Genomic DNA, 57,311 nt, shown 5'->3' on the forward strand with positions numbered 1-57,311 from the left:
GAGGGAGAAAGGAGAGGAGGAATGAGGGAACGAGAAAGAAGGGGAGAAGAGGAATCGTGGAGAGAAGACGGAGGGAAAGGGAGGGTGGAAACAAAACAAGTGGACGGGGGTAGAAGTGGGAAAAACGAAGAAAGAGGAGGGGGAGAGGTAGAAGAAGAGGGAAGAGAGGAAGACAGGGAGAAACGGATCGACTCGTCATCGACCGCCGGCGGCCCCACCCGCCCCAGGCTGGTCCCCGTCCCACACGACGGGCCGCTGCTCATGTCGGCCTCGCAGCTGCGGATGTGGTTCCAGTACCGCATCGACGGACCGAGCCCGGTCAACAACATCCCGTTCGCGGCCCGCATCAACGGGCCCTGTGACGCCGACGCGTTCGTGCGCGCGGTGCGCGACGTGGTGGCCCGGCACGAGGTGCTGCGCACGACGTACCGCGAAATCGACGGTGCGCCATATCAGATCGTCAACGACGAACTGGAGGTCGCGGTGCGCCGCGCCCACGGCGCCGACGACGCCTGGCTGGAGACCGAGCTCGGCAAGGAGCGCAGGCACATCTTCGACCTGGAAGCCGACCCACCCGTTCGCGCGGCCGTGCTCGCAACGCCGGACGCGCACGTGGTCTCGCTGGTGGTGCATCACATCGCCGCCGACCACTGGTCGGCGATGGTGTTGTTCACCGACCTGCTGACGGCCTACCGGGCCAGGCGCGCCGGTGAGGCACCGGGTTTCGCGCCGCTGCCGGTCCAGTACGCGGACTACGCGGCGTGGCAGGCGGCCCTGCTCGGCGAAACCGACGGGCCCGTCGCCGCGCAGCGCGACTACTGGCGCGAGCAGTTGGCCGGTCTGCACGAGGATCCGGGCCTGACCCCGGATTTCCCGCGCCCGCCGGTGCTCAGCGGGGAGGGGGACGCCGTCGAGTTCGGTATCGACGCCGCCACCCGCGGCAAGCTCGCCGAACTGAGCCAGGAGCTCGGGGTCACCGAGTTCATGCTCTTGCAGGCGGCCGTGGCGGTCGCGCTGCACAAAGCCGGTGAGCGCCCGGACATTCCGTTGGGCACCCCGGTCGCGGGCCGCACCGAGGCCGAACTCGACCAGCTCGTCGGCTTCTTCATCAACATCGTGGTGCTGCGCAACGATCTGACCGACAACCCGACGCTGCGCGAGGTGCTGCGCCGGGCCCGCGACACCGCGCTTCAGGCCTACGCCCACCAGGACCTGCCGTTCGACCAGGTGGTCGATGCGGTCAGCCCGGCGCGGTCGCTGTCGCGCAACCCCTTGTTCGGTGTCGTCGTGCACGTGCGGGAGGCGCTGCCCGCCGACCAGGTGATCGAATCGCGGCCCGACGGCGACACCACGTTCACCGCGCTCGAGCCCCCGTTCGACGTCGCGCACGCCGACCTGTCGGTGAACTTCTTCGGCGCCGACGACGGCTACCGCGGCCACGTCATCTACCGCACCGACCTGTATCGGCGCAGCACCGCCGAACGGTTCGTCGGGTGGCTGAATCGTGTGCTGGCCGCCTTCGCCGACGATCCCGGTCAACGGGTGCGCGACGTGCAGATCGCCGACGGCGAAGAGCGCCGGCTGGTGCAGCGGTTCAGCGCGGCGGCATCGGCCAGCGTGCTCGACGGCTGGCGCGACCCGGTCGCGATCGGCGTGGTCGGCGACGTCTACGAGCACGTCGTCGACGAGACGGGCGCCGACCTGCGTGCGACGGGCAGACGTGGGCGCTGGACCGTCGACGGTGAACTGGAGTACATCGAGGCCGTCGAGGCGCGTCGCCCGGCGACGCCTGCCGGGCCGGCCGAACCCGTGCGCACCGAAACCGAACGCGTGCTGGCATCGCTGCTCGCCGAGGTCGTCAACGTGCCCGAGGTGAACCGCACCGACGACTTCTTCGAGCTCGGTGGCGATTCCATCCTCGCGGTACAGCTCGCCGCCCGGGCGCGCGATGTCGGGCTGGCGGTCACTGCGCGAATGGTGTTCGAGCACCCCACGATCCACGAACTGGCTGCCAAGGTGGACGGTGGCGCGGAGACGGAGACACCCGACGTCCATCACGAGCCGATGGCGGCCTCGGGCCTGTCGGCCGACGAACTGGCGGCGGTCACGTCGATGTGGTCGGCGTCCCAAGAGGGCGCACCGTGACCTCGACGCAGGCCGAACCAAAGGTCGCCATCGAGGACGTGATGGCGCTCAGCCCGCTTCAGCAGGGGCTGTTCTCGCTGGCGCAGCTGAGCAGCGCCGAAGATGGCGGCGAGGACCCGTATGTCATCACCATGGCGGCCGATGTCACCGGATCGCTCGACGCGGGCCTACTGCGCGAGTGCGCGGCCACGATGCTCGCCCGTCACCCCAACCTGCGGGCGAGTTTCGTTCGGGCGCAGAGCAAACCGGTCCAGATTGTGCCGAACCGCGTCGACGTGCCGTGGCGTCACATCACCGCGGCGGCCGACGAGGTCGAGGCGCTCGAGACCGATGAATATCGCAGGCCGTTCAACCTCGCGCGCGGACCGGCGATCGGGTTCCTGTTGATCGAGGTGCCCGAATCGCACTGGCGATTTGTCGTCGTGGCCCACCACATCATCATCGACGGGTGGTCGCTGCCGCTGTTCGTCGGCGAGCTGATCTCGCTGTACCGCTCGGGCGGCGACCCGTCCGTACTCCCACCGCCGCCGCGCCCGTACCGCGACTACATCGGCTGGCTGGCCGGCCGCGATCAGGAGACCAGCCGCGCGCTGTGGCGTGAGCACCTCGCCGGCCTCGACGCCCCGACGCTCGTCACACCCGCTCTCACCTCCGGGGAGCCGCCCACCGGTGAACCGCACCGTACCGAGCTGCGGCTGGGTCGGGACGATACGCAGCAGTTGGCCGAGGCCGCCCGGTCCCGCGGTGTCACGGTCAACACCCTGGTCCAGATGGCTTGGGCCGCAGTGCTCTCGGCGTTCACCGACCGCTCCGATGTGGTGTTCGGTGTGACGGTGTCCGGACGCCCCGGCGAGTTGGCGGGCGTGGAGACCATGGTCGGGCTTTTCATCAACACGGTGCCGCTGCGGGTCCGGTTGGACCCGACGGCCCGAGTGGGCGCCCAATGCGTTGCGCTGCAACGCGAAGCGGCCAAGCTGCGCGACCACGGATACCTGCCCCACAACGAACTGCGGGCCCTGGGTGGCATCGGCGAGATGTACGACACCCTTCTCGTGTACGAGAACTTCCCGCCCGGCGGCCTGGTCGGTGGCGGCGACTTCGAGGCCAACGGCGCGACATTCCGGCCTGCTGCGCTGGAGAGCGTGTCGCACTTCCCGGTCACCATTGCCGCGCACATGAACGACGATCAGCTCACTGTCCTGGTCGAAGTCGTCGAAGGGGCGCTGGGCCAGATGACTCCCGAGTCGCTCGGGCATCGGTTGCTCACCACCACACAGCGACTGATCACCGGCTGGGATCGGCCGCTGCGCGACGTCAATACCCTGCTCGACGGCGAGGGCGCTATCGCAACCGCTGAGCCCGCGCCGGCGAGCGAACATCTCGGCGTGCACACCGCGTTCGCCGAAGCCGCAAGCGCGCGGTTGGGTTCACCGGCGCTGAGTTGGTCCGGCGGTGAGCTGACCTACCGACAACTCGACGAGGCGGCCGATCGGCTCGCCGCCGCGCTGGTGGCCAAGGGTGTACACGCCGAAACCCCTGTCGCGATCCGCCTTTCACGAGGACCGCAGTACGTCGTCGCGATGCTGGCGGTGCTCAAGGCAGGTGGTGTGATCGTGCCGCTGGACCCCGGGATGCCTGCCGAGCGGATCGCCGACATCCTCGACCAGTGCGCTGCGACCGTCGTCGTCGACGACGAGATGCTCGCCGAGGTCCCGTCCGAAACCGCCGAAGACTTCCGACCGGTGACCGTGCTGCCGGGTCAGGCCGCCTACATGGTGTTCACCTCCGGCACCACCGGCAGGCCGAAGGGGGTCATCGGGACCCACCAGGCGCTACTGGCCTACGCCGAGGACCACGCCCGAAATGTGCTGCGCCCCGCGGCGGCTCGGCTTCGTCACCCGCTGCGGGTGGCCCACGCCTGGTCGTTCACGTTCGACGCCGCATGGCAGCCGCTGGCCGCCCTGCTCGACGGCCATGCGGTGCACATCGTCGACGACCACATCCAGCGTGACGCCGAGGCGCTGGTCGAAACGATCGGCCGGTACGGGATCGACCTGATCGACACCACCCCGTCGATGTTCGCCCAGCTGCACGCGGTCGGACTGCTGACGACGGTGCCACTCGGGGTGCTCGCACTCGGCGGGGAGGCCGTCGGCATCCCGGCGTGGAACCTGATCCGCGACGAATGCGCGCGCACCGGCATGGCGGCCTACAACTGTTACGGCCCAACCGAAACCACCGTCGAAGCCGTCGTCGCCACGATCGCCGAACACGACCAGCCGACCATCGGGCATCCCACGTCGCCCAGCAGGGCCTACGTGCTGGATTCGTGGCTGCGACCGGTACCCGACGGTGTGCCGGGCGAGTTGTACCTGTCGGGCGGCCAACTGACGCGCGGCTACCTGGGCCGGTTCGGCGAGACCGCCCGCCGGTTTGTCGCCGACCCGTTCAGGCACGGCGAGCGCATGTACCGGACCGGTGACGTGGTGCGGCGCCAACCCGACGGCGCGCTGGAGTTCCTCGGGCGCTCCGACGCGCAGGTGAAGATTCGTGGCTTCCGGGTGGAGCCGAGCGAGATCTCGGCGGTCCTGCACAGCCATCCCGCGGTGCGCCACGCCCACGTCATGGTGCGCCAGCAACGGTGGGGCGCACAACTGGTGGCGTTCGTCGCCGCCGCACCTGCGCCGGCGGCCTCCGAGTTGCGCGCCATGGTGTCAAAACGCCTGCCGCGCTACATGGTTCCGCACTCGATCGTGGTCATCGACCAGATGCCGCTGACCACGCATGGCAAGGTCGACGAGGCCGCACTGACTGCGATCGCCGTCGCCGAGGGGCCCTCGACCGCGCCGGAGACCGAGACCGAGAAGGCGCTGGCCGCAGTGCTCTGCGAGTTGCTTGAAAGCCCCGACGTCACCACCATCGATGTCAACGCGGATCTACTGGCCCTCGGCCTGGACAGCATCGTCGCGCTGTCGGTGGTGCAGGCCGCCCGCAGGCGTGGAATCCCGTTGCGCGCCAGGCTGATGCTGGAGTGCGCGACATTGCGTGAGCTCGCGGAGGCCATCGAGAACGAGTCGGCGCTCGCCGAGCACGACGACGACCCCGATGGTCCGACGCCCGTGCTGCCCAGCGCGCACTGGCTCTACGAACACGGCGAACCGCGACGGTTGGCGCAGACCGAGGCCATCCGGTTGCCTGACGGCGTCACCCGAGATCGACTCGAGCAGATTCTGCGCGCCGTGGTCGGCGGACATCCGATACTGCGAAGCCGGATCGACAGGCAGACGATGACGCTCGTCGAGCACGAGCCACAAGATCTGCTGGCCGAGGTGCCCGTGGACGACGACACGGACGAAGCCCTCGTCGCAGCCGTGGCCGAACACGCCCATCGATCGGTGGAACGCCTTGACCCCGAACAGGGTTCGATGCTCGCCGCGGTGTGGCTGCACCCACCCAGCGGGCCCGGCATCCTGCTGCTGACCGCCCATGTGCTGGCCGCGGACCCGTCCTCCTGGCGGATCCTGTTGGCCGAACTCGACGCGGCCTGGCACACCATCGCATCGGGCCGCGAACCGGCGCCCATCCGCGAGCACACCACCTACCGGCGCTGGTCGAGGCTGCTGCGCGAGCGGGCGTACACGCTTGACACGGCCGACTTCTGGGCGGCTCAACTCGACGGCGAGGACCCACCGCTCGGCGCCCGCAGGCTGCGCCCGCAGACCGATCGGGTCGGCGACGTCGTCGTCTCGATGGCGGTGACCGACACAGACCTCACCCTGCGGTTGCTCAACGCCTCCGAACCCGCGCCGCACCTGCTGGCTGCCGCGGCGGCGCGCACCGTCACCCGCTGGCGGCTGCACCGCGGCCAGGGCACCCCGCCGCCGCTGTTGGCCCTGGAGACACACGGCCGCGCCGACAACCTGATCGACACCGTCGACACCTCCGACACCGTCGGCCTGCTCACCGCGATCTACCCGCTGCGTGTGCAGACCGCCCGCGATGTGGGCGAGATTCCCGGTGACGGCATCGATTACGGGCTGCTGCGCTATCTGCGGCCCGACACCGCCGAACGCCTGGCGGCGCTGCCCGAACCGCAAGTGTTGCTCAACTTCCTGGGCCGGGTGCACGCGGGGTTCGACGGCGGTGCGCTGCGTCCGGACCGGGCACTGCTGGCGGGGGTGTCGCCGCTGCCCGAACCGCGGCTGGCGGTCCGGCACGAACTGACCGTGCTCGCCGCCGTACTCGGCGACAGCGACGCGCCGGTGCTGGGCACGCAATGGCGCACGCTTCCCGAGATTCTGTCCGCCGACGATGTCGCCGCACTGCAGGCGATGTGGCTGGAATCGCTACGAGAGGTCGTTTCATGAGCCGGACACTTGCGGTGGTGGGTGCGGGCGCCAAGGCCGTCGCCGTCGCCGCCAAGGCCGCCGAACTTCGCGACATGGGCATCGATGTGCCCGAGGTCGTCGCCGTCGAGAAGACCGGCGTGGCCGCCAACTGGCAGGCCGACGGTGGTTGGACCGACGGGCAGCATCGGTTGGGCACGAGCCCGGAGAAGGACGTCGGCTTCCCGTACCGCTCGGCCCTGGTGCCGCGGCGCAACGCCGAACTCGACGAGCGCATGACGCGGCACAGCTGGCAGCAGTACCTGATCTCGACGGGCCAGTTCGCCGAGTGGGTCGACCGCGGACGGCCCGCCCCCACCCATCGCAGGTGGAGCCAGTACCTGCGCTGGGTCGCGGGCAACGTCGAGATGAACGTGGTTCGCGGCGAGGTGCGCGGCATCTCGGTCGACACCGAATCCGGTGAGCCGCGGTGGGCGCTGCAGACGCCCGACCGCACCGTGACGGCCGATGGCCTGATGATCACGGGCCCCGGTCAGCCGGAGCGCTCGATCCTGCCGGGCAATCCGCGGGTACTGTCGATCGCGCAGTTCTGGCATCGCGCGGCGCAGTACGAGCTGATCCGCGCCGAACGCGTGGCGGTCATCGGCGGGGGAGAGACCGCGGCGTCGATGCTCAACGAGCTGTTCCGGCATCGGGTTTCGACGATCACGGTGATCTCGCCGCAGGTGACCCTGTTCACCCGAGGCGAAGGATTCTTCGAGAACACGCTGTTCTCCGACCCCACCGGCTGGACCAGCCTGGCCATGACGGAGCGCCGCGACGCGCTGTTACGTACCGACCGCGGGGTGTTCTCCGCCCGCGTGCAGGAGGCGCTGCTCGCCGACGACCGGATCCGCCACTTGCGGGGCCGGGTCGCGCACGCGGTCGCCCGCGAAGGCCGTATCCGGTTGACGCTGAGCACAACTCAGGGCGGCGAATCGCTCGAGACGGTGCACGGTTTCGACCTCGTCATCGACGGCTCGGGTGCCGACGCGATGTGGTTCGTGCCACTGCTCGGCCAGGACGCATTGGATCTGCTGGAACTCGGCCTCGGCGCGCCGCTGACCCCGGATGTGCTGCAGGAGGCCATCGGCGACGACCTCGCCGTCTCCGGGTTGCGGCCCAAGCTCTTCCTGCCGGGTCTGTCGGGACTCACGCAGGGGCCGGGCTTTCCCAATCTGTCGTGTCTGGGTCTGTTGTCGGACCGCATCCTTGGCGCCGACCTGGGCGAGGCCACCGGCGCGTCACCGAAAGGGCATGAGCGTCAATCAGTTCGGTGAGGCGGTTCTAAACCTGTCGCGCCTGGGCCCACGCGTCAGCCGGGGACGGAACGTCCATGTCGAACACGCGCGCGTGCAGCACCGTGCGGTTGCGCAACGCGGCCCGCACCGCGCGGTGCAACCCGTCTTCGAGGTAGATGACGCCCTTCCACCGCACCGCGTGCGGGAACAGGTCGCCGTAGAACGTCGAATCCTCGGAGAGCAGTCGGTCGAGCGCGAGCACCGTGGTGGTGGTGACCAACTCGTCGAGGCGGATCTGGCGCGGGGGGATCTGCGCCCATTGGCGGTGGGACAACCCGTGCTCGGGGTAGGGCCTACCCTCCCTGACTCCCTTGAAGATCATCGGGCCAGCGTCCTTCGAGTCGTCCCCCGAGTCCTCCCCGGACTGTGACAACAAGTAGCAAGGCTAATGCACCGCGATCGCGCCTGTTGCACGTGTCGAAGAGCCGCGCACGCGCTATCGGCGCTGTTGGTGCCCCTAAAATGGGTGACAACGCGATTCGAGGGGTAGGTGAGCAACATGGGTAGCGCCGACGACCGCCGGTTCGAGGTGCTGCGCGCGATCGTCGCCGACTTCGTGGCCACCAAGGAGCCGATCGGGTCGAAGACGCTCGTCGAGCGGCACAACCTCGGGGTGTCCAGTGCGACCGTGCGCAACGACATGGCGGTGCTGGAGGCCGAGGGCTACATCGCCCAGCCCCACACCAGCTCCGGGCGCGTGCCCACCGAGAAGGGCTACCGCGAGTTCGTCGACAGGATCGACGACATCAAACCGCTGTCCTCGTCGGAACGTCGCGCGATCCTGTCGTTCCTCGAATCCGGCGTCGATCTCGACGATGTGTTGCGCCGCGCCGTGCGCCTGCTCGCGCAGCTGACGCGCCAGGTCGCGATCGTGCAGTACCCGACGCTGTCCACCTCCACGGTGCGCCACCTGGAAGTGGTCGCGCTCACCCCGGCCAAGCTGCTGCTGGTGGTGATCACCGACACCGGCCGGGTGGACCAGCGCATGGTCGAGCTGGGCGACACGCTCGATGAGCACGACGTGAGCAAGCTGCGCGACCTGCTCGGTCAGGCCCTGGAGGGCAAACCGCTGGCGGCCGCATCGGTGGCCGTCGCAGACCTGGCCTCCCAGCTGCACGGGCACGGCGGGCTCGCCGACGCGGTCGGCCGGTCGGCCACCGTGCTGGTCGAGACGCTCGTCGAGCACCGCGAGGAGCGGCTGCTGCTGGGAGGCACCGCCAACCTCACCCGCAACACCGCCGACTTCGGCGGCTCCCTGCGATCGGTGCTCGAGGCGCTCGAGGAGCAGGTGGTGGTGCTGCGGCTGCTGGCGGCGCAGCAGGAGGCCGGCAAGGTGACCGTGCGCATCGGCCACGAAACCGAGGCCGAGGAGATGGCCGGTACGTCGGTGGTGACGACCGCGTACGGCAGTTCGGGCAAGGTGTACGGCGGCATGGGTGTGTTAGGGCCCACCCGAATGGACTATCCGGGAACTATCGCTAATGTCGCTGCGGTTGCTCTCTATATCGGGGAAGTCTTAGGCAGCCGGTAGACCCGGCACAGGTGGAAGGTCAGGCAAGTCAGCGTGGCACGCGACTATTACGGGCTGCTCGGCGTGAGCAAGGGCGCGTCGGATGCGGAGATCAAGCGCGCCTATCGCAGGTTGGCGCGCGAACTGCATCCCGACGTCAATCCGGACGAAGCCGCTCAGGCCCGGTTCAAGGACATCAGCGCCGCCTACGAGGTGCTCAGCGATCCGGAGAAGCGCCGCATTGTCGATCTCGGCGGCGACCCGCTGGAGTCGGCGGCGAACGGCGCCGGTTTCTCCGGTGGCTTCGGGGGCCTTGGCGACGTGTTCGAGGCGTTCTTCGGCGGCGGCGCGACCACCCGCGGGCCGATCGGCCGGGTGCGGCCCGGGTCGGATTCGCTGCTGCGGATGCGGTTGGACCTGTCGGAGTGCGCGACAGGCGTGACCAAGCAGGTCACCGTCGACACCGCGGTGCTGTGCGACCTGTGCCACGGCAAGGGCACACACGGCAACTCCGCCCCGATGACCTGCGACACCTGTGGCGGCCGCGGCGAGATCCAGACGGTGCAGCGCTCGCTGCTGGGCCAGGTCATGACGTCGCGGCCCTGTCCGGTGTGCGGCGGCGTCGGTGAGGTCATCCCAGACCCCTGCCATCGCTGTGGCGGTGACGGCCGCGTGCGCGCCCGCCGGGAGATCAGCGTGAAGATCCCAGCAGGTGTCGGCGACGGCATGCGGGTGCGGCTGGCGGCACAGGGCGAGGTCGGACCCGGCGGTGGACCCGCGGGCGACTTGTACGTCGAGGTGCACGAGCAGCCGCACGCCACCTTTATGCGCGACAGCGACGATCTGCACTGCACGATCTCGGTGCCGATGGTCGACGCGGCGCTGGGCACCTCCGTCACCGTCGACGCGATCCTCGACGGGCCGACCGAGATCGCGATCCCGTCCGGCACACAGCCCGGCGCCATCGTCACGCTGCGGGGCCACGGAATGCCGCATCTGCGCTCCGGGGTCCGCGGTGACCTGCACGCCCACATCGATGTCGTGGTGCCGTCGCGGCTGGACAACGAGGACGCCGAACTGCTGCGCAAGCTCAAGGCCAAGCGCGCCCGCGACGTCGCCGAGGTGCGCTCGGCGCAGCCGACGGCCGCGAGCGGCGGCGGGCTGTTCAGCCGGCTGCGTGAGACGTTCAGCGGCCGGTGACGGTCGCGATCCCGCTCGGATGACGACCCGCCCACAGAATCCGACCCGGACGCCTCGGTAACGCGATGTCCGCGGCGCTGTTCTACGTCGACGCCCTGCCTGGGGTCGGTGAGCTCGCGGTCGTCGAGGGCGACGAGGGTTTCCACGCCGCCAATGTGCGCCGCATCCGGCCCGGTGAGCGCCTACAGCTCAGCGACGGCGCCGGCGAGCTCGCGCACTGCGAGGTCGACGAGGTGGCCAAGGGGAGGTTGACGGCGCGGGTGCTGGACCGGCGTTTCGTACCGCCCCCGTCACCGACGGTGACCGTCGTGCAGGCGCTGCCCAAGTCGGATCGCTCGGAGTTGGCGATCGAATTGGCCACCGAGGCGGGCGCGGACGCGTTCGTGGCCTGGCAGGCCGCCCGATGCGTGGCTCGGTGGGACTCCGGGCCCAAGGCCGAAAAAGGTCTGCGCCGCTGGAGTGCGGTGGCCCGCTCGGCGGCCCGGCAGTCGCGGCGGGCCCGCATCCCCGAGCTCAGCGGCCCGGTCTCGACCACCCAGCTGGTCGACGGACTCGGGGGCCGAGACGCCGTCGTGCTCGCGTTGCACGAATCGGCGACGCAGCGACTCGCCGATGCGCCGGTCGCCGCGGCCGATGCGGTGGTCGTGGTGGTGGGACCGGAAGGCGGCATCGCCGACGACGAGCTGGCCGCGCTGTGCGATGCGGGTGCGACGGCCGTGCGGCTGGGGCCCACGGTGCTGCGGACCTCCACCGCCGCGGCTGTTGCGCTGGGGGCGCTGGGCGTGCTGACCGAACGGTGGTCGTGATGGGCGGACGCCTTAAGCATTGGGTCGTGTCGCTGACCAGCGGTAAACTGTGAACAGACATCAGCAACGGCCAGGCCAGAACCAGAAAGCAGGCACTGAACCCTCTTGACGCCCCGCGAGACGACCGCTGACTCTGATCAGTCTTCTGAGTCGGTACGCAGCAGCATCAACATTCCGCCCGACCTCGTCGTGGGCCTACTGGGTTCCGCCGACGAGAATCTGCGCGCGCTCGAGCGCGTCCTGGCGGCCGACATCCATGTGCGCGGCAACGCGCTGACCCTGTCCGGTGAACCCGCCGACGTCGCGCTCGCCGAACGGGTGATCTCCGAACTGATCGCGATCGTGGGCAACGGCCAGGCCCTGAACCCCGACGTCGTGCGGCACAGCGTCGGGATGCTCACCGGAACCGGGAACGAGTCGCCCGCCGAGGTGCTCACCCTCGACATCCTGTCGCGGCGCGGTAAGACAATCCGGCCCAAGACGCTGAACCAGAAGCGCTACGTCGACGCCATCGACGCGCACACCATCGTGTTCGGCATCGGTCCCGCGGGCACCGGTAAGACGTATCTGGCGATGGCCAAGGCCGTCAACGCTTTACAGTCCAAGCAGGTGTCGCGGATCATCCTCACCCGGCCGGCAGTGGAGGCCGGTGAGCGGCTCGGCTTCCTGCCCGGCACGTTGAGCGAGAAGATCGACCCGTATCTGCGCCCGCTCTACGATGCGCTGCACGACATGATGGACCCCGAGCTGATCCCGAAGCTGATGAGCGCCGGGGTGATCGAGGTTGCGCCGCTGGCGTACATGAGGGGCAGAACGATTTCGGATGCCTTCATCATCCTCGACGAGGCGCAGAACACCACCGCCGAGCAGATGAAGATGTTTCTGACCCGGCTCGGCTTCAACTCGAAAATCGTTGTGACGGGCGATATCACGCAGGTCGACCTGCCCGGAGGGGCCGCTTCGGGCCTGCACGCGGCGATGCGGATCCTCGACGGCATCGACGACATCCACTTCGCCGAGCTCACCAGCGCCGACGTCGTGCGGCACCGGCTGGTGTCGGAGATCGTCGACGCGTACGCGCGACACGACGAGCCCACGCAGCTCAACCGTGCCCAGCGCCGCGCCTCCGGCGGCCGTGCCCGACGGTAGCGGCCGATATGAGCATCGAGGTGTCCAACGAGTCGGGCATCGACGTCTCCGAAGAGGAACTGATCAGCGTCGCCCGCTTCGTCATCCGCAAGATGAAGGTCAACCCCGCGGCCGAACTGTCGATGGTGCTGCTCGACACCGCCGCGATGGCCGATCTGCACATGCGGTGGATGGACCTGCCGGGCCCCACCGACGTCATGAGCTTCCCGATGGACGAGCTGGAGCCGGGCGGTCGGCCCGACGCACCCGAGCCGGGTCCGGCCATGTTGGGTGACATCGCGCTGTGCCCGCAGTTCGCCGCAGACCAGGCCGCTGCGGCCGGGCATTCGCTGGGCCAGGAGCTGGCGTTGCTCACCGTGCACGGGGTTTTGCACCTGCTGGGCTACGACCACGCCGAGCCCGCCGAGGAAAAAGAGATGTTCACCTTGCAGCGTCAACTGCTCGAGGAGTGGGTCGCCGACCAGGTCGAGGCCTACCACCACGACCGCCAGTCCGAGAAGGAACGCCGGCTCCTCGACAACTCGCGATACTTCGACGAACTGTGACCGGCGTCGGACAGCTGATCTTCGCGATCGTCCTCGTCTTCTTCGGCGGGGTGTTCGCGGCGATCGACGCGGCCCTGAGCACGGTGTCGATGGCGCGCGTCGAGGAACTCGTCCGCGAGGAACGACCGGGAGCGGTGCGGCTGGCCAGGGTGATGGCCGAGCGTCCTCGCTACATCAACCTGATCGTGTTGCTGCGCATCGCCTGCGAGGTCGGGCCGACGGTGTTGTTGGCCGCCTATCTCGATGGGCATCTCGGCGTCACGTGGGGGTTGTTCGTCGCCGCCGCGATCATGGTGGTGGTCAGCTTCGTCGTGATAGGCGTCGGCCCGCGCACGCTCGGCAGACAACACGCCTACACGATCGCCCTGCTCGCGGCCCTTCCGCTGCAAGCCCTTTCGGTGCTGCTGACACCGATCAGCCGGTTGCTGGTGCTGCTCGGTAACGCGCTGACACCTGGCCGCGGATTCCGCAACGGCCCGTTCGCCTCCGAGATCGAACTGCGCGAGGTGGTCGACCTGGCCCAGCAGCGCGGTGTGGTGGCCGACGACGAGCGGCGGATGATCCAGTCGGTGTTCGAACTCGGTGACACCCCGGCACGCGAGGTGATGGTGCCGCGCACCGAGATGGTGTGGATCGAAAGCGACAAGACCGCAGGGCAGGCGACCTCACTGGCGGTGCGCAGCGGCCACTCCCGGATCCCGGTGATCGGCGAGAACGTCGACGACATCGTCGGCGTCGTCTACCTCAAAGACCTCGTGCAGCGGACGTACTACTCAACCGACGGCGGTCGCGGCACCAAGGTCTCCGATGTCATGCGGCGCACGGTGTTCGTACCGGATTCCAAGCCGCTCGACGAGTTGCTGCGCGAGATGCAGCGCGACCGCGTCCACATGGTTCTGCTGGTCGACGAGTACGGCGCGATCGCCGGCCTGGTCACCATCGAGGACGTCCTCGAGGAGATCGTCGGCGAGATCGTCGACGAGTACGACGCCGGCGAAGTGGTGCCCGTAGAAGACTTGGGCGACAACCGCTATCGCGTCTCGGCCCGATTGCCGATCGAGGACCTCGGCGAGCTCTACGACATCGAGTTCGACGACGACCTCGATGTGGACACCGTCGGCGGTCTCGTCGCGCTGGAACTCGGCCGCGTCCCGCTTCCGGGCGCCGAGGTGACGTGGGATGGGCTGCGACTGCAGGCCGAAGGCGGGCCGGACCCCCGCGGGCGGGTGCGCATCGGCACGGTTCTGGTCAGCCGCACCGAGACTCCGCAAAGAGAAGACGACGGCGGTGATGACGATGAGCGCGTACGCGAGGAGCGGTGAGGCACGATGACTGACCTCGACAGTGAGGACGCCAAGCTCGTGACGCTGGCGCGCGGGGCGATGGCGCGGGCCGAGGCCGGCAGCGGCGCCGCTGTCCGCGACCGTGACGGCCGCACCTACGCGGCGGCCCCGGTGGCGCTGACGGCGTTGGAGCTGACCGCATTACAGGCCGCCGTGGCCGCAGCGGTGTCGAGCGGCGCGACCGGGCTGGAGGCCGCAGTGGTGCTCGGCGGCCCGGCCGACGACGCGGGTGTAGCCGCGGTGCACGAGCTGTCCGCGGACGCGATGGTGATCGTCACAGACCGATCCGGGCGCCCGGTGCGAAACCCATGAGCGACGAATTCCGTTCGGGCTTCGTCTGTTTCGTCGGCCGGCCCAATACCGGAAAGTCGACGCTGACCAACGCGCTGGTGGGCGCCAAGGTAGCGATCACGTCGAACCGCCCGCAGACCACCCGGCACACCATTCGCGGAATCGTGCACCGCGAGAACTTTCAGATCGTGCTCGTCGATACCCCCGGGCTGCACCGCCCGCGCACGCTGCTCGGGCAGCGGCTCAACGACCTGGTCAAGGACACCTACTCCGAGGTCGACGTCATCGGATGGTGCATCCCCGCCGACGAGAGGATCGGTCCCGGCGACCGCTGGATCCACGACCAGATCCGCGCGGTCGCACCCAAGACCACGCTGGTCGCGATCGTCACCAAGATCGACAAGGTGCCCAAGGACCGCATCGCGGCGCAACTGGTGGCGGTCAGCGAGCTGGTCGGACCCGACGCGGAGATCGTGCCGGTGTCGGCGACCGCGGGGGACAACCTCGACGTCCTCGTCGACGTGCTCGCCTCCGAACTCCCGCCGGGACCGGCCTTCTACCCCGACGGCGAGCTCACCGACGAGCCAGAGGAGACCCTGATGGCCGAGCTGATCCGCGAGGCCGCGCTCGAAGGCGTGCGCGACGAACTACCGCACTCGCTGGCCGTCGTCATCGATGAGGTCACCCCGCGCGAGGGCCGCACACCCGAGCAGGGCGAGCTGATCGACGTCCACGCGATCCTGTTCGTCGAACGCGAGAGCCAGAAGGGCATCGTCATCGGCAAGGGCGGCGCCAGGCTGCGCGAGGTCGGCACCGCCGCGCGCCAGCAGATCGAAAAGCTGCTGGGCACCAAGGTCTATCTCGACCTGAGGGTCAAGATCGCCAAGAACTGGCAACGCGACCCGAAACAACTGGGCCGCCTGGGCTTCTAGCGCGTCAACTCTGGGCGCCCGAGCCCGGCTCCCCGAACGGCCGTCCCGGGCCGTGTGCCGGTGGGGCGCCGTCGCCCTTGCCGTAGACCGCCACCACCACCGTGCGATCGAGCGCGTTGGCCGACCACACGCCGATGTCGACGTTCGAACAGTCGGCCATGATGGCCTTGTAGTCCGGTCGGTGATACCACTGGTTGAGCAACTCGATGCCGCTCATCGCCAGCGCGGGGTTGATGGCCACCGTCTCCGTCACCGGGCCCGCGTAGCCGGCGTTGCGCGCACGGTCGGCGACCGTGCTGCCGTCCGAGCCGATGTCGCCGCCCAGCGCGCGGTTGTTGAGCACGTCGTTGGTGTGCCATTCGGCGGCCAGGCGCAGCTTCGGGTTGATCTTGATGTCGGTGTCGCAGCCGGCTTGCTTCTGGATGGTGTAGACGTTGGCCACCACACCGTCGTTGAACCGCTTGTTGTCAGCGGCCGCGGTCGGAACCCCGGTCACCAAGCCGCCCACCAGCCCAAGAACCGGTAACGCGCACGCATAACCCAGCGCTCTCATGCCGGAAGACTCTACGCGACCTCGTCGGAGACGTCCTCGGGTTCGCGCCGGTCGGAGGCCGCTACGGGCTTGTCGGAGGCCGCGGGCTCGGGGTCGGGGGCGGGTGCGGGAAACCACCACGGCTCGGGCTGGCGCACCGTCCAGCCGTTGATCGCCTCCAACTCCGCGGCCAGCGAGATCAGCAACGGCTCGCTGTTGGCCGGGCCCATCAGCTGAACGCCGATCGGCAGGCCTTCGGAGGTGAACCCGGCCGGCACGTTGATCGACGGCCAGCCCAGCAGATTCCACGGCCAGGTCACCGGGCACGCCTTGATCATCGTGCGGTCGGTGGCCAGCCCGCCGAGCTCGTCGAACTCGTGCACCTTGGGCGGCGGCTGCGCGGTCGTGGGGGCCAGCACCACATCGGCGATGTTGAAGATGTATCCGATGCGGCGATGCGCGCGGGCCTCGCGGGCGCGGGCCTTGCGCAGCACGTGCTCCGACAGCAACCGGCCGGTGCGCAGGTTGGCCTTGGTCCGCTTGTCGAGCGTGACGCCGTGGCCGAGCCGGTCGGCCCACTCCAGCAGCCCCGACGTCGACCGGGACAGGAAGTTCCACGACATCTCGAGGCTGTAGTCGGGATCGGCGCCGAACACGCTGTGCCCGAGGTCCTCGAGCTGAGCGGCGACGACGGCCATCGCCGCCTGGATCTCCGGGTGCAGCTTGGCGCGGAACACCGTGAACGGGAACTTCGTCGACATCGCGACCCGCAGGGGACCGGGCGCCTGTGCCACGTACTCCGAAACCTTGACCGGTGGGGGCTGATGGCGATCGCCTGCGACGTTGCCGGACGCGGCGTCGAGCACCAGCGCCGCATCGGCGACGGTGCGTGCCAGCACGCCGTTGACCGTGATCCCGTTGAACGCCTCGGGCAGCGGCCACGTCGAGATCCGGCCGCGCTGTGGTTTGATGCCGACCAGATGCGTCCACGCGGCTGGGATGCGCACGCTGCCCGCCCCGTCGGAGCCGATCGCGGCGGTCACCAGCCCGGCCGCCACCGCGGCGGCGCTGCCGCCGGATGAACCGCCGGGTGTGTGGTCGCGTGACCACGGGTTGCGGGTGTGGCCGAAGGCGGGTCCACTGGTGAACGGCCACTGACCGAGTTCGCAGGTGTTGGTCTTGCCGACGATGACCGCGCCCGCCGCCTTCAACCGCCGCACCACCTCGGCGTCCCGGGTGGCGGGGCGGACATTGCCGTCGGCGCCGAACCGGGTCGGATGGCCCGCGACGTCGACGTCGTCCTTGACCGCGATCGGGATGCCCAGCAGGGGATACCTCGAAAGATCCTGGCCCGCGGCGCGTTTGCGGTCCGCGGCTGCGGCGTCGATGAGGGCCTGCTCGGTGAACACCACGCGGAACGCGTTGAGCGTCGGTTGGCTGGCCGCGATGGCGTCGAGCGAGCGCTGAACCAGTTCCACCGACGTTATGGATCCGCTCGCGAGCTGGAAGAGCTGTTGAGTGAGGGTGGGGAATCGCGCGTTTTTGACCATCGAGTAGAAGCTTATCGGCGGTGCGGATCGGAATCTGACGGACCGCAGTGGGAGACTGAACCGATGCGGCTGTATCGGGACCGGGCGGTGGTGCTGCGCCAGCACAAGCTCGGCGAGGCCGACCGCATCGTGACTCTTCTCACCCGCGATCACGGGTTGGTGCGGGCGGTGGCCAAGGGGGTGCGGCGCACCCGCAGCAAGTTCGGTGCCAGGCTGGAGCCGTTCGCGCACATCGACGTTCAGCTGCACCCGGGCCGCAACCTCGACATCGTCACCCAGGTGCAGGCCATCGACGCGTTCGCCTCCGACATCGTCAGCGACTACGGCCGCTACACCTGCGCCTGCGCGGTGCTGGAGACCGCGGAGCGCCTGGCCGGTGAGGAACGCGCGCCGATGCCCGCGCTGCACCGGCTGACGGTGGCCGCGTTGCGGGCGGTGGCCGACGGCGGCCGGCCCCGTGAGCTCGTGTTGGACGCGTACCTGTTGCGCGCCATGGGGATCGCGGGCTGGGCACCGGCGTTGACCGAATGCGCCCGCTGCGCTGCCCCTGGTCCCCACCGGGCGTTCCACGTGGCGGCCGGGGGCAGCGTGTGCGTGCACTGCCGACCCTCCGGATCGGCGACGCCGCCCCAGGCCGTGCTGGACCTGATGGCCGCGCTACACGACGGGGACTGGGAGTACGCCGAGACGTCGACGGCGTCGCACCGCAGCCAGGCCAGCGGGCTGGTGGCCGCGCATTTGCAGTGGCATCTGGAGCGCCAATTGCGGACGTTGCCGCTGGTGGAACGGGTGTACCGGGTGGATAGGAGTGTCGGCGACCAGCACGCGTCGGTGGTCGGGCAGGATGTGCCACATGGCGAGCGAACGGGATGGGCGGAGGAAGAAGGCTCCGCCGACCTACCCACAGCTGCCTCCGGCGCCTGACGACTATCCCACGTTCCCGGACAAGTCGACGTGGCCCGTCGTCTTTCCTGATATTCCTGCAGGAACCAACGGCCGGTTCGCGCGCCCGCCCCAGCACACGTCGAAGGAGGCCGCGCCGCGCATCCCTGCCGATCAGGTGCCCAAGCACGTCGCCGTGGTCATGGACGGCAACGGGCGCTGGGCCACCCAGCGTGGCCTGCACCGCACCGAGGGACACAAGATGGGCGAGGCCGTCCTCATCGACATCACCTGCGGTGCAATCGAAATCGGCATCAAACACCTGACGGTGTACGCGTTCTCCACCGAGAATTGGAAACGCAGCACCGAAGAGGTGCGCTTCCTGATGGGCTTCAACCGGGAGGTGGTGCGTCGCCGCCGGGAGAACCTCAACGACATGGGCGTGCGGATGCGCTGGGTCGGCTCGCGGCCCCGCATGTGGCGCAGCGTGATCAAGGAGTTCGACATCGCCGAGCAGATGACCGTCGGCAACGACGTCATCACGATCAACTACTGCGTCAACTACGGCGGACGCACCGAGATCGTCGAGGCGACGCGCGAGCTCGCGCGGTTGGCCGCCGACGGCAGGATCAAGCCGGACCGCATCAGCGAGGCGACTTTCGCCAAGCACCTGCACCGCTCCGACATCCCCGACGTCGACCTGTTCATCCGGACCTCGGGGGAGCAGCGCGCCAGCAACTTCTTGCTCTGGCAGGCCGCCTACGCCGAGTTCGTGTTCCAGGACAAGTTGTGGCCGGACTACGACCGCCGCGACCTGTGGGCCGCCTGCGAGGAGTACGTCAACCGCAACCGTCGCTTCGGCCGGGCCGAATGACGTACCTGAGCGGCAGGGCCTGATCATGTACCTGAGCGGGAGAGCGTGATGGCAATGCAGGAGCGGCTCGGCGAGATTCTCGAGGGCGTGGTGCCCGTGACGCGAGAGGACGACGGGGCGGTCACCGTCCACCACGACGAGACCTTCGCCTCGCTGCGCACGGTCGCGGTCGCCGAAGGCCTGGAATTGGTGTCGCTGACCCAGATTCTGGCCTGGGATCTGCCGCTGGATGCCAAGCTGCGCGCCGCGGTCGCCGAACACGCCCACAACACGCTGCTGGGCACGGTGTCGCTGGCCTCCAAGAGCGCGCCAGCGCAGATCGCCGCCGGCGCCAAGCGCAACTCCAAGAAGGCCGCGGATGTGTTGCTGCGCTACAACTTTCCTGCCGCCGGGCTGACCGATGACGCGCTGCGCACGCTGATTCTCATGGTGCTCGCGACCGGCGCCGAGGTGCGCCGCGCGCTAGTCGGCTGAACCGTTCGTCGTCGCGCACTGCCCGCACACGCCGAAGATTTCGATCGTGTGGCTGATGTCGGAGAAGCCGTGCTGTCGGGCGATGTCGGCGGTCCAGGTCTCGACGTCGCCGCCCTGGATCTCCACGGTCGAACCGCATGCGCGACAGACCAGGTGGTGATGGTGGTCCTCCGAACAGCGGCGGTACACCGACTCGCCGGTGTCGGTGCGCAGCGTGTCGACGACGCCTGCGGCCGCCATCTGTTGCAGGGTGCGGTACACGGTGGTCAGCCCGATGCCTTCGCCGCGGCGGCGCAGCTCGTCGTGCAGTTCCTGGGCCGAACGGAACTCGTCGACGTTATCGAGCAGGTCCGCGATGGCTGCGCGTTGCCTCGTGGCGCGCACTCCCATGCTCATCGGCAGGTGATCACTCGTGCGCCTCGCCCGCGTGCGTGACCGCCGCGACGACGATGTCGGCGAGGTGATGATCGACGAGGCGGTACATCACCTCGCGTCCGGACCGTTCACCGGCGACGACGCCGGCGGCCTTCAGGATGCGCAGGTGCTGGCTGACCAACGGCTGGGGCACCGCCAGCGCGTCGACGAGCTCGTGCACGCAGCGCGCCGACTCCCGCAGCTGCAGCACGATCGCGATCCGCACCGGAGCGGCCAACGCGCGCAGCAGGTCGCCGGAGGTGTCGAGCACGTTGCGCGGTGGCAGGGCGGGATACGGTGCGCCGCCGTGGTCGTGGGCGTCCCCGGTGGCGACGTGTCCGTCCGCCAAAGTGGAAACGATTTTCATTACGGCCAACAATACATGCGCTTCTATGCATGTCAACGTTGGGATACGGCTGCCCCAATTGCCGCGGGCGACCGTGTCTGTCCGCGAAATCGCGGCGTGTCGCCGTGCAAATGCGGTCGCTCGGCGGCGGTGAGCGTGTCGCTAGGCTATGCAGTCGTGGCTCACTCTTCCTCGATCATCGACACCGTTGCGAACCTGGCCAAACGGCGCGGGCTGGTTTACCAGGCGGGGGAGATCTATGGCGGCACCAAGTCGGCGTGGGACTACGGCCCGCTCGGCGTGGAACTCAAGGAGAACATCAAGCGCCAGTGGTGGCGGTCGGTGGTCACCAGCCGCGACGACGTGGTGGGCCTGGACTCGTCGATCATTCTGCCCCGCGAGGTGTGGGTGGCGTCCGGACACGTCGACGTGTTCAACGATCCGCTGGTCGAGTGCCTCAACTGTCACAAGCGGCATCGGCAGGACCACCTGCAGGAGGCGTATGCCGAAAAGAAGGGGATCAGCGAACCCGAATCCGTCGCGATGACCGAGATCGCATGCCCGGACTGTGGGACCAAGGGTCAGTGGACCGAACCGCGCGACTTCAACATGATGCTCAAGACCTACCTCGGTCCGATCGAGAGCGAAGAGGGTCTGCACTATCTGCGGCCGGAGACCGCGCAGGGCATCTTCGTCAACTTCGCCAACGTGGTGACCACGCAACGCAAGAAGCCGCCGTTCGGCATCGCCCAGACCGGCAAGAGCTTCCGCAACGAGATCACGCCGGGCAACTTCATCTTCCGGACCCGCGAGTTCGAGCAGATGGAGATGGAGTTCTTCGTCGAGCCGTCGACCGCACGCGAGTGGCACCAGTACTGGATCGACGAGCGGCTGCAGTGGTATGTCGAACTGGGCATCGACCGCGACAATCTCCGGCTCTACGAGCATCCGAAGGAGAAGCTGTCGCACTATTCCGACCGCACCGTCGACATCGAGTACAAGTTCGGATTCCAGGGCAACCCGTGGGGCGAGCTGGAGGGTGTCGCGAACCGCACCGATTTCGACCTTTCCACGCACACAAAGCATTCCGGTGCGGACCTGTCCTACTACGACCAGGCCAGCGACACCCGCTACGTCCCCTATGTGATCGAGCCGGCGGCCGGCCTGACGCGGTCGTTCATGGCGTTCCTCGTCGACGCATACGCCGAGGACGAGGCGCCCAACGCCAAGGGCGGCGTCGATAAGCGCACGGTGTTGCGGCTGGATCCGCGGCTCGCGCCGGTCAAGGCCGCGGTGCTGCCGCTGTCGCGCAACGAGGCGCTCTCGCCGAAGGCGCGCGACCTGGCCACCGAATTGCGTAAGTGCTGGAACGTCGAGTTCGACGACGCGGGCGCGATCGGGCGGCGTTACCGTCGCCAGGACGAGATCGGTACCCCGTTCTGCGTGACGGTCGACTTCGACACACTCGAGGACCAGGCCGTCACCGTCCGTGAGCGCGACGCGATGACGCAGGACCGGGTCGCCCTCGATCAGGTCAGTGACTACCTCGGCGCCCGCCTCAAAGGCTGCTGACTCGCGGCGGGTTCACTCCAGCCCGTTTCCGCGAGCGTGCGTGTGTGCCCACGACACGCCGCGAAAATTGAGCACTAGACGCACGCTCACTCATCGCCGAGCGTGCGTGTCTGTCGGCAACACGCCGTTGCAAGGCAACACTTTTCGCACCGTCGCACCGCGCCGAGCGTGCAGAAACTGCGGCAAAACGTCGGTGTGTCGTGAGCAGACACGCACGTTCGCGGTTCAGAGGAAAGGTGCAGAGAGCTACCTAGAAGCGGCCGCCGCCGCCGAACATCCCGCCACCGCCACCGGAGCCGCCGAACGAGCCGGGGCTGAACCCGCCACCGCCGAAACCGCCGAAGCCGCCGCGCATTCCTCCGCTGAGGATGTTTCCGATGAGAATGCCGCCGATGATCGCGCCCATATTGCCCCCACCGCCGCGGCCACCGCCGAACGGACCCATGTACGAACTGTGCGCGCTCTGCACGTCGGCGTTGGCCAGGTTCTGCGCCTGTGACGCGAGCATTGCCGCACCGTTGGCGTGCTTGATGGCTTCGGCCGGGTCGGTGGCCCGCCGCTCTTCGGCGGCGCCGATCTGACGGACGGCCTCCGCCAAGCGGGTCCGGGCCTCGGGCCCGACGATGCCGCGACGGGTGTCGATGAAGTCCGACACCGACCGGACCCGCGACCGCGCCGTGAACAGCGCCTCGTCCAAGGCTCGGTTGAGGCGGTCAGCGGCCTCCCGCTCCTGCTCGACGGCGGCCAGTAGCCGATCGAGATCCGCGTCGGCCTTCGTCAGCTCGGTGAAAGTGCCCAGCGGGTCAGCGGCTTTGGAGCGCTGCGCGGCGGCGACGGCTGCCGCTGCCGCGTCACGCGCCTCGGCCAACTGCGCGGCCTGCGGCACGCTGCCCTGCTGCAGCAAGGCGCCTGCCTGCCTGATGCCGTTCTGGATGTCTTCGATCGCCGCGGGCAACGTGGCAGCGGCGCGACGGATGTCACTGGCGGCGCTGTCCACCGCGTCGAGCAGACCACGCGCCTGCACCAGCGCCGACTCCGCCGCTCGCACGCTTTCGACGAGCTCGCTCTGCTGGCCCGGCACCGGCCGGGCGGCAAGGTCGCGCCCGCGGCTGATGCTCGCATCGGCGAAATCGAGCAGTTCTTTAGCCGCGTCGACGTTGCCTGCCACTGAACTCAACGCCGTCGCGTCGAATTCGCCGTACAGTTCGGCCACCTTCTGGCGTGACGGCTCGAGCCGGGCGGTGATGTCGACCACCTGCTGCGTCATCGAGTCCAGTTTGGACGGGGCGTTGATCACCAGGTTCCGCAGCTCGGCGAACGCGTCGCGTTGCGCGTCGAGCTCACGGTCGGCCTTGGCCGCCGCGACCACCACCCGCGTCAACAGGTCGCGCCTTTGCGCCGGGGTTTCGGGGATGGCGTCGTCGAGGATCTGCCGGACGTTGAACGCTTGAGCGAGCGTGGTTTTCGCGTTGTTGACCGCCCGGGTGAACGGCTCGGTCCGCGAGGTGCCGAACTCCTCGACCGCCAACTCCAGTTCGTGGTCGCTGGTCCGCACCGCGTTGTCGACCTCGACCACCATCGCCCGCGACAGGTCGTCGAGCGCGTCCAGCGATACCGCCGCGAGCGCCTGCGGGTCGCTCGGATCGACTCTGCGCGCAGCGGCGAATTCGGCCTCCCGACGCTTGCGCTGCCGTCGTCGGCGCCAGATCATCAGCACCACCACCGCGAGGGCGATCACTCCGAGGGCGATGAGTAACCCGACCCAGCTAAGCGTCGAACCCGAGCTGCCCGACCGGGCGAGCCCGTCGGCGGCCGCGACCGCCGCTCCGGCCCAGTCGCTGTTGCGCAGGGCGGGTTCGATGTCGTTGCGCCGCACGCTTTCCACCCGGCTCGAGCTCAACTCCGTTGCGCTATCGGGCACCAGGAAGGCGTACGAACGGTCAACCGTGGCCACCGCCAACAGGGCGTCGTAGGTGCCCAGGTCGCTCGTGCGCATGGTGTTGCGCGCCCACGTCTCGGCCGGCTGACCGGAAAACGTGTCGACGTAGACGACCCACAACCGGGTCCTGCTGCTGTTGTAGAGCGAGCCGACCGCCGACGTCACCTGCGCCCGACCGGCGCCGTCGAGGACGCCGGCGTTGTCGGTGACGTAGCCCGGCAGCCGAAACGGCGGCTCGGCGGCCGCCGTCGGCGCGATGAGTGCACCGGCGGCGAGCATGGCGAGCAAAAGGGTCAACAGGCGGACGAGGCGCATGGACGCCAATCTAGTGCGCGGCACGGTCAAGCCGGTTGGTGCTGGCAGACTATCCGTCGGTGACAGGCAACGGAGATCCCTACGACGAGTTCGACCGCCAGCGATGGGTGGACGAGCCGCCGAAGAGCGCTGCACTGCCCGGCACCGACACCGAGCATCGCACCGATTTCGCGCGCGACCGGGCGCGGGTGCTGCACTGTGCGGCGCTTCGCCGACTGGCCGACAAGACGCAGGTCGTCGGCCCCCGTCAGGGCGAAACGCCGCGCACCCGGCTGACCCATTCGCTGGAGGTCGCCCAGATCGGCCGCGGCATGGCGATCGGCCTGGGCTGCGACCCCGACCTCGTCGACCTCGCAGGCCTGGCCCACGACATCGGTCACCCGCCCTACGGCCACAACGGCGAGCGCGCCCTGAACGAGATCGCCGCCGACTGCGGCGGCTTCGAGGGCAACGCCCAGAACTTCCGGATCCTGACCCGCCTCGAACCGAAAACCCTTGACGCAGAGGGTGGTAGCGCGGGGCTGAACCTCACTCGGGCCGCCCTGGACGCCGTCACCAAGTATCCGTGGCGACGCGGGTCGCGGCAGGCCAAGTTCGGTTTCTACTCCGACGACGTGCCGGTGGCCGACTGGGTGCGCACGAACGCGCCCGCGCAGAAGCCCTGCCTGGAGGCGCAGGTCATGGACTGGGCCGACGACGTCGCCTACTCGGTTCACGACGTCGAGGACGGAGTGGTTTCCGGCCGCATCGACATGCGGGTGCTGGCCGACACGGACGCGGCGGCCGTACTGGGTCGGCTGGGCGAGTCGAGCGGGATGGGCGCCGGGCTGCGATCCGGCGACCTGGTGGCCGCCGCGGCGCGGCTGTCGAGCCTGCCGGTCGTGGCCGCAGTGGGTAAGTACGACGGCACGCTGGCCGCATCCGTCGCGCTCAAGAAGTTGACCAGCGAACTCGTCGGCCGGTTCGCCTCGGCGGCCATCGCCGCGACCCGCGAGGAATCCGGTAGGGGGCCTCTGGTCCGCTACCAGGCGGACCTGCGCGTCCCCGATCTGGTGCGGGCCGAGGTTGCGGTGCTCAAGATCCTGGCGCTGCAGTTCATCATGTCGGATCCCCGGCATCTGGAACTGCAGGCCCGGCAGCGCGAACGCGTGCACCGGGTGGTGGCGTGGGTCGCTGCCGGCGCACCTGCCACGCTCGACCCGATCTTCGTGCCTGCGTACAACGCCGCCGGCGACGACGGTGCCCGCCTGCGGGTGGTCATCGACCAGGTCGCGTCCTTCACCGAGGGCCGCCTCGAGCGGTTGGAACCCGCCTAGGCGTCCGCCCGGGGCGCTCTAGACTGGCCCGGTGGCCGGCCGCATTCCTGATCGCGACATCGCGGCCATCCGCGACCAGGTTCGCATCGAGGACGTCGTCGGCGACTACGTGCAGTTGCGGCGCGCGGGCGCGGACTCTCTGAAAGGGCTGTGCCCATTCCACGACGAGAAGTCGCCGTCGTTTCACGTGCGGCCCAATCACGGCCACTTCCACTGTTTCGGCTGCGGTGAGGGTGGCGACGTCTACGCCTTCGTCCAGAAGATCGAGCACGTCAACTTCGTCGAGTCGGTCGAACTGCTCGCCGACCGCGTCGGCTACACGATCACCTACACCGGCGCCTCGACCACCAACGTGCAGCGCGACCGCGGCAGCCGCAGCAGGCTCTTAGCGGCCAACGCGGCAGCCCAGGAGTTCTACGCAACGACGCTGGAGTCCGACGAGGCCGCACCGGCGCGACAGTATTTGATCGAGCGCAACTTCGACGGCCAGGCGGCCAAGCGGTTCGGCTGCGGCTTCGCGCCGTCTGGCTGGGATACGTTGACAAAGCACCTGCTGCGCAAGGGTTTCGAGTTCAAAGAGCTCGAGGCGGCCGGCCTGTCCCGGGAAGGCAAACGCGGTCCGATGGACCGCTTCCACCGCCGGCTGCTGTGGCCTATCAGGGCCAGTGGCGGCGAGGTGATCGGCTTCGGCGCCCGCCGGATCTTCGACGACGACCCGATGGAAGCCAAGTACGTCAACACCCCCGAAACCGTTCTGTACAAGAAGTCGTCGGTGCTGTTCGGGCTGGACCTGGCCAAGCGCGACATCGCCAAGGGGCATCAGGCTGTCGTGGTCGAGGGCTACACCGACGTGATGGCGATGCACCTGGCCGGGGTGACGACCGCGGTCGCGTCCTGCGGAACCGCGTTCGGCGACGAACACTTGTCGATGCTGCGCCGACTCATGATGGACGACAACTTCTTTCGCGGTGAGTTGATCTACGTCTTCGACGGCGACGCGGCGGGTCGGGCGGCTGCCATCAAGGCATTCGAGGGGGAACAGAACCTGGCCGGGCAGTCGTTCGTCGCGGTGGCCTCAGAAGACAAATTGGCTGGGATGGATCCATGCGACATCCGCCTTAATTTCGGCGACGGTGCGCTGCGCGACCTGGTAGCCCGTCGAACACCGTTGTTCGAGTTCGCAATCCGCACCGCGCTGGCCGAACACGACCTCGACAGCGCCGAGGGGCGGGTCTCCGCCCTGCGCCGGTGCGTGCCGATGGTGGCCCGCATCAAAGAGCCGATGCTGCGCGACGAGTACGCGCGGCGGCTGACCGGATGGGTGGGCTGGGCCGACGAGGCGCAGGTACTGGCCCGAGTGCGCGAGGAAGCGCAGAAGCGGGGGATGCCCGAACGCGGCGGTCGCAGGCGCGCCGCGAGCGATCAGACGCAGCCACGAAGGTCGCGTACCCCCGACCCGGGCTCGCGGCCCGACCCCGCAGACCCGACGCTGTGGCCGCAGCGCGAGGCGCTCAAGGCCGCGCTGCAGTATCCCGCGCTGGCGGGGCCGGTGTTCGATTCGCTGACGGTCGAAAGCTTCACGCACCCGGGCTACGCCGCGGTGCGCTCGGCCATCGACGCCGCCGGCGGCACGTCGACCGGCCAGTCCGGCGCGGAGTGGATCGAGACGATTCGAACGCATACCGAGACGCCGGCCGCGGCGAGCCTGGTCAACGAACTCGGGGTGGAAGCCATCAACGTCGACGACGACGAGCGGTTACCGCGCTACATCGGCGGAGTGTTGGCCCGGTTGCAGGAAGTCTGGGTCGGCCGCCAGATCGCCGAGGTCAAGTCCAAGCTGCAGCGCATGTCCCCGGTCGAGCAGGGCGACGAGTACCACGCATTGTTCGGGGACCTGGTCGCGATGGAGGCGTATCGGCGCAGCCTGCTCGAGCAGGCCAGCGGAGACGACATCTCTGCGTAGCCCCCGGTAACGCGATATGGTGGGCGCGCTATACAACCGTGGGAACGGTCAGGAAGGCGTGCACGTGACATCGACCAACAACCGGACGCGACGGTTCATCGCCGCAGGCGCGTTAGCGGTGGCCGCGGTCGCTGCGCCGCTCGCAGCCTCCGCGCTGTCTGAATCCAATGCGGACCCGCAGCCGCTCAGCCAGTGCCTGGCGTGGTTCGGGAACAAGGAGGACGGTCGTTGCCTGGGCGTTTCCAACGGCAACGGCATCAACGTCGGCACGCCCGATTTCGGGCTCAACCAGAGTCAGACCGGCGTCAACACGGGTCCGCTGGTTCCGGGCCAGACGATCACCGATCCCTACCGTTAACGGACCTTTCTCACCTGCGCGGTCTCGGGGCCGATGATCTCGGTTCCGTTGTCGATCTCGGTCAACTTGATCATCGGTGGATCCGGTGACACCCGATCGGCGATCTTGCGCCGTCCGGCGTCGAGCACGGCTTTCGCCGCGGGGCTCTCGGTGACCGCCTTGTAGGTGCCGGCGATCTGCTCATATCGGCGGCGGCCGGCCTTCGAGCCAAGTACATAGCCGACACCCAATACGACGAAATACCCGATCACAGGGTCCCTTCCAGACGACGGTGCGTTGCGTTCCATCCTGCCTCACGTACCTGAGAGCGCGACCGGTGGCGGCGTATTGGCGGCGCCGCCGACACGTAAGCTAGAGTCAACCCCCGTCCCGCACACAGCGCGATGGCGGGAGAGCAGTCCCCTGTAGCTCAATTGGCAGAGCATTCGGCTGTTAACCGAAGGGTTGCTGGTTCGAGTCCAGCCGGGGGAGCAACACCACCACTTTCGGCTTCGCAACCGTGTCGGGCCAACCCATCTCACCTCGCGCAGCGCATGATGGGCGGATGGCTGATGCAGGCATCTGGATCGCGTGGGGTATTCCCACCCGCGGACGCGAAGTGCAAGCACTCGAACTTTTCCGGGAGTCCCTCGAGGGCTACGGCGCCCAGCTTCTGCGCGATGGGGCGATCGAGCGCTACGACGTCGCCGTGCTGCGTCCACAGAGTATGCAGCTGGGCGGCTTCGTCTTGATCCAAGGGTCGCCAGAGCAGATCGACACGCTGCGTCGAGACGAGGACTTTCAGCGGTTCGTGACTCAGGTCCAGCTGGTCGCCGACAGCGTCGGAATGGTCGACGCGTGGGTGAACGACGGCCTCGGTGAGGCGTTCGATCTGTATGAGAAAGCGCTACGCAAGGGCGGCCTTCTGGCCCCATAGGTGATAGCTCCTCCGTGAACCCGTAACGCAAAACCCCTACACGGCGATGACTGCACTGACAGTTGTTGCGAATGGGACATCTGCCGGTTTTGCTGTACACCCCCCATAACTGCTATTACATTGCTTCGACGGGGCGGGGGATTTTCTTCGGAGGGCAAACATGGGCGCAGCAAGGTACGTCGGCCGTGTCGGGGGGCTGGCCGTCGCGATGGGAGTTGGTACCGCGATCGCCGTGGGACACGGCTACGCAGTGGCCGACACCACCGACTCGCCATCGGACAACTCCTCTAAGTCGGAGTCCGCGAGCAGCGCAACCGGCGCCAGCGGCGGGACGGGTACCGCGACCGGGTCCGCGACGTCAGGCAACGGTGCGACGGCCTCCACGACGGGGTCGACGTCCACGGCGGGGTCGACTTCGACGTCCACCTCGACCTCGGCGGGAACCGACAAAGACGACAAAGTTGACAAAGACGACGACAAAGACGAGGAGGCGTCCGACTCGACGACGCGGACCCGCACGGTCACCGGCGGGGTGACGGTCAGCGCCCAGACCAATACGGGATCCTCGCGCAACAACGCCGAGGAGGAAACCGAGGACGAGAAGGCAGCGACTCCGACGGCGGAAGCACCGAAGCCGATGTCGACACCGACAGCCGAGCCCACCGTGACTGCGACCCCGGAGCCCACGGCCACACCGACGGCCGAGCCGACCCCGAAACCAACGGCCGAGCAAACCCCGGTACCGACGCCCGAGCCGACAGCGACGCCGGCTCCTGAGCCGTCGCCAACACCCTCCGCCGAGCCGAAGCCGACCGCCGAGGCGGGAAAGGACTCCGACACCGGCGAAGCGGACCCGTCGTCGCAACCGAAGCCCGACGCAACCTCGAAAACTTCCGCCCAACAAGCCGGCACCGCGACCGACACGGATGCCACGCAGTCGCTTTCCGATCCCGCCGCGGCGGTGCAGGAAACGGGGAACTACGTCGTGTTCGCCGATGCCCGATCACTGGCGACGACGACGATGAACAACGCCTCGCCGTTGATGCTCGCCTACCAGCCGACGGCCGTGACGCCGGCGGCTCCTGCGAACCTGTTCACCGCCGTGACGAATCTGGTCACCAACACGATCAACTGGATCCTCAACCCGCTGGCAGGCACGGTGCCGTCGTCACCTGCGCAGCCGCCGCTGATTTGGGGCCTGCTCGCGTTCGCGCGTCGTGAGTTCGAGAACTTCTTCGCGGCGCTGTCGGGCCGGCCCTCCACCACGCCGACGGTGATGACCCCGACGCTGATGGTCGAAGACGCCCCGATGGCCAGGATGGCGCTGATGGCCGCCGAACCCTTCACTCCGCTGTACTCACCGTTCCCCAACCCGCAGGTGAGTCCGTCGACGCAGTTCGTCTCCTGGGTCACGGGTCCTTGGTCGTACCCCGGCAATCCGCTCATGGCCAACACCGTCGACCGCTTCTCGGTCGGCGGCACCGACCTCGGCATCATGTGGGACAACGGAATTGAGGACGACCCCACCACTCCGGAAAACGAACATCAGGTCCTGATCGCGTTCGGCGACACGTTCTTCGACGGCAACATGTCGCAGGACTGGCGGTCCAACACCATCATGCGCACCTCCGACTGGTACCTCGCCAACGGGATGGAGATCCCCGACGGGGAGTGGTACAACGGCAACATGTTCGGTGGCGCGCCGCTGGGCCCCGACGGATTCCCGACTCGAGCCAGGCAGGTCATCTTCCCCGAAGGTCTGCCCGCCGGGATCACCCTGATCCCCACCGCGGGAATCTCGGTGCCCGTGGAAGACTCCAAGTACGGCGCGATCCAATACGTGAGTTTCATGTCGGTGACCCAGTGGGGCGCACCCGGCACCTGGACAACGAACTACTCGGCGATCGCCTGGTCCGACGACAACGGCGAAACCTTCCATGTCGCACCGGAAACCGTTCGCTACAACCAGCCGTGGACCGGCAACCAGAACTTCCAGCAGATGGCGTTCGTCCGGCCCGGCGACGGTTATGTCTACGCGTACGGCACCCCCAACGGCCGTCAGGGCGCGGCTTACCTGGCACGGGTGCCCGAGCAAGACATTCTGGACCTGAGCAAGTACGAGTACTGGAACGGCAGCAGTGCCTGGGGCGGGGCCCCGGCCGGCTGGGTCAAGGGCAACCCTGCCGCAGCCACGTACGTGTTCGGTGTCGAGCAAGGCGCCTGCGGTGCCACCTACGCAGGCAACCAGGTCAGCGAAATGTCTGTGCAGTACAACAAACAACTGAACAAGTACGTGGTCCTGCACGGCGACCAGTTCAACAACATCGTGATGCGGACGTCGGACACGCCACAGGGCGCATGGTCGGGCCCGAAGGTGTTGATGAACCAGCAGCCCGGCGGCATCTACGCACCCATGATGCATCCCTGGTCGCCGTCGACCCAGGGCACGGGCACCGACCTGTACTGGAACCTGTCGGAGTGGAACTCCTACAACGTCATGATGATGAAGACCGACCTGAGCAAGGTGTGACGTGTTGAGAGTCGTGCTCGTCGGCATGCTGATCCCTCTGATCAGTGCCCCCGTCGCGTGCGCAGAACCCGGTCAGCCGCCAGGTCCGCCGCCGCAGACCGGTCAGTGCACCGCCGATCTCGAGGGCGCCATGACGCAGGTGCCTGGCACGGACACCCTGTCGGTGTGCCGGGGTGGCGCGTGGCAGGACGTGATCGGTCCGCAGCCGCCCGCCGACCGCTGGGTGAGCCAGGCGTCTCCGCTGAAACTGCACGGACAGGGCATGCGCAATCCGGACATGGCCGCGGGCAAATGGATTGGGACGCCGCGGGATTCGAGCACGACGTGCCGCGCACAGCAGCAGGTCGTCGTCAGCCCCGGTGAGCTCAGTACGCCGACCGCCGTCGAAGCCAACCCGGGTCAACCGCTACACTTCGACGTGCCCCCGAGGATGTTCTTGATCGAACTGAGCGGCGACTGCGTGTGGACGCGTAGCTGAGCCCCCCGTCAGGGCCCGCAGAAGATGGGCGTCCCGGTGAACAGGTCCCTACCGCAGATCGCACCGGGCGCCGGCGGAGGCGCCGGATAGAGGCGACCGCTCTCGTCGATCAGGTCGTTGCCCTGATACCGATACTGGTGGCAGACGTTCCAATCCCAGTCAAGCGTTCGGTTCGATGCCGCCGACGGAGGAGTCTGACCGGGACACCAGCTGAACCAGTAGTAGTCGGCCCCGGCCGCACTTGCCAAACCCAGCCCGGCTAGCGCCATGCCGCTGGAAACCGCTGCCATTGCGGCGAATCGCAATAAGGCCTTCATGATCGCATCCTTTGCCTCACGGCACCGCCGCGTCGGCGGTGCCTATGCGGTCAAGTACACGGCCGTCCCGCTGCTACCGATCCCAAGAACCCCGTTACTTCGGCTCGATGGTGCCCGAGCTGATCGCGTCCTGCTCGGTGTGCTCGTCGGCGTCGGGAATGCGCTCGGGATGCAGCATCTCCGCATAACGCAACTGTTCGGGTATGCCGAAGCCGTCGACGAGGAGTTCGGCGTACGGGCGTAGTGTCCGGCAGCGTTCGTTGATCCCACGGGTGACGGCCTTCGCGCGTTCGGTCGAGATGAACCTGTGCTCGATGAACCACGCCCGGTCCTTTTCGATCACCGACAGCGCGTACAGATCGCACACCATGTTCAGGATCTTGCGGGCCTCGTCGTCCTCGCACGCATCGATGCCCGCAACGAACGCTTCGAGGATCACCCGGTCGATGTGGGCCTGGGCGCTGTGCAGCACATGGTCCTGCACCGCGTTGAAGGCGTCGAACTCGCTCATCTCCTTCGACTTACCCTGCAACCGGCGCGCCACCGTGGAGATCATGTATTCCTCGCGGTCCTCGAACATCTTGACCTGAGTGCCGCGGTTGAACAGGCTGCCTTCCTCCTCGTTGTCCTGCCGGGTATCGAGGATGGTCTGCATGATCGTCTCGGCCGCAGTGCGTTTCAGCACCCGTTCACCGGCGAAGTTCGCGGCGAACCGCACCCATTCGACCGGGCTCATGCTCTTGACGTCGTCGGCGTAGGCGGTGAGCAGCTGCTTGGCCACCAACTGTGTGAGCACGTGGTTGTCGCCCTCGAAGGTGGTGAACACGTCGGTGTCGGCCTTCAACGCGATCAGACGGTTCTCGGCCATGTAGCCCGCGCCGCCGCACGCCTCGCGCGCCTCCTGGATCGCGCGGGTGGCGTGCCAGGTGTTGGCGGCTTTCAAACCGGCTGCGCGGGCCTCGAGCTCGCGCTGCTCCTCCGGATCGGGTTCCTCGGCGCTCTGCAGGTCGTGGCATTTGGCGACGAGTTCGTTCTGCGCGAACTGCAGCGCATACGATTCGGCGATCAGCGGCAGCAGGCGGCGTTGGTGCACGAGGTAGTCCATGACGAGTACCTCGTCCCCGTCACCAGGCGCCTCGAACTGCCTGCGCTGCAACGCATATCGCGTGGCGATGTCGAGCGCGACGCGGGCTGCGGCCGCGGCGCTGCCGCCGACGGTGACGCGGCCGCGGACGAGGGTGCCGAGCATGGTGAAAAACCGGCGGCCGGGGTTCTCGATCGGCGAGCTGTACGTGCCGTCGGGCGCGACGTCGCCGTACTTGTTGAGAAGGTTCTCGCGCGGGACGCGGACCCGGTCGAACTGGATCCGGCCGTTGTCCACGCCCGGCAGGCCACCCTTGTAATGGCAGTCCGACGTGGTCACGCCCGGCAGGTCGTTGCCCTCCTCGTCGCGGATCGGGACCAACACGCAGTGCACACCGTGCCCTTCACCATCGGGGGTGATCAGTTGGGCGAAAACAGCGGCGATGCCGGCAGTTTCGGCGGCACCCCCGATGTAGTCCTTGCGCGCGGTCGGCGTGGGGGAGTCGACCACGAACTCCTGGGTTGCCGGGTCGTAGGTCGCGGTGGTCTCCAGCGCCTGCACGTTGCTGCCGTGACCGGTCTCGGTCATCGCGAAGCAGCCGAGAAGCTCGCAATCGATGATCGGCTTGACGTACTTCTCGTGATGTCGCTCGGTGCCGAGGTTCTCCACGGCCCCGCCGAACAACCCCCACTGCACACCGGCTTTCACCATCAGCGACAGATCGCTCATCGCCAACATCTCGATCTGCGTGACTGCCGCACCGACATCGCCGTTGCCGCCGTGCTCTTTTTTGAAGCCGTCCTCGGCGGCACCCATAGCCGCCATGATCTTGAGCTGCTCCGCCACCTTCGTACGGGCGATGACAGTGTTGGGGGTGTAGTGCGGTCGGAAGACCTCGCTGGAGAGCTCCGCACGCATCCGGTTCTTCACATCGCGCCAACGTCCGTCGAGCGCATTGCGCAGATGTTCGGCAGTGGTGGTCATGTCTCGACGGTAGCCGTCCGCGGGCCACCGCAAACTGTGATGTGGTAAACCCAGGCAATCCTCACTGGACCAGGCCATATCCGTGGCGTTGAATCGTCGGTATGACCGCCCCGACCGGAGTGCCACACACCTCGACGCACCGGCACGCCGATGTCACAGGCGGCTGGCTGCGCGCCGCGACCTTCGGCGCCATGGACGGCCTCGTCAGCAACACCGCCCTCATCGCCGGTGTCGCCGCTGCGGCCGACGCGGACACCGTTGTCATCAGCGGCGTTGCCGGGCTATTAGCCGGTGCGTTTTCGATGGCGCTGGGGGAGTACACCTCGGTCACCACCGCCAACGAACAAATCGAATCCGAGGTCCTGGTCGAGCGACGAGCCTTTCGCAAGCACCCACAGGCCGAGAAGGCGGAGCTGGTGACGATGTTGATGGACATGGGCATGACCCGTGAAACCGCGGTCAAGGCCACCGATGAGGTGCATCGCGACGAGCACCGGGCCCTGAACTTCCACCTCGTCCAGGAGTTGGGCGTCGACCCCCGGGAGAAGCCCTCGCCGTGGGTCGCGGCAGGGTCGTCGTTCCTGATGTTCACGCTCGGAGCGATCATCCCGCTGATCCCATACCTGCTCGGCTTCAGCTCGCTGTGGGCAGGGCTGGCGTGTGGTGGTGTGGGCCTGCTCGTCGCGGGTGGCGTGGCCGCGCGTTTCACCGGGCGACCGATCTGGTTCGCCTCTCTACGTCAGCTGGCTTTCGGGACTCTGGCCATCGCGGCGACCTATGTCGTCGGACTGTTGGTGGGCACGACCGTCACGTGAGCGAAGCGGTTCGCACCGCTACTCGTCTCGCAGAATCGGCGCGAGCGTCGCAAGACCCTTGATCTTCCCTGACGCTTCAGCCGGTGTCCGCGACCGCTGTCCTCGCTGAATAACCGGGCGGTCCAGGATCTGCATCCGCTGTGAGTGAAGCAGCTGATGAACCCCCCGTGGTTCACACCCGCCGGCCGAATGGCCCGCTGCCAGGCGACCCAAGTGCTGCTGAACATGTTCGGAGACTGCGATATTCGCAGATGCGGCAGTCGCGGGTCACCGCCTGAGTTCAAACCGCGAGATTGTATTCCGGCGGGCTCCCACTCGTCGAACTCCTGCTGCTCGAATGCGGCTTCGCGACGAAGCAGGCATCAGCTGTCGCCGACGGTGACCTCTCCTTTGCTGGTCACTTGGTGACGGTGTTGGACGTCGACGCCTCGTCAAGCAGCCGTCGCAGTACGCGCACCGCGTCAGTGAGCGTCTCCCGGTCGGCGCCGTCGAGCCGTTCGAGGTACGGATCGATCACCGCGCCGCGGATCACGCGCACCTGCCGCAGCGTGTCCACCCCTTTGGGAGTGATCCGGATCAGCACCGCGCGCGCGTCCTCGGGGTCGACGGTTCGCGACACCATGCCGGCCTCCTCGAGGCGGCGAACCTGGGTCGTCATCGTCGGCTGTGAGCAGTGGTCGAGTGCGGCCAGATCGGAGATGCGGGCCTCGCCCTGGTCCTCGATCGTGGACAGCAGTCGCGCCTGGGCATACCCGAGGGGCAGGCGGGCCCGCTGCGTGGCCAGTCGGTTGATCCGGGCGACCACGGACAACAGATCGGCTCCGAGCGTCTGGGTCATGCCGCCAGATTAGGTGTTCCAGAGGCCGAATCCGCCCGATCGATCCCAGCGCAGTGTGGCCGCCCCGATCGCGACTGGCAGAATCGTGCAATGACCGCGACCGGGGCCCGAACTCGACATACCGGTCGTTTGCGTCCCGTCGAACTCGCGCAGGCCTCCGTCATGGCGGCGCTGTGCGCGGCCACCGCGATCATCTCCGTGGTCGTCCCGTTCGCGGCGGGGCTTTCTCTGCTGGGCACGGTGCCGATGGGGCTGCTGGCCTACCGCTACCGGTTGCGGGTGCTGCTCACCGCAACCATCGCCGGCGGCATCATCGCGTTCCTGATCGCGGGCATGGGCGGGTTCATGACCGTCGTCAACTGCGCCTATATCGGCGGACTGACCGGCATCGTCAAGCGCCGCGGACGCGGCACCCCGACCGTCCTGTTCGCGGCGCTGATCGCCGGAGCGGTGTTCGGGACGGCGGTGGTGGTGGCGCTGTCCATCCTGTCGCGGCTGCGTCACCTCATCTTCGAATCCGTCACCGCCAACATCAACGGCCTCGCCGCGGTGATCGCCCGCATCCCCGATATGGAGGGCGCGGCCGAGCGCCTCAAGCGCGACTTCGCCACGGCGATCGATTACTGGCCGCTGTTGTTCTTCAGCGCCGGCGTGATATCGATCACCTTCGTCAGCCTCGTCGGGTGGTGGGCCCTGTCGCGGGTGATGGAGCGGCTCTCGGGCATCCCCGACGTCCACAAACTGGAGTCGTCCAAAGACGTCGGCGCTATCGCCCCGGTGCCCGCGCGGCTGCGCGATGTCCGGTTCCGCTACCCGACCGCCGACCACGACGCGCTCGGGCCGGTCTCGCTGCGCGTGGAGCCGGGTGAACACCTCGCGGTGACGGGTGCCAACGGCTCGGGCAAGACGACGCTGATGCTGATGCTGGCCGGGCGGGAGCCGACTGCGGGCGCCATCGAACGGCCGGGCGCCGTCGGGCTGGGCCGCATCGGCGGCACGGCGGTCGTCATGCAGCACCCGGAGAGCCAGGTGCTCGGCACCCGCGTCGCCGACGACGTGGTGTGGGGGCTGCCGCCCGGCAAGGCCACCGACGTCGGCCAGCTGCTCGCCGAGGTGGGCCTCGACGGGTTGGCCGAACGCAACACCGGCGGGTTGTCGGGTGGCGAACTGCAGCGGCTTGCCGTCGCGGCGGCGCTGGCGCGCGAACCGTCGCTGTTGATCGCCGACGAGGTCACCAGCATGGTCGACCAGGAGGGCCGCGAGGGGCTGATGTCGGTGCTGTCCGGGCTGACGCGGCGCCACCAGATGTCGCTGGTGCACATCACCCACTACAACGATGAGGCCGACGCGGCCGATCGCACGGTCGACCTGTCCGGTAACGGCGACGCAGCCGACAACGCCGACATGGTGGAATCCGCCGATGCTCCGTCCGGGACCGTCGCTGCCGGCGTCGATGCGCCTCCCGTGCTGGAACTCGTGGAGGTGAGCCACGAGTACGGCAGCGGCACACCGTGGGCCGCGACGGCGCTGCGCGACATCACCTTCACAGTCCATGAGGGCGACGGCCTGTTGATCCACGGCCTCAACGGGTCGGGCAAGTCGACGCTGGCCTGGATCATGGCCGGTCTCACCGAACCGACCGCGGGTGAATGCCTGCTCGACGGGAAGCCCGCATCAGAACAGGTTGGCGCCGTGGCGATCTCGTTCCAGGCGGCGCGGTTGCAGCTGATGCGCAGCCGGGTCGACCTCGAGATCGCGTCCGCAGCCGGGTTCTCTGCGCGTGATCGCGGTCGCGTCAACCAGGCGCTGTCGACCGTCGGCCTGGATTCCACGTTGGCGGACCGGCGCATCGACCAGCTCAGCGGGGGACAGATGCGTCGCGTCGTCCTCGCCGGGCTGCTCGCCCGCTCGCCGCGGGCCCTCATCCTCGACGAGCCGCTTGCCGGCCTGGACGGCGCGAGTCAGCGGGGCCTGCTGCGGTTGCTGGTCGACCTGCGCCGCCGCGTCGGGCTCACCGTCGTCGTGATCTCCCACGACTTCGCCGGGCTGGAGGAATTGTGCCCGCGCACTTTGCATCTGGAAGGTGGCGTGCTGGTGCCCGCACCGACGACGGCGGGGGGACTGTCATGACGGCGCCGACGAAGCGTCGGCAGCGCAGGGGCGTCGTGCTGCTGCGGCCCGTGCCCGGCAACAGCGTGGTTCACCAACTCTGGGCCGGTACGAAGCTTCTGCTGGTCGCGGCCATCGGCGTGTTGATGACGTTCTATCCGGGCTGGGTGCCGATCGGCGCCGTCGCGGTGATCGTGCTGATCTCGGCGCGGCTGGCCAACATCCCGCGCGGCGTGCTCCCGTCGATCCCCGGGTGGCTGTGGTTCCTGCTCTTTCTCGGCGGCTTGACGGCGACCTTTGCCGGCGGCAGCCCCATCATCTCCATGGGTTCGGTCGAGGTCGGGCTGGGCGGTCTGCTGAACTTCCTGCGCATCACCGCGCTGTCGATCGTGCTGCTCGGTCTCGGGGCGATGGTGTCGTGGACGACGAACATTGCCGAAATCGCGCCCGCGGTCGCGAAGCTGGGCAGACCGCTGCGGGTGTTCCGGATACCGGTCGACGAGTGGGCGGTCGCTCTGGCGCTGGCGCTGCGCGCCTTCCCGATGCTGATCGACGAGTTTCGCGTGCTCTACGCCGCGCGGAATCTGCGCCCGAAGCAGGTGCACCCGAGCCGCCGCGGACGGTGGCGCCGTTGGTGGCTCGAGGCGATCGATCTGTTGGCCGCTGCCATCACCGTCGCGCTGCGCCGCGCCGACGAGATGGGGGATGCAATCACCGCGCGCGGTGGTGCCGGACAGATCTCGGCCGCACCGTCGGGGCCCAAAGCCATCGACTGGTGGGCGTTTCTCATCGTCGCGGCAGTGTGCGGGACGGCGTTGGCGCTGGAGTTGACGGTGGCGGGCACGAGCGCCGTCACCCGATGACCCTCACTGCGCCGAGAGTGCGGTTTCTGATGCGAATGCGCCCAGATCACGTCATAAACCGCACTCTCGGTGAGCCCTACCGTTGCGCGGCGGCGTTCGCGGCTTCCTGAGCCTCGGCCAGTGCCGTCGCCACGTCGCGCCGGCCGAGGAACATCTCGTCGAAATAGGGTTTGAGCGCGTCGAATCCCGCGGCGAAACCGGCACCTCCGGGTGCCTCGATCCGGGGGCCGTCGAGCACATCGAAGAACGGGCTGACGTCGACGCCGCGGGAACGCCAGTACTCGTGGTAGACCCGCTGCGCGTCGAGCACCGCGGGGATCGCCGCGCCGCCGGCGCCGAGGTACGCGTTGCCGCGGGCACTGCCCATCCAGGCCAGCACCTCGCGCACCGCCTCGGGGTGCGCGGTGGCCGAATTGCCAGCGGCGGCAATCCCGTTCGTCACGCTGACACGGCCGGCGGGTCCTTCGGGCAGCACCGCGATTCCCCAGCGGAACGGGGCGGCGTCGGCGATCGCCGCCAGGTTGTACGTCCCGGACTGGAACAGCGCCATCTTGCCCTGCAAGAACTGGTTGCGGGAGAAGTCGCCGTTGTCGTTGGTGGCCGATGCGGGCGGGGCGACGTGATCGATGTTGATCAGCGCCACCAGATACCTGAACGCCTGGGCGGCCTGCGGATTGTCGAACGCGAACCGGTCGCCCACGGCGAACACCCCACCAGCCGAACCGATGTAGTTGAGGTAGATGCCCTGAAGGTCGTTGGCGGCGTTGTACCCCCACTGCCGGACCCGCTGCGCGTCGAAGCCCGCTGTGCCAGCGGTGCGGCCCTGGTGGTCGAGGGTGAGGCGGGCCAACAGCGGTCGCAGCGTGTCGACGGCCGGATCCGGCGACCAGCGCAGCGTGGCCAACTCGCTCGGGTCGACTCCCGCAGCGGAGAGCAGGTCGGCGTTGTAGTACAGCCCGATCCCGGCGTCGGTCAGTTGCGGTACACCCCACAGCGTTCCGTCGCGGGTGAACTGGTCGACCACCGACGGCTCCCACGCCCGCGAGGCCGCCGTGTGATCGACGTTCATCAGGCGGCCGCTGTCGGCGTATTCGGCGAAGTAGGCGTTGCTGATCCAGAAGATGTCGTCTGCGCCACCGCCCGCGACATCGGTGCGCAGGCTGTCGAAATACGTCGAGTAGGCGACAACGTTCACGCGCACCTCGATGCCGGGATGCGCACGTTCGAACTCGGAGAACGACGCGCGGTAGGCCGCGGCCACCTGCTCATCCCACAACCGCACGGTCACGACCGTCCGGCCGCCCGCGTCATTCGGTTGCCCGAGCAGCACGGCCACGACCAGCAGCAGCACACCCGTCATCGCCACACCTGTCGCGAAGAGCGTGGAAAACCTCGGCCGCACGCTCATTTCAGCCCCGTCACCACGATCGAGCGCACGATGTGGCGACCCAGAGCGACGAACAACACCAGCAGGGGCACGATCGCGACCGTCGTCGCCGCCATCACCAGCGGCCACTGCGCGTTGTAGCGCGACTGCAGGCCCGCCGTCGCGACCGTCAACACCTGCCACTGGCCACCAGTGGTGATCACCAGCGGCCACATGAAGCTGTTCCACTGCGAGACAACGGTGATCAGCGCCAGCGTCACCAGGATCGGTCTACTCGCGGGCAACACCACGTGCACGATGACATCCAACGTGTTGGCACCGTCGATGCGGGCCGCATTGACCAGATCGCCGGGGATGGTGCGAAAGTACTCGCGCAACAGGAAGATCGCGTAGGGCGAACCGAACATGAACGGCAGCACCAACGCCCAGAAGGTGTTACGCAGCCCCGCCTCGGCCATCATCAGGTACAGGGGGACGACGGTGACCGTCGCCGGCACCATCAGTGTCGCGACATACACCCAGAACAGCGCGTCGCGGCCGGGAAACTGCAGCCGTGCGAACGCATATGCCGCCAGCACGGAGAACGTCAGCTGGCCGAGTAGAATCACCGCGGTCATCAGCGCGGTCACGACGACGGCCCGGCCGAAGCCGGCGTCGGCCAGGTTCGCGTAGTTCTGCAGGGTCGGCGGCAGAGGCAGGGACAGCGGTGACTCGGTGTCGAAGGTGCGCGGGTCCCGCAGTGAGGCCAGGACGCCGAGGATGAACGGCGCCAACGTGATCAGCGCACCCGCCAGCAGGATGGGGTAGATGACGGCGGCGGACGTGACGCGGCTAGGTGAGGTCATAGCTGATCCGTCGACGGAAGTACAACTGCTGGACGATGGTCACGCCGACCAACAGGACGAACAACACCACCGCCATCACCGCGGCCCGGCCCACCGCTGCGGCGCCGAATGCCTCGGCGTAGATGCGGTGCGCCACCAGGTCGGTCCGGTTCTGCGGACCGCCGCCGGTCAATGCGTACACGGTGTCGAAAACCTGCGCCGCGCTGATGATTCCGGTCACCAGTACGAAGAACAACGTCGGCCGCAACATCGGCAGGGTGATGTGCCGGAAGCGTTGCCACGTCGTCGCGCCGTCGGTGCGGGCCGCGTTGTGGATGTCGGTGGGAATGTTGAGGATGCCGGCCAGGAAGAATAGCGTCACGTATCCCACGTTGGTCCACACGACCACTGCCGACACCACCGGCAGTCCCAGCGTCGGATCCGTGAGCCAGTCGATCTGGCGGCCGAGGACGGTGCTGACCGCTCCGTCGGTGGGTGCCAGGATCCAGCGCCACAGCACCGCGATCGCCAGCGGCGCACAGATCCACGGCAGCACATACACCGTTCGGAAGAAGCCGCTGCCGGGCAGCCCGCGTGCCAGCAGCGAGGCCGCGATCAATCCGAGGAGGGTCTGCGCGGGCACGACCAGCACGACGAACAGCAGCGTGACGACCAGCGAGGTGCCGAACGTCGGATCGGTCAGCACCGACTGCCAATTGCGCAGGCCCACATACTCCATCGGGCTCAGCAGGTCCCACCGGTGCAACGACAGCCACACCACCACGAACATCGGCAGCAGCATGAACGCGACGACTCCGAACAGGCTCGGCGCCAGGAGTGCGTACGCGGTCGCGGTCGTGCGGCGGCGTTGTGCCATCCGAGTCATTAAAGCGGCCCGGCGGCGCCACCACTACGGTGGTGTCGTGGCAGCTACCCGAAGCGTGGACGCCGACTTCCTCGACCTGCCGAGGAGCGAGTTGGCCGAGGCGGCGACCTCGGCGGCCGTGGCCGCAGGCGCCAGCTACGCAGACCTTCGCATCCAGGCGGTCACTTCGGAGCTCGTGCAGTTGCGCGACGGTGTCCTGCAGACCGCGGTCGTCGACCGGGAGATCGGGCTGGCGGTCCGTGTCATCGTCGACGGGACGTGGGGCTTTGCCTCCCATGCCGAGCTCAGCTCCGAGGTCGCCGCCGAGACCGCACGCCGCGCGGTGAGGGTGGCACGAATGTTGGCGGCCCTGAACGCCGAGCGCATCGAGTTGGCCGCCGAGCCCGTGTACTCCGATGTCACTTGGGTTTCCGACTACGACGTCGACCCGTTCACCGTCGCAACCACCGACAAGCTCGCCGTGCTCGGAGAATACTCGGGGCGGCTGTTGGCCGCGGACGGCGTGAATCACGTCTCAGCGGGACTGCAGACCGCCAAGGAGCAGACGTTCTACGCCGACACGTTCGGTTCGACGATCACCCAGCAGCGGGTGCGGGTGCAGCCGTCGCTGGAGGCGGTCGCAGTCGATGCCGCGGCGGGGACGTTCGAGACGATGCGAACACTGGCCCCGCCGACCGCGCGGGGCTGGGAGTACGTCGCCGGCGACGAGGTGTGGAACTGGACCGATGAGCTGGCCATACTGCCGACGTGGCTGGCCGAGAAGGTCAAGGCGCCCAGCGTCACGGCGGGGCCGACGGATCTCGTCATCGATCCATCGAATCTGTGGCTGACGATCCACGAATCGGTCGGCCATGCCACCGAATACGACCGGGCGATCGGATACGAAGCCGCGTACGCGGGGACCTCGTTCGCCACACCCGACAAGCTGGGCACGATGCGCTACGGCTCACCGGCCATGAATGTGACCGCCGACCGGACCGTCGAATACGGTTTGGCGACAGTGGGTTTCGACGACGAAGGGGTACAGGCGCAGAAGTGGGATCTGGTGCGTGACGGTATCTTCGTCGGCTACCAACTGGACCGGGTGTTCGCACCGCGGCTCGGAGAGGAGCGCTCCAACGGGTGCGCCTACGCCGATTCGCCGCACCACGTGCCGATCCAGCGGATGGCCAACGTGTCGCTGGCGCCGAGCGCCGACGAGGTGAGCACCGAGGAATTGATCGCCCGCGTCGACGACGGTATCTACATCGTCGGAGACAAGAGCTGGTCAATCGACATGCAGCGCTACAACTTCCAGTTCACCGGGCAGCGCTTCTTCCGCATCCGCGACGGCCGGCTCGACGGTCAGCTGCGCGACGTGGCGTACCAGGCGACCACGACCGACTTCTGGGATTCGTTGGAGGCCGTCGGTGGTCCGTCGACGTGGCGGCTCGGCGGCGCGTTCAACTGCGGTAAGGCGCAGCCGGGCCAGGTGGCCGCGGTGAGCCATGGTTGTCCGTCGGCGTTGTTCCGCGGCGTGAACGTGCTCAACACCCGCGCCGAGGGCGGGCGGTAAGCGATGATCGGCGCACAGCAAGTGGTGGAGATCGCGCTGGCGGAGGCGGCCCGGTTGAGCGGTGCAGACGACACCGTCGTGTTGGTGACCGACCAGGCCGACGCGTCGTTGCGGTGGGCGGGCAACTCGATGACCACCAACGGCGAGTCGAGGACCCGCTACACGACGGTGATATCGGTAGTACGCAAGGGAAGCGCATCCCATGTGGGTTCGGTGCGATCCAGCGAGGTGGACCCATCGACCATCGCGGGTCTGGTGGCGGCATCGCAGGAGGCGGCGCGCTCGGCGCCCGAGGCCCGCGACAGCGCGCCGCTCTTGACGGGTGGTGACGCACCGCCCGATTGGGATGCTCCGGTGCCCAACACCGGAGCAGAGGTGTTCCTGCCGGTGGCCGACTGTCTCGCCCGCGCGTTTCGCGGCAGCGACCGGCTGTACGGGTATGCCCGGCACATCCTGGAGACGACGTTCGTCGCGACGTCGGGCGGGCTGCGGCGGCGCTACACGCAGCCGACGGGCTCGGTGGAGATCAACGGCAAGCGTGACGGCGCAAGCGCATGGGTCGGCGTCAACGCCGCCGATTTCGGCGGTGTGCCCATCGATTCCATGCTCAAGGAGTTGTCGACGCGCCTGGGGTGGGCCCGGCGCACGGTGGAGTTGCCCGCCGGCCGTTACGAGACGATCCTGCCGCCGTCGGCGGTGGCAGACCTGATGATTTTCCTGACATGGGCGATGGACGGCCGGGGCGCCCAGGAGGGTCGCACGGCGTTGTCGGCGCCCGGCGGCGGCACACGGGTGGGGGAGCGGCTCACCGATCTGCCGTTGACGCTGTACTCCGATCCGTTCGCTTCGGGACTGGCCTGCACGCCGTTCGTCGCGACGTCGACGTCATCTGAACGGATTTCGGTATTCGACAACGGGATGGACATCGAGCGGGTGGACTGGATCCGCGACGGCGCGATCAACGCGCTGGCGTACCCGCGTGCCGCGGCCGCGGAATTCGACACGGCGCCGGCGGTGCCGGCGGGCAACCTGCTGATGACCGGCGGGGAGTCGGAGTTGGCGGACATGATTGCGGGGACCGAGCGTGGTCTGCTGCTGAGCACACTGTGGTACCTGCGGGCGGTCGACCCATCGGTGCTGCTGCTGACCGGACTGACCCGGGACGGCGTGTATCTGATCGAGGACGGCGCGGTGACGGCGGCGGTCAACAACTTCCGGTTCAACGAAAGCCCGTTGGACCTGCTGCGCCGCGCGACGGAAGCGGGAGTCAGCGAGTTCACGTTTCCGCGCGAGTGGGGTGATTGGGCGACGCGGGCGGCGATGCCGTCGTTGCGGATTCCGGACTTTCACATGTCCTCGGTCAGTCAGGCGCAATAATCGGGGCGTGGGCGCTGATGAGCTTGCCGATCGGATCGCCGGTTTGGTGGCGATGTCGTCGGGTGACAGCCAACGGGACACGCTGATCCGGTTGACGTGCGGCAGGTCGCTGTCGTTGCCGCCGCTGGCGGTGCAAGTCGACCTGCTCGACGAGTCCACCGAAGCGGACCGGGTGGTGGCGGCGTTCGCCGAGCAGTTCGCGACCGACGTGACGGGTATCGGTGACAACCAGCGCAAGCGGCTATCGGAGACTTTGGGCGACAACGTATTTCGGACCATCGTCGCGACTTTCATCGCGGACTTCGTGCCGCGGGTGTGGGCGGGCTGTGAAGCGCTGGGGTTAGGGAGACCCGGTCACGTCAGCGTCGTGGAGTGGGATCCGGAGTCCGATCCCGTCGATGCGTTGCTCAACGGGTTCGCACCGGCGGTGGCGCGGTTGCGGGCGCTCGATCCGGTGACCACGGAGATCGTCCGGTTGCGTGGCGCGACGCAGCACAACTGCAGGTTGTGCAAGTCGTTGCGCGACGGCGACGCGTTGGACTCGGGCGGCTCGGAGGAGATGTATGGGCAGATCGAGGCCTATGAATCCGCCGAGAGCCTGACCGACGCGCAGAAGGCGGCGCTGCGGTACGTTGACGCGCTGATCTGGTCGCCAGCGCGCATCGACGCCGAGGTCGCGGCGGAGGTGCGGCGGAATTTCTCGGAGAAGCAGTCGTTGGAGCTGACGCTGGATGTCATGCGCAACGCGTGCAACAAGATCGCGGTAGCGCTGGGCGCCGACACGCCGCGGGTGGCTTCGGGCACCGAGAGGTACTCGATCGGTGACGACGGGCAGCCGGTGTACGCCGATATCGCCTGACGGCTCCCGGCCAGCGCTCTAGATGCCCACCTCTGAGGGGCATGCTATGTAGGTGCCCACCTCGCAGCGAAAAATTCGCTGGGAGCGAATTCGTCGCTGAAAGGTGGGCACATCGCGATATGGGACGATGGTGTCGCGCAACGCGCCGGGGCGGTAGCTCAGTCGGTTAGAGCCGCGGACTCATAATCCGTTGGTCGCGGGTTCGAGCCCCGCCCGCCCCACAACCAACTTGTATCAGGTCGGCTGATGCTGGACATATCTGTTTCGGGTGTCGCCTGACAGTGTTTCGGCGGATGCTTGACAGTTGCTTCGGGTGATCCATGACACTCATCTGAGAGCTGGGCGGCCGCTGGGTCCGCCGATCGGTGGACCGCGGTTCCTCCTCCGAACCCTCCAGTCTGCGGACTGTTCGAGCTGTCGTTTCGGGCGATAGTTGTTTCACCGAACGGGCCTCGACCAGCGGGGCCCGGGGCACAGGGAGGTAGCAACATGAACAAGAAGACCACCACGGAGAAGGTCGCCGTCGGCAGGCTCACCATCACCAGCCCCGCAGGCCGAGCCGGTCCCGCCTATTGCTCGTGCATCGTGCCCGGCAACAGTGATCCGTCCGGGCGACGGTGATCCGCCGTGGCGCTTGAAGGTCGACTTCAAGAGGCGTTGGCGTTCGAAGCGCCCTACGTGATCGATCGACTTGTCAGGGACCGGATCGTCGCGACCCGGGAGTCTGCCGAACAGCTCTTCACCGAGGCAAAGAAGTACCTCGTATTGTCGGCGGCAACCCCTGACAAGTCGTTCGACATGTGTTCATCCCTGGTGGACGAAGCCTGGCACGCCTTCGTGCTCTTCACCACCGAGTACACCGACTACGGTCAGCGTTACTTCGGGAGCTACGTCCACCACGCGCCCGCCGGTGAGCGCGGCGGGCCCGAAACGACCGCACAGGCTGGCGCCTCACAAGAGGCGGCTTCCTTCGACGAGTTCTGCCGGCGATATGAGCAGCTGTTCGGGCAGCCGCTCCCAGGAATCTGGTACGACATCGACAACGTCACTCCGTCAACCCGGGTCATCAACGATATGGCACACACGTTGACGATCGCCGCCGAAAACCACACCGTCCACGTTATGGACGGTACCGGGAACACCGTGCTCTCCGTTGATGGGATAGCAACCGAGGCAGTGGAATTCATCGTCAACACGCACGCGTTCTATGTCCGCGAACTCGCGGGAGACCTCACCGCGGCCGAGAAGGTCGGCTTGATCCAGCCTCTCGTCCGATTGGGCGTTCTGCGTGTGGCGCCCTAGCGGCCGCAGCGCTCGACATCGATGATCAGGCTCAGAACTGATAGCTCCGAAAGCGACGCCCTCGCCCAAAAGGACCGCTGCGCGGTACGTTGCCACGCGTGAGCGAAGACAGAGTTCGAGTGGAAATCAGCGGCACCGGCGTGGCCACCGTGACGATGATTCGCGCAGACAAACACAATGCGCTCGACCACGCCATGTTCGAAGGCCTGGTCAATGCCGCCGCGCAGGTGGCGGGTGTTCCTTCGATCCGCGCGGTCGTGCTTCACGGCGAGGGTAAGAGCTTCTGCTCAGGCCTCGACGTCGCGAGCTTCGCGGCCCAGCGGGGCGGCACGAACGTCCTGTTGGACCGAGACACCGATCACCCAGCCAACTTCGCTCAGCGCGTGACGTACGACTGGTCGCTGGTGCCCGCGCCCGTCATCGCCGCGATTCACGGCAACTGCTTCGGCGGCGGTCTTCAGATCGCGTTGGGCGCAGACATCCGAATAGCGGCTCCCGATGCGAGGTTGTCCGTCATGGAGATCAAGTGGGGTCTCGTTCCCGACATGGGTATCACGCAGACACTGCCCCGGCTGATACCGATCGACGTCGCCAAGGAGTTGACGTTCACCGGTCGTATCGTCTCCGGCAGTGAGGCCTCGGAGCTCGGTTTGGTCACTCGCACCGCGGACGATCCGCTCGCCGCCGCGTTGATACTTGCCGACGACATCGCGCAGAGATCTCCGGATGCCGTGCGCGCCGCCAAGCGCCTCTACAACGAGACCTGGGTCAGTGATGACGCCGCGGCGGCGCTGTCGCGTGAATCCCAGTTGCAGACCGAACTGCTCGGCAAGCCCAATCAGATCGCTGCTGTCACGGCCGGGATGTCGGGGGAGCAGCCCGTCTTCACCGATCCCAAGTAGAACCAAGTCCTCAGCGGTGTGACGGTCACGCTTCGATCTCTCGGAATTTGTTGAGTCAGTTCTCAGTCCACTCTCAGTCAGCACAGGGACCGTGGGCTGAGGCCATGTGGGCTGATCAACGATTCCAGAAAGAGAACGAGCGCAAATGACCAACACTCCGCGGTATTCCACGGACCAGCCCTCGAGTTCGGCTGCGGGACAGTCGTATCTGCACAACCAGGCTCACATCCCCTCGCATCTGCGCTATGAGTGGCGTTACGGGCAGCCGCTGGCCTATGACCTGAATTATTCTGCGCAGCAGGCTGATACCGCTCCGATCCCCAGAATCCAGCTGAAGAAGTCTCGTCGCGGGCTCGTCGTTGCCGGCGCTGTCGTTTGCGCGGTCGTCGGCGGCGGGGTCGGCGCGGCCGTTGTGGGCATCGACGACCGCCCGCACCACCCGACCGCCGCCCAGACACCCATCGGTGCTGCGCCCCTCACACCACACGCGGCCGCCACTGCGCCCGCGGGCACGGTGGAGGAGGTGGCGGCCCGGGTGCTGCCGAGCGTCGTCCAGTTGAAGATCGACTTGGGCGGTGAGGGCCCTTCGGGTTCGGGGATTGTGTTGAGTGACGACGGTCTCATCCTCACCAACAACCACGTCGTGGCTTCCGCGGCCGGCAGTGATCGCGGGATGTTTCCCACCTCGCGGCGTGGCGGGCCCACGGCAACCGTGGCCTTCTCCGACGGCAGAACCGCACCGTTCAGCGTTGTCGGTGCCGACCCATCGGGCGATCTTGCCGTCGTTCGCGCCGAGGGGGTTTCCGGATTGACGCCCATCGCCATCGGATCCTCGGCGGATGTGAAAGTCGGCGAGCAAGTCGTCGCGATCGGCTCTCCCCTCGGCTTGCAGGGAACGGTGACGACGGGCATCGTCAGCGCGCTGAACCGGCCGGTGTTCGCCGGCGGCGATGCGGGCGGAGACGTCACTGTGCTCAACGCCATCCAGACAGATGCTGCAGTGAACCCCGGCAACTCCGGCGGCGCACTGGTGAACATGCGCGGCGAGCTGATCGGCGTGAATTCCGCAATCGCGAGCATGGGCAGCGGCTCCGGCGGCCAGAGCGGTTCTATCGGGCTGGGCTTCGCGATCCCCTCGGATCAGGCCAAGCGTGTCGCCCACGAACTGGTCACGACGGGCTCCGCCAGTCATGGTGCGCTCGGTGTGAAGCTCGGGAGGGAAGCCACCAAGGCCGGCGGCGCAACCGTCGCCGTCGTCGACGGTGGCCCCGCATCCGCCGCTGGACTGCCGAGCGAAGCAGTGATCACCAAGGTCGACAACCAGCCGATCGACGGCCCTGAGGCGCTCGTGGCGGCGATCCGCTCGCGCGCCCCCGGTGAGGACGTTTCCGTCACCTATCTCGACGGTTCGGGGGCTGCTCAGACCGCGCAGGTCACGTTGGGCGAAGCGTAGGGCCATTATTGAGCCGGCCGCAGAACCACCACTCCAGGAACGGTCCGGACGTAGTCGAACAGTGGGGTGTCGACCACCTTGTTGTCGCCAGGAAGCGAGGACGCGTTGCGTAACACCGGACCATCCGGCGTATCGACGAGGATTCCGACATGCGTGACGTCGAGGCCGCCGTCTTCGGAATACGCTCCGATGTAGTCACCGGTTCGGAGGCCGCTCACCACGCCGTTGTCGAACTGCGCGCTCGGAATGTAGGACACCGTCCGGGGCACAACCGGCAAACCGGGCAGGTACACGCCGCCGGAGTCCTTCTGGTTCAGATTCTTCTGAACCGGAATCGCGCTGGTGCTCAAGCTGGTTGTGATGTCGGTCGCGACCGCCGGTGTGGCCGCTGCCCAGTCGGTGAAGAAATGCTTGCGGTTCGCGAAGCCCACGACACCGTCCTTGTAGCGGACATCGACCAGCGCGGCGATGAACTCGTCGCGGTTAGCCGCCCGTTTAAGCGCCTCGACGTAATCGGCATAGGTGAAGCAGTCGACTTTCGACAGTTCGACCACCAACTGCTCCGGCTCGCTCGCCGAACCAACGAGAGTGTGTGCACCATAAGGGGTTCCGAGAAACGCGCGTGAGATGACCTCCGCAAGCTTCGGTGGTGGCGCGTCGTTCCTGGCCGTCAGCATCCGCTCGAGGATCTGCGTGTTCTGCTCGGAGATCGCGACTTCGGGCGCCGGCGCTTCCGTGGCGGCAAGGTAATTCACGGCCAGGATCGGGTTGGCCTCGGCGTAGCCCACCGGCAGCAGCACGTCGCCGGCGGTGGACAGGTAGTAGACCTCCCACCGGTAATAGGTGTCGAAGCCGGCAGGGTCGGCGGCCATGACCGCGGCATAGTCGTGGATGGCCCGCACGTAGTTGTTCGAGTTGTTGTAGCGGTACAGCGCGTAATCGCGGTCTCGCGCGAACCCGTTGGCGGACAAGTAGCGTCCAGCCGCCATGATGCTGTCGCGAGGCGAGTGAATATCGCCGCCCGCGCCGAAAGCGGCGAACGTCGACGGCATGAACTGCATCGGTCCCTGCGCACCTGCCGTGCTCACCCCGGCGACGCGTCCGAAGGCGGTCTCGACGAGATTGATCGCCGCCAGATAGTGCCATGGCACCCCGAACTCGGCTTCGGCCTCGCGGTAGTGGGTCATCAGTTCGTCCATCGGCGTGGGCGGAACGATCCGCCACGCGGGCAGCGTGTCCTTCGGTCGGCTCATCACGCCGAGCTCACGCCGCGCGTGGACGTTGTGGTCGTAGATCTTCACCAGCTCCGGCGGAATCCGCGGGCGCACGATCGGGTCCCACTCGGGGTGTCGTCCGATGGCTCGATACGCCAACTGCTGCCGCTGCGCCGCCGCGTTCTTCAACGACTCGGTCGACGACGGCTCACGCAGGGCCCGTTCGTCGGCGACCAGATCGTCGGCGATGCGCACCGGATCGGACGCCAACTCTCGGCGCGGTCGCTCGGCTGCGGGCGGCGGGGCCGCAGCAGCGGGCGCGGCTGACGTGGCGGGGGGTGCTTCCTGCTTCTCGGAATCCGAGCACCCGACCGAAGCGAACAAGATCATGCCGACGCTCGCGGCGGCAGCGATTCTGGCGGCGTCGAAACGCCGTGCACCGGCATTCATTGCCGTCGGAGTCTAGCGCCGCCGACGGCGCCGGCGGATCACGCTTGCTTGGGCTCGGGGCACAGGTACAGCCGCGCACCGGCCACGATGAAGTTCGACAGCGTTTCGTCCTTGGTCGCGATGTCCAGCTTCTCGGCCACGGCGGTCGAATCGGCACCGCGCGCGAACTGCGTACACGCGTCGCGGGCGAGAGTGGTCAGTGTGGTGCAGTCGCCCGTATAACCCACCGAGGTGATGCTGCGGCAGAGGTCGTCCTCGGGCGAAGCGGCAGCCTGGGGCGCGGCCATCAGCAGGCCGACCGCCGCGATCGAAAGCGCTGTGAGTGCACGCGTAGTCATGTCACGTCCTTCCTAGCGCCTGACTACCCGTTCTGGCTCGGGGCACGCAGGATCGGATGCATATCGAGATTGCGGCGTTACCGAGGCCGGGATGGCCGCATCGCTGCGCAGGGGTGGTGACAGACTGCGAGCATGGCGTGGGACTTCAGCACCGAACCGGAATTTCAAGAGAAGCTCGACTGGGTCAAGCAGTTCTGCGAAGAGAAGGTCGAACCACTCGACCACGTGTTCGCGCACGCGGTGCGCATACCCAATCCGGCGGTCAAGGCTTACGTCCGCGAGCTTCAGCAGGAGGTCAAGGACCAGGGCCTGTGGGCGATCTTCCTCGACAAAGACCTCGGCGGCCCAGGCTTCGGACAGCTCAAGCTCGGCCTGCTCAACGAGATCATCGGCCGCTACTCCGGCGCCCCCCACATGTTCGGCGCGTCTGCCCCAGACACCGGAAACATGGAGATGCTCGCGGCCTACGGCACCGAGGAACAAAAGGAGCGATGGCTCAAACCGCTTCTCAACCAGGACATGTTCTCCGCCTACTCGATGACCGAACCGCAAGGCGGCAGCGACCCCAACCTGTTCAGGACCCACGCGGTGCGCGACGGCGACGAATGGGTGATCAATGGCGAGAAGTGGTTCACCTCGGCAGGCCGGGTCGCCGACATTCTTTTCGTGATGTGCACCAACGGGATGTTCGTCGTCCCGCGCAAGACGCCCGGCGTGGAGATCATGCCCGAGCCGCGCAACCACAACCACATCATCTACCGCGATGTGCGCGTGCCGCTCGACCATCTGCTGGGGCCGGAGAACGGCGCAAAGGTGTTGGCACAGAGGCGACTCGGCGGCGGACGCATCCACCACGCCATGCGCACTATCGCGCAGTGCACACTGGCCTTCGACATGATGTGCGAGCGCGCACTCAGCCGCGAATCGCACGGAAAGATCATCGGCGAACACCAAATGGTGCAGGAGAAGATCGCCGAGTCCTACGCGATGATCAAGATGCTGCGCCTGTTCGTCCTCGAGACGGCGTGGAAGATCGACAACACCTCGACCCAGGAGGCTCGCACCGAGATCGCCGCGGTCAAGTTCTCGATGGCCAAGGTCCTGCGCGAGGTGTCGTTCAACGCCTTGCACATCCTCGGGTCGCTGGGCACCACCGACCTCACCCCGATCCAGGCGATGTACGCCTCCGCCCCGACGATGGGCATCGCCGACGGCGTCGACGAGGTGCACAAGGCAACCGTCGCGCGCCGCGTGCTGCGCGACTATCAACCGCACGAGGGCGACTTCCCGACGGAGTTCCTGCCCTACAAGCGGGAGCAGGCGCGCCGGAAGATGCAGCCCGTGCTCGATGCCCGCCCCGAATTGGCGGCCGCCGCCGAGGCATATCAGAAATATCTGTCGGGGCGCCGCTGACGTTCGCTTCGAGGGCGCTCGCCTAGGGTGGAAGGCATGCGGTTCGCCATCGCCCTACTCGGAGTGATCGTCGCGTTGTTCGGCTTGCTGTTCACCCTCCAAGGCTTCGGCGTGGTCGGTGGCAGCCCGATGAGCAACACCACCACGTGGTCGATCCTCGGCCCGATCATCGCTCTGGTCGGTATCGCGCTGGCCGTTGGCGGTCTTCGCCGTCGCAGGCCGTGACGTTCACCCGGGTCTGCGGAACACCGTTTCGACGCCGACTTCGTGAGGGCGACGGCGCTATGCCCGTGCCAGGTGGACAGGCGATCGTCGATGTTCGCTGAAAGCGCACAAGCGAGGGCCGCCGGTCTGTAACGCTCGGGTAGGCCGAGCGATGAATTCTGTGAGGCCGGCAGCGTCGGGGGAGCCCTCAGGGTGCTCGTTTCCGTCTCAGCGACGAACCGTGTCGCACGGCGCCGAGCCGCCAACCAGGCAGAGAAGGGAGTGGAGGCACGATGGGTGCTCCGCTGAATGAATTCCGCAGGGATGTCCGGAAACGAGGTATCGCCGTCGTCGCGTCGGGAGCCGTGATCTCCCTGACCGCGCTGACCGCCGGGCTCGCGCCTGCCGTGGCGCAGCCGGACTCCGACGACGTCGTGACGACGGTCGCGCCGGAACCCAGAGTCAGCGCTCCTGAGCCGGAGGTGACCGTCGAGCAGCCGACCTCGGCCCCCGAGCCGCAGGTGCCGGCGACCCAGGTCGCGCCGCAGACGCAGGCACCGCAGACCCAGGCGCCGCAGACGCAGGCACCGCAGACGCAGGCGCCGGCCGTCGAGCCGGAGCCCGCCGCCGAGCCGGAGCCGGCTCCCACCAAGCAGCCGGAGCCCGAGCCGCAAACCATGGCCCCGCCGAAGACCAGCACCGCGGTCCAGTCCGCGGAGCCGTCGACGCCGGTCGCCGAGCCGTCGACGCCCGCCGAGCGGACCCCGGCGACGTCGGCTGCGCCGCGTACCAGCGGCGCCGCTCCGGCGACCAAGCCCGAGACCAGCGAACCGGCCGAACCCGGCGAGTCCACCGCGTCGTCTGCAGCGGTCGCACCCGCGTCGGGCACCGAGACACCGACGTCGAGCGACAAGACGGTGGCGGAGACCACCGCTAACGAGGAGAGCGGTTCGGACTCCGACACCCCGACCGTGTCGATCGAGAACGCCTCCAAGGAGATCGAGACACTGGCACCCGAGACGCTCGAAGCGCCGGCCGAAGACGTCGAACTCGCACGCAACGCGAAGCCGGTGTTCGAACCGGAGCCCGCGCCCGCCCCCGAGGAGGACGTGAACGCCTTCAAGCAGTCGGTCGACATGACGCTCGGCTTGAACGGCGCCGAGGCCAGCGCCAGTGCGAAGGTCGAACTCGAGGCCAAGCGCGACCGCGACTTCGAGTTGGTCAGCAATGTGCGTCAGTGGCAACCGGAGTGGATCGAGTACGACGAGTTCTACCGCCCGGTGCTGATGAACCCGTTCCGGGCCCCGGTGCGCATCGTCTACGTCTACGACATGCGACCGCGCATCGCCTACATCCCGCCGCTGTCGCGGCTGGTGCTCGAGGCGGCCCAGTTCGCCGCCTACAGCTTCACCGCGGCGGTCCTCAGCCCTGTCGTCGCGGCGGCCAACGTCGCGCAGGCGGTGAGCAACATCGCGGTCGGCACCTTCTTTGGTGGCGGTTACTTCCCGGGCGCCGGCCTGCCGTTGCCTCCGCCTCCGCCGCCCGTCCTGCGCTACGACAACGTGCCGGTGTTGGTCAATTACTCCAACGCCCGTTACGAGCCGTTCCGGGTGCGCCAGATCGTCGACGTCGGTGAGGACCGGGTGTACGGCGGGCGCAAGGTGCTGCTCGACGGCGCGACGCCGGTCTGGGGTGAATGGACGCAAACGGCAAGCGGGGAGCGCCAATTCGAGGTCCGCAAGACCCAGCAGTTCCCCGGCTTGAGCGAACCGGCTGAGGCCCCGCTGCCCGGCGACTACCGGCTGCGGCTGGCGTCGGACGAGGCGTCGACCGGCGGTCTGACCGGCAGGGACATCTTCCTGATGGTCTCGGCGGGTGTGATCGGCACGCTCGGCTTCGGCGCCATCGGACTGGCGTTCTTCCTCGGTCGTCGGCGGCCCGAACACTGACGGGTCGCGGGCGCACCGGGAAAGTCGTCACCGCCGTTACGCCGCCGTCAACAAGGGTGCATGATGGTGCGATGCCCGAGGTTCGCGTGGGTCCGCTGCTTCGCCACGTCGGCAAAACCGACGCGACCGTATGGGTCGAGACGGACAAGCCGTGCGGGGTCGAGGTCCTCGGCAGTCACGCCGACACCTTCGAGGTCGAAGGTCATCACTTCGCGATCGTCTGCGTGACCGACCTCGACCCCGACAGCGACCACCCCTACGAGGTGCATCTCGACGGGGAAAAGGCTTGGCCGCCAAACGGATATGAGTATCCGCAACCGCGGATCCGGTTGATGCCGCGGGACGGCTCGCTTCGGCTGCTGTTCGGGTCCTGCCGCGCGTCGGCCCCCCATCACCCGCCCTACACGTATCAGCACTGGTGGCACCCCAAGGGCAAGGGCATCGACGTGCTGCGCACATACGGGATGCGGATGCTGCGCCAGCCGTCGGCGCTGTGGCCCGACGCCCTGCTAATGATGGGTGACCAGCTCTACGCCGACCAGGTGAACGACACGATCAAGGATCTGGTCGCCGATCGCGAAGTGCACGCCGACGGCCCCGTCGAGGTGCTCGAGGACTTCGAGGAGTACTGCATCGGCTACTGGGACGCCTGGTGCGATCCGGTCGTGCGGTGGATGCTCTCGACCATTCCGACGTCGATGATGTTCGACGACCACGAGATCAACGACAAGTGGAACACGTCGCAGGCCTGGCTCGACGAGAAGCGCCAGACCGACTGGTACCAGACGCGGATCATCGGCGGGCTGATGGCTTACTGGATCTACCAGCACCTCGGCAACATGTCGCCCGACGAACTGGCCAAGGACCAGACGTTCCAGCGCGTCATCGAGACCAGGCAGGGTTCCGAACTGGTTCGCGAACTCGCTCAGGTAGCCGAAAAGGACGACGGTGCATCACATTTCAGCATGTGTCGTGATCTCGGTCCGGCGCGGTTGATCGTCGTCGACGCCCGCACCGGCCGCCAACTCAAACCGGGGCGGCGCCGGATCACCACCGACGAGGAATGGGACTGGATCACCGCCAACGCCGACGGGAACTACCAGCACCTGCTGTTCGCCAGCTCGCTGCCGATCCTGCTGCCCTACGGAATGCACCACATCGAAGCGTGGTCGGAGGCCGTCGGCGACGGCGCCTGGGGACGATGGCTCACCGGTCTGGGGGAGAAGGTTCGCATCACGGCCAACCTCGACCACTGGGCCTGCTTCCAGGAGAGCTTCCGGCGCTTCGAAGATCTGGTCATCGACGTGGCGAGCGGCCGGCGAGGTCCCGCGCCCGATTCGGTGGTGCTGTTCGGCGGCGATGTGCACCACTGCTGGGTGTCCGAGGTCGAGGTACCCGACGAGGCGACCAGGCTCGGCACCAAGGTCTGGCAGGTGGTCTGCTCAGGCCTGCGCAAAGAGCCGTCCGCGGTCGAACGAGTCGTCCTACGGCTCGGTCACACCGGATTCGTCGAGACCGTCGGCAAGGCGCTGGTGAAAACCACGAAAGTGCCCAAGCCGCGGCTCCGGTGGCGACCCGTCTCCGAGCCGCATTTCCGCAACCAGGTCGGGACACTGGAGATCGCGGGCGGCGAGATGGGCGTACGGATCGAGAAGGTGACCGGCGGCTGGCGCAAACCGCACCTGACCACCGTCATCGAGCACAAGCTGCTCTGAAATCGCTTCAGCCGGCGCCTTTGCCGTTGTCGACCCGGTAGACCGCACCGTGGATCGCCGCGGCATCGTCGCTGGCCAGGAATGCGATGGTCTTGGCGACGTCGACGGTGTCCATGAACCCGCGCGGCGACGCGATGCGCATGATGAGGTCCCAGTCGGCGTTGTCGGGTGCGGAGAATTCGGTGGTCTGCGCGGTCGGCATGCCGCCGGGGCAGACCGCGTTCACCCGGACCTTCTCCTTGGTGTACTCGACGGCCAGCGCCCGGGTCAGCCCGACGAGACCGTGCTTGGCCGCGCAGTATCCGGCCGAGTACACCTCGCCTTCCACGCCCGCGATCGACGACACGTTGACGATGTTGCCGCCGCTCTCCAGAAGATGCGGAAGCGCGGCACGACAGAGGTAGAAC

General features: G+C 67.7%; 52 protein-coding genes, 2 tRNA genes and 1 pseudogene (1 of these 55 running past the window's edge). 37 read left to right on the forward strand and 18 right to left on the reverse strand.

Annotated elements, in window-relative coordinates; all coding sequences use genetic code 11:
• The 3 genes from CEX87_RS17625 to mbtG form a co-directional block, all read left to right on the forward strand.
• Positions 1 to 2,145, forward strand: a 2,145-nt coding sequence (locus tag CEX87_RS17625; protein ID WP_233151429.1) for a condensation domain-containing protein, incomplete at its 5' end; no start/stop codon positions are given.
• 41 nt (positions 2,146 to 2,186) lie between these two features.
• Positions 2,187 to 6,512, forward strand: coding sequence for a non-ribosomal peptide synthetase (locus tag CEX87_RS17630; protein WP_094288457.1), 4,326 nt, complete (start codon positions 2,187 to 2,189; stop codon positions 6,510 to 6,512).
• Positions 6,509 to 7,810: an NADPH-dependent L-lysine N(6)-monooxygenase MbtG gene (mbtG, locus tag CEX87_RS17635; protein WP_094288322.1), complete on the forward strand. Its 1,302-nt coding sequence runs from the start codon at positions 6,509 to 6,511 to the stop codon at positions 7,808 to 7,810. Before CEX87_RS17630 ends, mbtG begins: the two co-directional genes overlap by 4 nt.
• 7 nt (positions 7,811 to 7,817) lie before the next feature.
• Here mbtG and CEX87_RS17640 read toward each other — a convergent pair whose 3' ends face one another.
• Entirely contained in the window at positions 7,818 to 8,153 is a 336-nt protein-coding gene (locus CEX87_RS17640; RefSeq protein WP_064398938.1) for a type II toxin-antitoxin system VapB family antitoxin, read from the reverse strand.
• 177 nt (positions 8,154 to 8,330) lie between these two features.
• Here CEX87_RS17640 and hrcA point away from each other — a divergent pair, with 177 nt between their 5' ends.
• The 8 genes from hrcA (at position 8,331) to era (ending at position 15,607) form a co-directional block, all read left to right on the forward strand.
• A complete protein-coding gene (gene hrcA, locus CEX87_RS17645; protein ID WP_064398940.1) occupies positions 8,331 to 9,362 on the forward strand; it encodes a heat-inducible transcriptional repressor HrcA in 1,032 nt (343 codons plus the stop codon).
• Between the two features lie 33 nt (positions 9,363 to 9,395).
• Positions 9,396 to 10,541, forward strand: a complete 1,146-nt coding sequence (dnaJ, locus tag CEX87_RS17650; RefSeq protein ID WP_064398941.1) for a molecular chaperone DnaJ — start codon at positions 9,396 to 9,398, stop codon at positions 10,539 to 10,541.
• A 65-nt stretch (positions 10,542 to 10,606) separates the two neighbouring features.
• Entirely contained in the window at positions 10,607 to 11,347 is a 741-nt protein-coding gene (locus tag CEX87_RS17655) for a 16S rRNA (uracil(1498)-N(3))-methyltransferase (RefSeq protein ID WP_094288324.1), read from the forward strand.
• A 105-nt stretch (positions 11,348 to 11,452) separates the two neighbouring features.
• On the forward strand, positions 11,453 to 12,496 hold the full coding sequence (locus CEX87_RS17660; protein WP_064398945.1) for a PhoH family protein: 1,044 nt from the start codon (positions 11,453 to 11,455) through the stop codon (positions 12,494 to 12,496).
• An 8-nt stretch (positions 12,497 to 12,504) separates the two neighbouring features.
• Positions 12,505 to 13,041, forward strand: a complete 537-nt coding sequence (gene ybeY, locus CEX87_RS17665; RefSeq protein WP_064398947.1) for an rRNA maturation RNase YbeY — start codon at positions 12,505 to 12,507, stop codon at positions 13,039 to 13,041.
• Complete coding sequence (locus CEX87_RS17670) at positions 13,038 to 14,363, forward strand: hemolysin family protein (RefSeq protein ID WP_064398949.1); 1,326 nt, start codon at positions 13,038 to 13,040, stop codon at positions 14,361 to 14,363. The genes ybeY and CEX87_RS17670 overlap by 4 nt, the downstream gene beginning before the upstream one ends.
• Positions 14,364 to 14,369: 6 nt before the next feature.
• Positions 14,370 to 14,696 (forward strand): cytidine deaminase, encoded by a 327-nt coding sequence (locus tag CEX87_RS17675; RefSeq protein WP_094288326.1) that lies wholly within the window; start codon positions 14,370 to 14,372, stop codon positions 14,694 to 14,696.
• Positions 14,693 to 15,607, forward strand: coding sequence for a GTPase Era (era, locus tag CEX87_RS17680; protein WP_064419602.1), 915 nt, complete (start codon positions 14,693 to 14,695; stop codon positions 15,605 to 15,607). Before CEX87_RS17675 ends, era begins: the two co-directional genes overlap by 4 nt.
• A gap of 4 nt (positions 15,608 to 15,611) precedes the next feature.
• Here the strand turns inward: era and CEX87_RS17685 are convergent, their stop codons facing one another.
• Complete coding sequence (locus tag CEX87_RS17685) at positions 15,612 to 16,160, reverse strand: CAP domain-containing protein (RefSeq protein ID WP_064398955.1); 549 nt, start codon at positions 16,158 to 16,160, stop codon at positions 15,612 to 15,614.
• Positions 16,161 to 16,171: 11 nt separating this feature from the next.
• Positions 16,172 to 17,689, reverse strand: coding sequence for an amidase (locus CEX87_RS17690; RefSeq protein ID WP_064426170.1), 1,518 nt, complete (start codon positions 17,687 to 17,689; stop codon positions 16,172 to 16,174).
• A gap of 63 nt (positions 17,690 to 17,752) precedes the next feature.
• Between CEX87_RS17690 and recO the strand changes: the two genes are divergently transcribed.
• The 3 genes from recO to CEX87_RS17705 are packed head-to-tail and all read left to right on the forward strand — an operon-like array spanning position 17,753 to position 19,919.
• Positions 17,753 to 18,613 carry a DNA repair protein RecO gene (recO, locus tag CEX87_RS17695; protein ID WP_064426169.1) on the forward strand — a complete coding sequence of 287 codons (861 nt, stop codon included), beginning with the start codon at positions 17,753 to 17,755 and terminating at the stop codon, positions 18,611 to 18,613.
• Complete coding sequence (locus tag CEX87_RS17700; protein WP_064398961.1) at positions 18,543 to 19,445, forward strand: decaprenyl diphosphate synthase; 903 nt, start codon at positions 18,543 to 18,545, stop codon at positions 19,443 to 19,445. The genes recO and CEX87_RS17700 overlap by 71 nt, the downstream gene beginning before the upstream one ends.
• A 48-nt stretch (positions 19,446 to 19,493) precedes the next feature.
• Positions 19,494 to 19,919 (forward strand): hypothetical protein, encoded by a 426-nt coding sequence (locus CEX87_RS17705; protein ID WP_064398963.1) that lies wholly within the window; start codon positions 19,494 to 19,496, stop codon positions 19,917 to 19,919.
• Here CEX87_RS17705 and CEX87_RS17710 read toward each other — a convergent pair.
• A complete protein-coding gene (locus CEX87_RS17710; RefSeq protein WP_064419598.1) occupies positions 19,908 to 20,315 on the reverse strand; it encodes a Fur family transcriptional regulator in 408 nt (135 codons plus the stop codon). The genes CEX87_RS17705 and CEX87_RS17710 overlap by 12 nt on opposite strands.
• A gap of 10 nt (positions 20,316 to 20,325) precedes the next feature.
• Positions 20,326 to 20,700, reverse strand: coding sequence for an ArsR/SmtB family transcription factor (locus tag CEX87_RS17715; RefSeq protein ID WP_094288329.1), 375 nt, complete (start codon positions 20,698 to 20,700; stop codon positions 20,326 to 20,328).
• A gap of 156 nt (positions 20,701 to 20,856) precedes the next feature.
• Here CEX87_RS17715 and CEX87_RS17720 point away from each other — a divergent pair, with 156 nt between their 5' ends.
• Positions 20,857 to 22,251, forward strand: coding sequence for a glycine--tRNA ligase (locus CEX87_RS17720; protein ID WP_094288331.1), 1,395 nt, complete (start codon positions 20,857 to 20,859; stop codon positions 22,249 to 22,251).
• Positions 22,252 to 22,501: 250 nt separating this feature from the next.
• Here CEX87_RS17720 and CEX87_RS17725 read toward each other — a convergent pair whose 3' ends face one another.
• On the reverse strand, positions 22,502 to 24,505 hold the full coding sequence (locus CEX87_RS17725; RefSeq protein WP_094288333.1) for a TPM domain-containing protein: 2,004 nt from the start codon (positions 24,503 to 24,505) through the stop codon (positions 22,502 to 22,504).
• 59 nt (positions 24,506 to 24,564) lie between these two features.
• Between CEX87_RS17725 and CEX87_RS17730 the strand changes: the two genes are divergently transcribed.
• The 3 genes from CEX87_RS17730 (at position 24,565) to CEX87_RS17740 (ending at position 28,142) form a co-directional block, all read left to right on the forward strand.
• Entirely contained in the window at positions 24,565 to 25,821 is a 1,257-nt protein-coding gene (locus CEX87_RS17730; protein ID WP_094288458.1) for a deoxyguanosinetriphosphate triphosphohydrolase, read from the forward strand.
• A gap of 31 nt (positions 25,822 to 25,852) precedes the next feature.
• A complete protein-coding gene (dnaG, locus tag CEX87_RS17735; RefSeq protein ID WP_064394135.1) occupies positions 25,853 to 27,784 on the forward strand; it encodes a DNA primase in 1,932 nt (643 codons plus the stop codon).
• Between the two features lie 64 nt (positions 27,785 to 27,848).
• On the forward strand, positions 27,849 to 28,142 hold the full coding sequence (locus tag CEX87_RS17740; protein ID WP_332888963.1) for a DUF7155 family protein: 294 nt from the start codon (positions 27,849 to 27,851) through the stop codon (positions 28,140 to 28,142).
• Here the strand turns inward: CEX87_RS17740 and CEX87_RS17745 are convergent.
• Entirely contained in the window at positions 28,139 to 28,393 is a 255-nt protein-coding gene (locus CEX87_RS17745; protein WP_094288335.1) for a hypothetical protein, read from the reverse strand. The genes CEX87_RS17740 and CEX87_RS17745 overlap by 4 nt on opposite strands.
• 147 nt (positions 28,394 to 28,540) lie before the next feature.
• Between CEX87_RS17745 and CEX87_RS17750 the strand changes: the two genes are divergently transcribed.
• Together CEX87_RS17750 and CEX87_RS17755 are read left to right on the forward strand one after the other, a co-directional pair.
• Positions 28,541 to 28,613: transfer RNA gene (locus CEX87_RS17750), tRNA-Asn, on the forward strand.
• A 73-nt stretch (positions 28,614 to 28,686) separates the two neighbouring features.
• On the forward strand, positions 28,687 to 29,058 hold the full coding sequence (locus CEX87_RS17755) for a hypothetical protein (protein WP_064394209.1): 372 nt from the start codon (positions 28,687 to 28,689) through the stop codon (positions 29,056 to 29,058).
• 243 nt (positions 29,059 to 29,301) lie between these two features.
• Here CEX87_RS17755 and CEX87_RS27645 read toward each other — a convergent pair whose 3' ends face one another.
• The gene (locus CEX87_RS27645) at positions 29,302 to 29,721 is read right to left on the reverse strand and encodes a hypothetical protein (protein ID WP_233151430.1); all 420 of its coding nucleotides are present in this window, start codon (positions 29,719 to 29,721) and stop codon (positions 29,302 to 29,304) included.
• Between the two features lies 1 nt (position 29,722).
• Between CEX87_RS27645 and CEX87_RS17760 the strand changes: the two genes are divergently transcribed.
• Together CEX87_RS17760 and CEX87_RS17765 are read left to right on the forward strand one after the other, a co-directional pair.
• Positions 29,723 to 31,588 (forward strand): DUF4185 domain-containing protein, encoded by a 1,866-nt coding sequence (locus CEX87_RS17760; protein ID WP_233151431.1) that lies wholly within the window; start codon positions 29,723 to 29,725, stop codon positions 31,586 to 31,588.
• Between the two features lies 1 nt (position 31,589).
• The gene (locus CEX87_RS17765; RefSeq protein WP_094288339.1) at positions 31,590 to 32,066 is read left to right on the forward strand and encodes a hypothetical protein; all 477 of its coding nucleotides are present in this window, start codon (positions 31,590 to 31,592) and stop codon (positions 32,064 to 32,066) included.
• Between the two features lie 8 nt (positions 32,067 to 32,074).
• On the opposite strand, the gene CEX87_RS17770 is transcribed toward CEX87_RS17765, so the two are convergent.
• Together CEX87_RS17770 and CEX87_RS17775 are read right to left on the reverse strand one after the other, a co-directional pair.
• On the reverse strand, positions 32,075 to 32,383 hold the full coding sequence (locus CEX87_RS17770; protein ID WP_142301104.1) for a hypothetical protein: 309 nt from the start codon (positions 32,381 to 32,383) through the stop codon (positions 32,075 to 32,077).
• Positions 32,384 to 32,477: 94 nt separating this feature from the next.
• Positions 32,478 to 34,451 (reverse strand): acyl-CoA dehydrogenase family protein, encoded by a 1,974-nt coding sequence (locus CEX87_RS17775; RefSeq protein WP_094288343.1) that lies wholly within the window; start codon positions 34,449 to 34,451, stop codon positions 32,478 to 32,480.
• Positions 34,452 to 34,552: 101 nt separating this feature from the next.
• On the opposite strand from CEX87_RS17775, the gene CEX87_RS17780 reads away from it, so the two are divergent.
• Positions 34,553 to 35,266, forward strand: coding sequence for a VIT1/CCC1 transporter family protein (locus CEX87_RS17780; protein ID WP_064394129.1), 714 nt, complete (start codon positions 34,553 to 34,555; stop codon positions 35,264 to 35,266).
• Between the two features lie 397 nt (positions 35,267 to 35,663).
• On the opposite strand, the gene CEX87_RS17785 is transcribed toward CEX87_RS17780, so the two are convergent.
• Positions 35,664 to 36,104: a MarR family winged helix-turn-helix transcriptional regulator gene (locus CEX87_RS17785; RefSeq protein ID WP_094288345.1), complete on the reverse strand. Its 441-nt coding sequence runs from the start codon at positions 36,102 to 36,104 to the stop codon at positions 35,664 to 35,666.
• 90 nt (positions 36,105 to 36,194) lie between these two features.
• Between CEX87_RS17785 and CEX87_RS17790 the strand changes: the two genes are divergently transcribed.
• Complete coding sequence (locus CEX87_RS17790) at positions 36,195 to 38,234, forward strand: ABC transporter ATP-binding protein (protein WP_064394127.1); 2,040 nt, start codon at positions 36,195 to 36,197, stop codon at positions 38,232 to 38,234.
• Positions 38,231 to 39,076 (forward strand): CbiQ family ECF transporter T component, encoded by an 846-nt coding sequence (locus CEX87_RS17795; protein ID WP_094288347.1) that lies wholly within the window; start codon positions 38,231 to 38,233, stop codon positions 39,074 to 39,076. The genes CEX87_RS17790 and CEX87_RS17795 overlap by 4 nt, the downstream gene beginning before the upstream one ends.
• Positions 39,077 to 39,152: 76 nt before the next feature.
• Here the strand turns inward: CEX87_RS17795 and CEX87_RS17800 are convergent, their stop codons facing one another.
• From CEX87_RS17800 to CEX87_RS17810, 3 genes are read right to left on the reverse strand one after another with little or no spacing between them, the layout of a single operon-like run.
• Positions 39,153 to 40,484: an ABC transporter substrate-binding protein gene (locus CEX87_RS17800; protein WP_094288349.1), complete on the reverse strand. Its 1,332-nt coding sequence runs from the start codon at positions 40,482 to 40,484 to the stop codon at positions 39,153 to 39,155.
• Positions 40,481 to 41,308, reverse strand: a complete 828-nt coding sequence (locus CEX87_RS17805; protein WP_094288351.1) for a carbohydrate ABC transporter permease — start codon at positions 41,306 to 41,308, stop codon at positions 40,481 to 40,483. The genes CEX87_RS17800 and CEX87_RS17805 overlap by 4 nt, the downstream gene beginning before the upstream one ends.
• Complete coding sequence (locus tag CEX87_RS17810) at positions 41,295 to 42,164, reverse strand: carbohydrate ABC transporter permease (RefSeq protein ID WP_416171917.1); 870 nt, start codon at positions 42,162 to 42,164, stop codon at positions 41,295 to 41,297. Before CEX87_RS17810 ends, CEX87_RS17805 begins: the two co-directional genes overlap by 14 nt.
• A 46-nt stretch (positions 42,165 to 42,210) precedes the next feature.
• On the opposite strand from CEX87_RS17810, the gene CEX87_RS17815 reads away from it, so the two are divergent.
• From CEX87_RS17815 to CEX87_RS17845, 8 genes are all read left to right on the forward strand, one after another.
• Positions 42,211 to 43,728: a TldD/PmbA family protein gene (locus tag CEX87_RS17815; protein ID WP_094288355.1), complete on the forward strand. Its 1,518-nt coding sequence runs from the start codon at positions 42,211 to 42,213 to the stop codon at positions 43,726 to 43,728.
• 3 nt (positions 43,729 to 43,731) lie between these two features.
• Complete coding sequence (locus CEX87_RS17820; RefSeq protein ID WP_094288357.1) at positions 43,732 to 45,105, forward strand: TldD/PmbA family protein; 1,374 nt, start codon at positions 43,732 to 43,734, stop codon at positions 45,103 to 45,105.
• A gap of 52 nt (positions 45,106 to 45,157) precedes the next feature.
• On the forward strand, positions 45,158 to 45,964 hold the full coding sequence (locus CEX87_RS17825; protein WP_094288462.1) for a carboxymuconolactone decarboxylase family protein: 807 nt from the start codon (positions 45,158 to 45,160) through the stop codon (positions 45,962 to 45,964).
• 147 nt (positions 45,965 to 46,111) lie between these two features.
• Positions 46,112 to 46,185, forward strand: a tRNA-Ile gene (locus CEX87_RS17830).
• Positions 46,186 to 46,453: 268 nt separating this feature from the next.
• Positions 46,454 to 46,585, forward strand: coding sequence for a hypothetical protein (locus CEX87_RS27855; protein ID WP_269845548.1), 132 nt, complete (start codon positions 46,454 to 46,456; stop codon positions 46,583 to 46,585).
• Positions 46,586 to 46,591: 6 nt separating this feature from the next.
• Complete coding sequence (locus CEX87_RS17835; protein ID WP_142301105.1) at positions 46,592 to 47,266, forward strand: glycine-rich domain-containing protein; 675 nt, start codon at positions 46,592 to 46,594, stop codon at positions 47,264 to 47,266.
• 98 nt (positions 47,267 to 47,364) lie between these two features.
• Complete coding sequence (locus CEX87_RS17840; RefSeq protein WP_094288361.1) at positions 47,365 to 48,168, forward strand: crotonase/enoyl-CoA hydratase family protein; 804 nt, start codon at positions 47,365 to 47,367, stop codon at positions 48,166 to 48,168.
• 145 nt (positions 48,169 to 48,313) lie between these two features.
• On the forward strand, positions 48,314 to 49,621 hold the full coding sequence (locus tag CEX87_RS17845; protein WP_094288363.1) for a S1C family serine protease: 1,308 nt from the start codon (positions 48,314 to 48,316) through the stop codon (positions 49,619 to 49,621).
• A 5-nt stretch (positions 49,622 to 49,626) separates the two neighbouring features.
• Here the strand turns inward: CEX87_RS17845 and CEX87_RS27650 are convergent, their stop codons facing one another.
• The 3 genes and pseudogenes from CEX87_RS27650 to CEX87_RS17855 all read right to left on the reverse strand — a co-directional run bounded on the left by CEX87_RS27650 (position 49,627) and on the right by CEX87_RS17855 (position 51,623).
• Positions 49,627 to 50,298, reverse strand: coding sequence for a DUF1460 domain-containing protein (locus tag CEX87_RS27650; protein WP_416171918.1), 672 nt, complete (start codon positions 50,296 to 50,298; stop codon positions 49,627 to 49,629).
• A 60-nt stretch (positions 50,299 to 50,358) separates the two neighbouring features.
• Positions 50,359 to 51,285 (reverse strand): annotated as a pseudogene (locus CEX87_RS27915) (lytic transglycosylase domain-containing protein); the annotation flags it as partial.
• Positions 51,286 to 51,323: 38 nt separating this feature from the next.
• Positions 51,324 to 51,623 carry a DUF732 domain-containing protein gene (locus tag CEX87_RS17855; RefSeq protein WP_094288365.1) on the reverse strand — a complete coding sequence of 100 codons (300 nt, stop codon included), beginning with the start codon at positions 51,621 to 51,623 and terminating at the stop codon, positions 51,324 to 51,326.
• A gap of 132 nt (positions 51,624 to 51,755) precedes the next feature.
• Between CEX87_RS17855 and CEX87_RS17860 the strand changes: the two genes are divergently transcribed.
• The 4 genes from CEX87_RS17860 (at position 51,756) to CEX87_RS17875 (ending at position 56,904) form a co-directional block, all read left to right on the forward strand.
• Positions 51,756 to 53,036 carry an acyl-CoA dehydrogenase family protein gene (locus CEX87_RS17860; RefSeq protein WP_094288367.1) on the forward strand — a complete coding sequence of 427 codons (1,281 nt, stop codon included), beginning with the start codon at positions 51,756 to 51,758 and terminating at the stop codon, positions 53,034 to 53,036.
• Positions 53,037 to 53,072: 36 nt separating this feature from the next.
• Positions 53,073 to 53,261 (forward strand): hypothetical protein, encoded by a 189-nt coding sequence (locus CEX87_RS17865; RefSeq protein WP_067297796.1) that lies wholly within the window; start codon positions 53,073 to 53,075, stop codon positions 53,259 to 53,261.
• Positions 53,262 to 53,533: 272 nt separating this feature from the next.
• Positions 53,534 to 55,189, forward strand: coding sequence for a hypothetical protein (locus CEX87_RS17870; protein ID WP_094288369.1), 1,656 nt, complete (start codon positions 53,534 to 53,536; stop codon positions 55,187 to 55,189).
• 71 nt (positions 55,190 to 55,260) lie between these two features.
• Positions 55,261 to 56,904, forward strand: coding sequence for a DUF7800 domain-containing protein (locus CEX87_RS17875; protein ID WP_094288371.1), 1,644 nt, complete (start codon positions 55,261 to 55,263; stop codon positions 56,902 to 56,904).
• Between the two features lie 7 nt (positions 56,905 to 56,911).
• On the opposite strand, the gene CEX87_RS17880 is transcribed toward CEX87_RS17875, so the two are convergent.
• On the reverse strand, positions 56,912 to 57,311 hold the 3' portion of the coding sequence (locus tag CEX87_RS17880) for an SDR family NAD(P)-dependent oxidoreductase (RefSeq protein WP_094288373.1). 341 nt of this gene lie beyond the right edge of the window; 400 of the gene's 741 nt are visible here — the last part of the coding sequence; its start codon lies beyond the right edge, outside the window — the gene reads right to left on this strand; the stop codon is at positions 56,912 to 56,914.

The organism is Mycobacterium lehmannii, from assembly GCF_002245535.1.
Lineage (GTDB): Bacteria > Actinomycetota > Actinomycetes > Mycobacteriales > Mycobacteriaceae > Mycobacterium > Mycobacterium lehmannii.

Coding starts and splice junctions, on each gene's coding strand:
- CEX87_RS17630 (WP_094288457.1), top strand. CDS start 2,187: ATGGCGCTCAGCCCGCTTCAGCAGGGGCTGTTCTCGCTGGCGCAGCTG.
- mbtG (WP_094288322.1), top strand. CDS start 6,509: ATGAGCCGGACACTTGCGGTGGTGGGTGCGGGCGCCAAGGCCGTCGCC.
- CEX87_RS17640 (WP_064398938.1), bottom strand. CDS start 8,153: ATGATCTTCAAGGGAGTCAGGGAGGGTAGGCCCTACCCCGAGCACGGG.
- hrcA (WP_064398940.1), top strand. CDS start 8,331: ATGGGTAGCGCCGACGACCGCCGGTTCGAGGTGCTGCGCGCGATCGTC.
- CEX87_RS17655 (WP_094288324.1), top strand. CDS start 10,607: ATGTCCGCGGCGCTGTTCTACGTCGACGCCCTGCCTGGGGTCGGTGAG.
- ybeY (WP_064398947.1), top strand. CDS start 12,505: ATGAGCATCGAGGTGTCCAACGAGTCGGGCATCGACGTCTCCGAAGAG.
- CEX87_RS17675 (WP_094288326.1), top strand. CDS start 14,370: ATGACTGACCTCGACAGTGAGGACGCCAAGCTCGTGACGCTGGCGCGC.
- era (WP_064419602.1), top strand. CDS start 14,693: ATGAGCGACGAATTCCGTTCGGGCTTCGTCTGTTTCGTCGGCCGGCCC.
- CEX87_RS17685 (WP_064398955.1), bottom strand. CDS start 16,160: ATGAGAGCGCTGGGTTATGCGTGCGCGTTACCGGTTCTTGGGCTGGTG.
- CEX87_RS17690 (WP_064426170.1), bottom strand. CDS start 17,689: ATGGTCAAAAACGCGCGATTCCCCACCCTCACTCAACAGCTCTTCCAG.
- recO (WP_064426169.1), top strand. CDS start 17,753: ATGCGGCTGTATCGGGACCGGGCGGTGGTGCTGCGCCAGCACAAGCTC.
- CEX87_RS17700 (WP_064398961.1), top strand. CDS start 18,543: ATGGCGAGCGAACGGGATGGGCGGAGGAAGAAGGCTCCGCCGACCTAC.
- CEX87_RS17705 (WP_064398963.1), top strand. CDS start 19,494: ATGGCAATGCAGGAGCGGCTCGGCGAGATTCTCGAGGGCGTGGTGCCC.
- CEX87_RS17710 (WP_064419598.1), bottom strand. CDS start 20,315: ATGAGCATGGGAGTGCGCGCCACGAGGCAACGCGCAGCCATCGCGGAC.
- CEX87_RS17715 (WP_094288329.1), bottom strand. CDS start 20,700: ATGAAAATCGTTTCCACTTTGGCGGACGGACACGTCGCCACCGGGGAC.
- CEX87_RS17725 (WP_094288333.1), bottom strand. CDS start 24,505: ATGCGCCTCGTCCGCCTGTTGACCCTTTTGCTCGCCATGCTCGCCGCC.
- CEX87_RS17755 (WP_064394209.1), top strand. CDS start 28,687: ATGGCTGATGCAGGCATCTGGATCGCGTGGGGTATTCCCACCCGCGGA.
- CEX87_RS17770 (WP_142301104.1), bottom strand. CDS start 32,383: ATGAAGGCCTTATTGCGATTCGCCGCAATGGCAGCGGTTTCCAGCGGC.
- CEX87_RS17775 (WP_094288343.1), bottom strand. CDS start 34,451: ATGACCACCACTGCCGAACATCTGCGCAATGCGCTCGACGGACGTTGG.
- CEX87_RS17780 (WP_064394129.1), top strand. CDS start 34,553: ATGACCGCCCCGACCGGAGTGCCACACACCTCGACGCACCGGCACGCC.
- CEX87_RS17785 (WP_094288345.1), bottom strand. CDS start 36,104: ATGACCCAGACGCTCGGAGCCGATCTGTTGTCCGTGGTCGCCCGGATC.
- CEX87_RS17790 (WP_064394127.1), top strand. CDS start 36,195: ATGACCGCGACCGGGGCCCGAACTCGACATACCGGTCGTTTGCGTCCC.
- CEX87_RS17795 (WP_094288347.1), top strand. CDS start 38,231: ATGACGGCGCCGACGAAGCGTCGGCAGCGCAGGGGCGTCGTGCTGCTG.
- CEX87_RS17800 (WP_094288349.1), bottom strand. CDS start 40,484: ATGAGCGTGCGGCCGAGGTTTTCCACGCTCTTCGCGACAGGTGTGGCG.
- CEX87_RS17805 (WP_094288351.1), bottom strand. CDS start 41,308: ATGACCTCACCTAGCCGCGTCACGTCCGCCGCCGTCATCTACCCCATC.
- CEX87_RS17810 (WP_416171917.1), bottom strand. CDS start 42,164: ATGGCACAACGCCGCCGCACGACCGCGACCGCGTACGCACTCCTGGCG.
- CEX87_RS17820 (WP_094288357.1), top strand. CDS start 43,732: ATGATCGGCGCACAGCAAGTGGTGGAGATCGCGCTGGCGGAGGCGGCC.
- CEX87_RS17825 (WP_094288462.1), top strand. CDS start 45,158: ATGTCGTCGGGTGACAGCCAACGGGACACGCTGATCCGGTTGACGTGC.
- CEX87_RS27855 (WP_269845548.1), top strand. CDS start 46,454: ATGAACAAGAAGACCACCACGGAGAAGGTCGCCGTCGGCAGGCTCACC.
- CEX87_RS17845 (WP_094288363.1), top strand. CDS start 48,314: ATGACCAACACTCCGCGGTATTCCACGGACCAGCCCTCGAGTTCGGCT.
- CEX87_RS27650 (WP_416171918.1), bottom strand. CDS start 50,298: ATGCTGACGGCCAGGAACGACGCGCCACCACCGAAGCTTGCGGAGGTC.
- CEX87_RS17855 (WP_094288365.1), bottom strand. CDS start 51,623: ATGACTACGCGTGCACTCACAGCGCTTTCGATCGCGGCGGTCGGCCTG.
- CEX87_RS17860 (WP_094288367.1), top strand. CDS start 51,756: ATGGCGTGGGACTTCAGCACCGAACCGGAATTTCAAGAGAAGCTCGAC.
- CEX87_RS17865 (WP_067297796.1), top strand. CDS start 53,073: ATGCGGTTCGCCATCGCCCTACTCGGAGTGATCGTCGCGTTGTTCGGC.
- CEX87_RS17870 (WP_094288369.1), top strand. CDS start 53,534: ATGGGTGCTCCGCTGAATGAATTCCGCAGGGATGTCCGGAAACGAGGT.
- CEX87_RS17875 (WP_094288371.1), top strand. CDS start 55,261: ATGCCCGAGGTTCGCGTGGGTCCGCTGCTTCGCCACGTCGGCAAAACC.